Below are 57,671 nucleotides of genomic sequence, written 5' to 3'. Positions count from 1 at the left end.
GCCGTCCATCATCAGCAGTGGACTCAGCTTCTTTGCTGCAACATTCGGTGTTTCCTGTTATTCACAGGTTGAGATGATCGGTTCTATCTGTACTCTGCTTGCGCGTGGTGCGATCATCAGTATGGTAGTTGTATTGTTCATCTTACCAGCTATGTTCATGATCTTTGATAAGCTGATCTGTGTGACCTCCATTGGTTTCCTTGGGGATAAGAAGGCTGCAAAGAGTAAATAAAGCTGTTTAAAAAGTAAATGGATCTGTTTGGAAACTTATGACAGACAAATTAAGCGAAAATCCTGCTTCTTTAAATGAGGCAGGATTTTTTTATATAAACAGGCTAGACTTTCATTCATGGTGATGTCTGCGAAAGCAGACATGTCCGTTTAGTATGGGTTGAATAAAAGCAAAGAAAACGTTATAATTGTGTCAATTAACGATTATGGTTACCAGACTTTAGAACGGTGACCAATTATAAATGAAATTGCAGGGAGTGAGTTTATAGATGACATTAGAAGAGATTCTTGCACAGGTCCAAAAAGGGGAACTCTCCCCGAAAGCAGCAGAAAACCTGATTCGTCAGGATGGCTATAAGGAAATGGATTATGCCAAGCTGGATACGGGGAGAAAGGCCCGCACCGGTTTCGCAGAGGTTATTTACTGTAGTAATAAAGCGGATGAGCATCTGCTGCGGATTTTTGAGCGTTTGTATCTGGGAGAGGGGGAGGTGCTGGGAACGAGAGCCTCGAAGGAACAGTATGAACTGGTCCGGGAAAAATATCCCCAGGTTCAGTATGACCCTATTTCCAGAATTTTGAAGATTGAGAAGCCAGATAAGCTTCATGAGGGAAAAGTTGCTGTGTGCACAGCCGGTACTGCGGACATTCCGGTGGCAGAGGAGGCTGCGCAGACAGCAGAATACTTTGGAACCCATGTGGAACGGATCTATGATATAGGTGTCAGTGGCATGCACAGACTGTTTTCCAGGCTGGATACCATCCAGGACGCCAATTGTGTGGTGGCAGTTGCCGGTATGGAGGGAGCCCTGGCCAGTGTGATGGGCGGGCTTGTGAGCAGACCGGTGATCGCAGTGCCTACTTCTGTTGGCTATGGGGCCAATTTCCACGGATTGTCGGCACTTCTTACCATGATCAATTCCTGTGCAAATGGAATTGCAACGGTGAATATCGACAATGGATATGGTGCGGGGTATCTGGCAACCCAGATGAACCGGCTGGCTCTTGGAAAATAAATGAAACTTGTATTATACGGATGAACAGTTGAGGAGAATTATGGGAAAATCATTATATCTGGAGTGTTACTCCGGAATCAGCGGAGATATGACAGTAGCAGCACTTCTGGATCTTGGAGCGGACCAGAAGGTGCTGATGGATGTGCTGGAAAGCCTTCCGGTACAGGGATTTGAGATAAAAGTAAGCAGGGTGAAGAAGTCCGGGATTGATGCCTGTGATTTTGATGTGATTCTGGATAAAGAGCTGGATGGACATGACCATGATATGGAGTATCTGCATGGCCATGAAAGGAAACATAGCCATGAATACGGGCATGACCACGAAGAGGAACATAGTGATGAACGCGTACACAGCCATGTAGAGGAACACAGTCATGAACATCATCACCCGCACCAGCACCGTGGCATGAATGAGATCCGCCAGATCATCAACAGCGCGAAGATGACAGGTGGTGCCAGGAAAACAGCACTTGCTATTTTTGAAATTCTGGCTAAAGCAGAGGCAAAGGCCCACAATGTTCCGGTGGAAGAGGTGCATTTCCATGAAGTTGGATCTGTGGATTCCATTGTGGATATTCTGTCAGCAGCAGTCTGCCTGGACAATCTTGGAATTACCGAGGTGATCGTGCCAGTATTATATGAAGGAACCGGTACGATCCGCTGCCAGCACGGCATTTTGCCCGTCCCTGTTCCGGCTGTTGCCAATATTGTACAGCAGACAGGACTGAATGTGAAAATTACCCAGGTACAAGGGGAACTGGTTACGCCTACAGGAGCTGCAATCGTGGCAGCAATACGGACTACAGATAAACTGCCGGAGAATTTTATGATCGAAAAAACAGGTATTGGTGCCGGGAAGCGGACCTATGAATGCCCCGGAATTCTCCGCGCCATGCTGATTCAGGCCGAAGAGAGAAGTAAGTCTGTAGAAGCCTCAAAAGAAACTGCCGATTACATCTATAAACTGGAAACCAATATTGACGACTGCAGCGGTGAAGTCCTTGGCTTTGTTATGGAAAAACTGTTCGAGGCAGGAGCAAGAGATGTCCATTATACACCTGTATATATGAAGAAAAACCGTCCGGCATGGCTGCTCACAGTAATCTGTAAAGAAGAAGATATCCCTGGAATGGAAGCTCTTATTTTTGCAGAAACCACCAGCATAGGAATTCGCAGGGTGAGAATGGAACGCACCATTTTACCAAGGAAAAAAATAAAGGTAATGATCCCGTTCGGGGAAGTAGAAGTGAAAGTATGCGGACCGGAAGGCGCCCAGAAGTGTTATCCGGAGTATGAAAGTCTGGCAGAAATCTGCAGAAAAACAGGAATCTCTTACGCAGAAGCTTATCATATGACTATTGATGCAAGTAAAAATCTGGAATGGTAAAGAGGACTTTTAGAATAAGAGCAAAACAAAAATAGGGAAAATAGGCTGTAAATCCCCATATTGCAACCATTAGAAGAGTATGTTACAATACAGGTTGGTTTTTCGAGCAAAAGTTCCAGATATCTGGGATCTGTTAGAAAAGCCAAATACAGTTACAAAAATACAATGGAGTGAATATGAAGAAATATTTTGATAATCTCAGACAGTATCAGTTCCTTTTAAGTGAGCTGGTAAAAAAAGGAATCAAGCTGAAATACCGTCGTTCCTACCTTGGTATTTTATGGTCTATGTTAGAGCCATTGCTTTCCATGGTAGTACTGACAATCGTATTTGGAACCCTGTATGGAAATACAGATAAGACATTCCCTGTGTATATTCTTTCAGGACGTCTTTTGTATACTTTTTATTCCAATGCGACCAAAGCGGCGTTGAAGTCCATCCGTTCGAACTCGGCAATGATCAAAAAAGTGTATGTGCCGAAGTACCTGTATCCACTTTCAGCAGTTATCTATAACTATGTTATATTCCTGATTTCCCTGCTGGTACTTGGAATCGTAAGTGTTATTCTTGGTGTGAAGCCAACTATTTATCTGCTTCAGGCTCCGGTCGCACTGATCCTGATTTTGATTTTAGCCTACGGAAGCGGAATGTTCCTTGCAACCATCGGAGTATTTTTCAGGGACATTGAATATCTCTGGACAGTTGGACTGATGTTGATCATGTACACCTGTGCGATTTTCTATTATCCAAGTAAGCTGTTAAAAAGTGGATGGGCCTGGATCCTGAAATTTAACCCGCTGTACTGCAACATCCAGATTTTCCGTTCTGCAATATTCGGAGAACCGATGTATGCGCCATATGTTATTTATGCAACTGCGTTCAGCGTGATGATCACCATCATCGGACTTGTATGCTTTAAGAAGAAACAGGACAATTTTATTCTGTATATTTAAGGAGAAAATATGGGTAAGCCAGCTATAGAAGTTGATAATGTTAGTATGAAATTCAGCTTAAGCCGTGAGAAAGTTGACAGCTTAAAAGACTATATATTTAAGACAATCAAAAGAGAAATCCAGTACAATGAGTTCTGGGCTTTAAAAAACGTAAGCTTCACCGTGGAGAAGGGGGACCGTGTGGGTATCCTGGGACTGAACGGAGCAGGAAAAAGTACTCTTCTGAAGGTGATTTCAGGTGTGTTTAAGCCGACTGAGGGACATGTGGACAAACATGGTAAGATCGTTCCTCTTCTGGAGCTGGGCGCAGGTTTTGATCCCCAGTACACAGGTAAAGAGAACATTTATCTTTACGGTGCAATGCTTGGATATACCAAGAAATTTATTGACAGCAAATACGATGAGATCGTAGAATTTTCTGAACTCCAGAAGTTTATGGATGTGCCTGTGAAGAATTACTCTTCCGGTATGAAATCCAGACTGGGCTTTGCAATCGCTACAGTGGTTGAGCCGAAGATTCTGATTCTGGATGAGGTTCTTTCTGTAGGTGATGCCAAATTCCGAAAGAAAAGTGAAAATAAGATCCTCAGTATGTTTGATTCCGGAGTCACTGTGCTTTTCGTATCCCATTCCCTGGAGCAGGTGAAGCGTCTTTGCAATAAGGCAATGATCCTGGAAAAAGGACAGCTGATCGCATATGGGGATATTGATCCGATCGCGGAACAATACAGTGAGATGATAGGTGGCTGATTATGAAAAAGGTTTTGACCAGAGATGAATCCCTGGCACTAAAAGGCATCGCGGTATTCTTAATGGTATTTCATCATTGTTTCCGTTCAGCAGACAAATTTGCCAGATATACGCCCGTTTTTTCACCATTATTTACAGAAACGCAGGTAGTTGGGCTTGCGCAGTGGGCGAAGATATGTGTGGCTCTTTTTGCGTTCGTCTCTGGTTATGGTCTTATGTATGGTTACAGGAAGCTGGGAGAGGAAAAAAGAAGAGAGAAGATATCTGGCTGGGTGAAAACACATTTGATTTCTACCTTGTCTGGCTATTGGTTTGTTGCAGTGATTGCTTACATTCTCATGGCAATTGTGGGAAAAATAAATTTCTCAAAGTGGGGAAGTAACCGGCTGGAAAAGCTTGTAAATGTGGTTCTGGACTGTGTGGGTGTTTCCAATTTGTTTGGAACGAAAACATTGCGGGGAGCCTGGTGGTATATGGGAGCTGCTGTTGTTTTCATTGTTCTGGTTCCGGTTCTGGCTTATCTGATACGCAAGCTGGGTGGGACAATTACCCTGCTTCTGGTTTTTCTGTTTCCACGTATAGCTGGGATTGGATTTCCTGGTGGAACAGCTGCATATTCCTTTTTGCCTGTATTCGTTTTGGGAATGCTGGCCTGTGAACAATCTGTATTTGAGCAGTTTCACAGTTGGCAGATTGGGATGAAACCAAAAGTAAGCAATGGGATTAAATTTGTTTTAACGTTGTTTCTGGTTGTTTTTGGTGTGTGGAGTTATAACAAAATTCCGTTGAAAGTATTCTGGGAATATCATTATGCAATGGTTCCCTTTATTGTGATCCTGTTTCTGGAAGAGTATGTATTCAGAATTTCCTGGGTGAAAAGACTGTTTGGCTTTCTGGGAAAATATTCTTTGTATATCTGGCTGATACATACATTTGTGAGAGACTATCTGGGCAGATATGTGTGGTCAGTACGTTATTTCTGGTTGGTACCGGTGGTGATTCTGGTGATATCACTTGGAATGGGAATCATTCTGGATATCTTTCGGAAATATTGCGGCTATAACAAGCTTATTGGATATCTGATGAAAAAATAAAAGAGGAAGATTATGAAGATTCTGCAGGTAGGATTGGGGAATAATCCTGGGGGCATGGAAGCATTTGTAATGAATTACTTCCGGGAATTGTCGAAGCAGGGTATTACCTTCGATTTCGTTTCCATGTATGGAACGATTGCATATGAACAGGAAATCCTGAAGCTTGGTGGAAGAGTATTTTATGTTCCAAATGTGAAAAAGGATTATTTCGGTTATGTGAAGGCTTTTAAGGGGCTTTTGCAAAAAGAGCAGTATGACATTGTACATGTGAATATGCTTTCCGCTGCGAATATCGTACCTCTTCGCCTTGCAAAGCAGGCAGGAGTGGGGAAAGTGATCGCCCATTCCCACAATGCGTCAGCTCCCGGGCTTATCCGGAAGCTGATGGACAGATGGAACCGCCCCAGGCTGAACCGCTATGCGGATATGAAGCTGGCATGCTCAGAAACAGCAGGCAGATGGCTGTTTGGAGATACTGCTTTCGAAAAAGGGGAAGTGACAGTGGTATCGAATGCTATAGATACCAGGAAATACAGCTTTTCCCAGGAAAACAGGGAGAAAATACGGCAGCAGCTTGGAATCCGGGAGGGCATTCTGGTAGGTCATGTTGGCAGATTCCAGGTGCAGAAGAATCATGAAGCTATTGTGCGTATTTTTTATGAAATTCAGAAAAAAGAGCCGACAGCCAGACTTTGTCTCATCGGAGACGGTGAATTAAAAGAAAAGATCTGTGGGCAGTTTAAGCAGCTGGGCATTCTGGAAAAAGTGATCTTCGCAGGCGTGTGCCCGGACGTGGAGAAATATCTGAGCGCCATGGATGTATTTCTGTTTCCCTCTTTATTCGAAGGTCTCCCGTTCACTTTGTTAGAAGCACAGGCAAGCGGACTGCCCTGTGTGATTTCCAGTGAGATCACAGAAGAAGCTGTATTATTAAAGGAAAAAGTATGCAGACTTTCCTTGGAAGAAAGTGATGAAAAATGGGCGGATGCAGTTCTTGCCTATGCGAAAAATGGCAGGGAAGAGAAGGAAAACGCAGCCCGGTTCCTAATGGCTGCGCATTTTGATATTCATCAGGAAGCTGGAAAGCTGCTGGAATTGTATAAGAAACAGGGAGAACAGCATGGAAAACAAAATTGATTTTGTGCTTTTGTGGGTAGATGGCCAGGATGAGACATGGATGAAGGAGAGGCGAAAATACAGTCTGGATAAAGATGCCGGCAATGCAAGCCGTTACCGGGACTGGGATAATCTGCAGTACTGGTTCAGAGGTGTGGAAAAATTTGCACCCTGGGTAAATCATATCTATTTTGTGACATGCGGGCATATTCCAGGCTGGCTGAAGCTTTCCAACCCCAGGCTTTCCGTGATTCGTCATGAGGAATTTATGAAGCCGGAATATCTTCCTACCTTCAGCAGTCATCCCATCGAACTGAACCTTCACCGAATCAAAGGTCTTTCCGAACATTTTGTTTATTTCAATGATGACACTTTCCTGATCAGTCCTGTACAGCCAGAGGATTTTTTCAAAAACGGACTGCCAAGGGATTGCTGTATTGAGACAGCGATAGCCCAGGACAATATAGACGATCCCTTTGCCCATATCCTGCTTAACGATACGGCACTTATCAATATGCATTTCCAGAAAAAAGAAGTGATCCGCCGTACCTGGAAAAAGTGGTTCAGTCCTGCATATGGCAAGATGCTGCTTCGGAATATCCTGATGCTCCCTTATCAGGAATTTTCCGGGTTTAAATATACCCATATGCCAAGTCCATTTTTGAAAAGTTCCTATGAAAAGGTGTGGGAAGCAGAAGGAGAACGGCTTGACCGGCTCTGTCATAACCGTTTCCGCTCCATTTATGATGTGAACCAGTATGTGATCAAGCACTGGCAGTGCATGGAGGGAAATTATGAGCCCCAGTCCCCGTCTTTCGGACAGTTCTGCGTTATGGGCCGGGATGATGACAAGCTTTATGAAACTATGGAGAAACAGTCCCATAAAATGATCTGTATCAATGATGATGACAGACTGAAGAATTTCGAGGAAACACGAGATAAAGTAATTCGGGCTTTTAATAAAATACTTCCGGAGAAATCCAGCTATGAGGTATAGAGTGTGCTGTATAAAATAGAAAGCATAAAGAAGGAAAAAGAAAAGGATGAAGCCTGAAGAATGAGGAATAAAAAATGTCAAAAGAAGCAGGAAAAAGAATACTAAAAGAACAGGGAATTTCCGGATTTGTGCTTCATTATGGGGCAAGAGTACTTACTAAAGTGGAGAAACAGCTGATAGGCAGGGGAGCTGCACGCTTCTGTAGGGTGAAAGAGAACCGGCTTGTTTTTAAAAACAGGGAAAACCTGGATTTTACAGATAATCCAAGGGCATTTTTTGATTATCTCATAAAAATGGGTTATAATGAAAAATATGAGATCATCTGGCTGGTGTCGGATGTCCGTAAATTCCGAAATGTGAAATATAAGAATGTGAAATTTGTCACAGCAGAGAACCGCTATGGCTGGAATAGCTGCAGGGCCTATTATTATGCGGCTACTGCCCGTTATTTTTTCTTTTCCCATAATACCCAGGATTTGTTAGATTATGGCTGTGAGGGAAGACAGATCATCAATCTGTGGCACGGCTGTGGTTATAAGGGACCGGAGCAGGGGCTGTCAGCACCTTCCGGTGAGAAGGCAAGATCGGGATTTGACTATGGCCTGGTTCCGGGACCACTCTTCGTCCAGACGAAATCTGTGGCATGGAACTGCGAAAAAGAGAAAATCTGGCCCATCGGTTATCCAAGATATGACTGGATGCTCCATCCTTCCCTTGGGAAAGAAGAGCAGTTAAAAAGACTATTCGGATGGGAAGAGGGCAAGGCTGTGATCTGGATGCCTACCTTCCGCAAAAGTAATCTGAAGGGCTGCAGGGAGAGCGAGATCCAGCTGGCATACCAGCTTCCTGGACTTTCCGGAGTGGATGACCTGAAGAAGCTGGACATGCACCTGAAGATGCTGGACATGCTTCTGATCATCAAGAAGCACCCGCTTCAGACTGAATGGTCTGAGGATGAAAAAGAGCTTACGAACATACGTTATGTGACAGAAGAGATGTTGGAAAAAGCCGGGATCCAGCTGGCAGAGCTGATGGGTGTCTGCGACGGACTGATCTCGGATTATTCCTCGGCAGCTGTGGATTTTATGCTTCTTCACAGACCTATGGCATATGTACTGGAAGATTTTATGGCATATAAAGAGAAAAGAGGCTTTGTATTTGAGAATCCCCTTATTTATATGCCTGGAGAGAAAATATACGATTATCCAGGAATTGAGGCATTTCTGGAGCATGTGGCAGCTGGGGAGGATCTTTACCAGGAAGAGCGGGAGAAGCTGATGCCGGTAATGCACAATCCTGCAGAAAATTACTGCAGCAGACTGGCAGCGAAGCTTTCCATATAAAATGTAACTGACAGGTGGGAAAAATAAAAGATACAAAAAACAGTGAAATGCCAGAGAGCGTTTGTGACCAGTAGCAGGGCTGTAAAAGGGAGAACAAAAAATGGGAAAATTAATCGGATATACACAGGGAACTTATGATATGTTCCATATTGGTCATCTGAATCTGATCAAAAATGCCAAGAGAAGATGTGATTATCTCATCGTAGGTGTCAATACAGATGAGCTTGTGGAAAGCTATAAACATAAGAAACCGATCATTCCGCTGGAAGAGCGGGCCGAGATCGTGCGCGCGATCAAGTATGTGGATGAAGTGATCATTACGGATACGCTGGATAAAAAGGTGATCTGGGATAAGATTCGTTTTGATGAAATTTATATCGGAGACGACTGGAAAGGAAATGAGCGTTGGGAGCGGACTGGTAAAGAGATGGCAGAGCTTGGCGCGAAGCTTGTATACCTTCCGTATACAAGAGATACCTCATCCACTATGCTGAGGGAGAAACTGACGGAGTACTAGTACCTGTTTGCAAAAGTTTTTAACAGACTCTGAAGAAAGGTTTACCACAATGGGAAAAGTACAGACATTATTTAAAATGTTTTCCAAAATCGGGGAAGATAAGAGCATGTATGACCGGTATCTGACCCTGAGAGCTTTTGGAACTTATGTGATATATGATAAATGGAAAATCAGAAGGATGAAGAAGTTTCCGCCTGCAATCGTGGAAAACCGGATCCTTTTTGAGACAAATGATGATTTTACAGACAATGGCCGTGCCCTTTTTGATTATATGGTGGCCAATGGCTACAATAAAAAATATGAGCTTGTCTGGCTGGTACACGATCCGTCCAAGTACAAAAAATACGAGACAGAGAATGTGAAATTCGTGGAAGGCTTCAAAAAGCACAGCACCATCCGCCATGCAGTTGCATACCGCTATGCGCTTACCTCCCGTTATATCTTCTATACCCAGGCATTCAACTGGATCGGAATGGCAAGAAAGGGGCAGACTTTTATTGATCTGTGGCATGGATGCGGATATAAAGCAAACAAGAACAACCGTAAGGTATTCTTTGATTATTGCCTGGTACCTGGTGATGTGTTCATTAAGACAAAAATGGAATTTTTCGGATGCAGCTCCAAGAAGCTTCTTGCCTTTGGCTACCCAAGATACGACCAGATGCTGGCTGGAAGTGATGCTGCAAGAGCATACAGGGAGAAGCTTTTGAAGGAATCCGGTAGCGAGAAGCTGATCCTGTGGATGCCTACCTACCGTCACGCCAGCAGTGAGAGACTGAATGAGGAAACCCTGAATAATGAGTTTAATATCCCGATCCTGGACACCAAAGAGAGTCTGCTGGCATTTAATGATTTCTGCCGTGATAACCATATGCTGGTGGTAATTAAGAAGCACTATCTGCAGATTCCCTATGATTTCGGGGAAAATGTGCTGACGAATATCGTTTATCTGGAGAACCAGGATCTGGAAAACAACGGGCTGCAGCTTTATGAATTTATCAACTGTTCTGATGCACTGGTATCCGATTATTCCTCTGTGGCAATTGATTACCTGCTCCTTGACAAGCCCCTTGGTTTTACCCTGGATGACTATGAAGCATATACAGAATCCAGAGGCTGGGTATTTGAGAATCCTCTGGAATACATGCCAGGAGAACATATTTACAACGTCCGGCATTTTGAACAGTTTGTTCTGGATGTAAAGAATGGCAAAGACGACTATCGTGAAAAACGTGCCAGCGTCCGTGCGAAGACCCATAATGTAACAGACTGCTATTGCAAACGGGTACTGGATTACTTTCACATTAACCCCTGATACAGGATCACCAAATTGAAGGAGGAAGCCCCCACGCGGGGTGTATAAGATATGAAAATATGTATCTGGATGACAAAAATCTTTGATCTTGGCGGAACCAAGCGTGTGGTTTCCCTTCTGGCAAATGAGCTGGTGAAAGAGCATGATGTAACGATCATGACCTATGAGGACCGTTTTCTGGAAGACCGCACCATGTACCATTTAAGTGAAGACATTGATGTGGACTTTATTGACAATAACTATTTTGTAAACAGACACCGCAATCCGGCTTTCTGCAAACGATATCTGGTGAAGAAGCTGAATGATAAATTTGGCATATTTAATAAAAAGTGTTTCAATGATCTGCTTGCAGAGTCCATTTTCCCGAAGAAGACAAGGGATAAATGGGTGGATTATTTAAATTCCAAGGACTATGATGTGATCATTACCACAGCGTCCTTAAGCCTGCGGCTTGGCATGATCGCTCCACGTTTAAAGGCAGCTACCATTGGCTGGCAGCATAACTGTTATGATGGATATCTGCATGTGAAGCCGGTGGTATTCTGGCAGCAGGAGTGTCTTCTGCAGGAGTATCTGCCCAATCTGGACCGGTACATCGTCCTTAGCAAATACGACCAGCGGGATTATAAAGAGAAGCTAGGCATTGATACCGAAGTGAAGATCAATCCACGAAGCTTTGTAAGTGAGAAAAAGTGTAATGTGAAATCCAAACGTTTCCTTATGGCTACCCGTTTCGTGTATGCAAAGGGCCTGGATCTTATGATGGAATCCTTTGAGGAATTTTGCAAAGAGGATTCGGAATGGGAACTGGATATTCTGGGAGATGGAAAGCTGTTCGGGAAGATCAAGGCAGATGCGAAGAATCGTCATCTGGAGGATCGTGTCCATTTCGTAGGATATACAAATGAACCGGAGAAATATTATTTAAATTCTTCCGTTTTCCTTCTTCCTTCCAGATGGGAGGGATGGCCAATGGTAATCATGGAAGCTTTCGAGTTCGGCCTTCCGGTGATCGCTTATCATATGGGAGCCATGGACCTGATCATTGATGACGGAAAGACAGGATTTCTTCCGGAGGCGTTTGATCCCCATAAATTTGCTCAGGCAATGCTGAAGATCGCACATGACGAAGAGCTCCGGAGCCAGATGTCTGCAAATGCCATTGCGAAATCAGATGACTTTTCCATTGATAAAGCAGTAAAAGAGTGGGACGGACTGTTTGAACGTGTAACAGCGAAGAAAAGGGGGGAGTGATTGATGAAAATCACCGTGAATGACCTGAAAAAGCTGGCGAAAAGGGTAATCCGCAGGGATACCTATGCCCAGGCTGTTAAGGAAGCCAGGGAAGAGGCACGTTATAATCTTACCGAAGAGCTCCGGCAAAAATATGCGGATTATTATGAGAACAGTCCGCTGAAAGAAAAATGTATTTTATATGAGGCATTTGGGGGCAGGGGTATGACCTGCAGCCCGCATGCCATTTTTAAGTATCTGCTGACCCAGCCGGAGTTTCAGGAATATCTCCATGTCTGGGTCATTGATGACTTTTCGGATAATGCTCCCTGGATGGAAGCATATAAAGAAAACAAAAACGTAAAATTTATCAGATTCCAGTCTCTGGAATACCGGGAATATCTGGCGACTTCCAAATATCTGGTAAACAATGTGAGCTTTCCCGGATATTTTACAAAAAGAGAGGGGCAGGTATTTATCGATACCTGGCATGGCATTCCGTTAAAGACCATTGGATTTGATATTCCGGCTGGAAAGATCAGTGCAGGAAATACGGTGAAAAATTTCCTGGCTGCAGACTATCTGATCTCTCCAGATCCTTTTATGACAGAAATCTATCAGAACGCATTTAAAATGGGCGGGATTTATCCAGGTACCATTCTGGAAATCGGACAGCCACGTAACGACAGCTATTTTCACACTGAAAGGGAAGAAGTATTCCGGAAACTGAAAATGGCGGGAATAGAAGCAGATCCGGACAAGAAACTGATCCTCTATGCTCCCACCTGGAAGGGCAGCAAATACTCCAGCCCGGATACCAGTCTGGATGCATATGAGAAGATGATCCGTACCATAGAAGAAAATGTAGATACTTCTGTCTATCAGGTGTTTGTGAAGCCTCACCAGATCGTGTATTACCACATCAAAAATACCCAGGGTGTGACCGGACAGTATATTCCGGCAACGGTGGATACCAATGAGCTGCTTAAGGCTACGGACATTCTGATCTCGGATTATTCCAGTATCTACTTTGATTATCTGGTATCTGGCAAACCAATTCTTTTCTTTATTCCGGATCTTGCTGATTATCAGAACTACAGAGGTCTGTACTTTGGAATTGACAAGCTGCCAGGACCTATTGCGGAAAATTATGAACAGCTTGGTGGATATTTACGGGATCTGGAAAAGGCGATGGAGCCTTATCATCCGGTGTATGAGCGGGAAGCAAAGTGGGCATGTCCAAAAGACGATGGAGATGTATGTCGTCGTCTTGTAGAGATTGTATTCCATGGAAAAAAAGGAGAAGAATGCATCCGCTGTAAAGAGGATGGACGTCGTAAAATTTTGATGTATGCCGGGGACTTTTCAGATAATGAAACTACCAGGGCATTTTTGGCAATGGCAGAGTATCTTGATTTTGATAAGTTTGATGTTACCCTTCTGATAGATGGGGGTGGTGATGAGAAAGCCCAGGGATTGATCCGTTCCCTGCCAGACGGGATCCGTGTCCTTTACAGAGGACAGCCATACAACGGAAGTCCCCAGGAGCTTGCCAGTCATAACTATCTGATGAAAGGGAAAAAAGCAGAAATTCCCCATGTCTTCTATAAAAGAGAGGCCAGAAGACTGTTTGGGGAAGCTGTATTTGATTGTGCCATCGACTTTACCGGAAAGAAGAACCTGTTTTCCATGATGGTTTCCCAGATGGAAAGCACAGAGTTTTATACACATAAGCTTTGTTTTGTGGACCGAAACAGAATCCAGGCAGAGCTGGATGAGCAGCCTGTGATCGTTTCCCAGAAAGAGAGCTATTATATTGCAGACATAGAGGGAGAAAATTCCTCTGTGCTGACTGTGGATGCCATTCCGGCACCGGACGCAGAAAAAAATAATTATTTCTGCATGTATCAGAAAGGAACAGAGGCGCTTTTGGGCACATTCGCCAGCTTAAAGGAGAAGAACAGCTGTCTTTATATAATGGGAAAAGGAAAAGCCTATGATGCTCTTGGAAAAAATATTTCCCAGCTTCATCTGGAAGGAAGGGTATTTCTGACAGGATGGCTTTCCAGGCCATTTGCCCTGATGAAGATGTGCGACTATTTTATCTGTCCTGCAGGGGAAGAAAGTGCCGGTGCACTTTATGCGAAGGCCATGAACATGAAGCTGGTGGGAGCAGACCTTGAAACTGAGATTTCTTATAGCTTTGATGCAGAAGAGTGGAACCGGAAGCAGTATCAGGAACTGGAAGCGCAGATGGAAGATAAGAGGGATTTGCATGAATGAGATAGAGAAAATCCTGGAAGCGAATATGGATGAATACGAAAGTGCCAGACGCCGTGCCAGGAAGCTGGTGATGGGCTACAGACGGGAAATCAGCCAGACATATGAATATGCAGATGACCTGAAGCTGCCCGTAGACCCGGAACAGATTTTCTTTTTATGGGAAAAGGGAACAAAGGATGGAGAGCTTGTCCGGGAAATGTGCGAATATGTGAAGCGCACTTATGGCAAAAAATACAACTGCATCAGCTGCGTGAAAGGAAGCCTGCCTTTGGGGAGTTCTGGAAAAGTGACGGAGAAATCCTCTGGCTACTGGCGTGGGCTTGCAGTATCCGGCTTTATTATCAGTAGCGTGGAATTGCCGGCAGCATATGTAAAAAGAGACGGGCAGATTTACCTGAATACTATGTCAGCTGTGTACGAAAATCCCAAAACGAAGAGCAGGAAATTTGTATCCGGCACAGCGCGGGAGCTGTTAAAAACAGACTATATCTGTGCGCCTGGCCTGCAAAAAGCAAAAGAGACATGGACAGGGAAATGTCTGGCGGGAAATGTGTATGATGGCAAAGTGCTGGTTCTGGAAGAGAAAATGAAGGAGAAGGCGGCTGCATTGGCTGGCTTCCTTCTGGAAAAAAACATCTCTGACGGGATGAAGTGCTATTCTTTAAGAGATGGACAAAAGAAGAAAATCCTGGTTCTTGGAAGCGGGGATGCCAAAGACAATGTAAAGCTGCAGGTAAACAGACTTCTGGCGCAGATGGATCCGGAAAATATAGACGTGGCATTTTTCAGTGAAGAGCTGGAAAGTGAGGGAAAATGCAGGGAATTCCTGGCTCAGATGAGCCATGCTGCGGCTATTATGGGAATTGGCAAAATGACCGTAACGGAAAGGGAATACCTGAATTATCTGACTGTGGAAAAAAATCCGGAAGCATATCTGGGAAATCCTGCGGTCCGCAGCTATATGGATGAGCTTGCCAGAAGGGAATGGAACCGGTTATTTGGAACTGCCTGCTGGGATGCTGTGGTTGTGGCAGGAAGTGTGAAATATCTGCCCTATTATCTGGCAGCCAAGGCAAGGACGAAGATGAAGGTGCTGGTAGATCTTGATTTTCTGCCCTATATCCATGAAAAATACACGGCCAGATGGCGGAGGGCGTTAACGGTATTTCAAAGAATCTATGCGCCGGCAGACTGTCTGCAGCTTGGAAGCTATGGGCAGGAGAACCGTCTTCGGGTTATGCGTCTTCCAGTTCTTCTGGCAGCAAAACCGGAAGCACAGGATGTGGAACAGGTATCATACAATGGAAAGGAATACCTGGCCTGCCATAGACAGGCCCAAAGGGGAGAACATGTTTCCATGAAGCTGGTAAGACTGCCTGAACCTGGAAGTATTCTGGTAAATGCAGATCTGCCGCCTTCTCCGGAAAGAAAAGAGCGGTTAAAGAAACTGTCAGAGAAGCATATGGTTTACCTGCTCGGAACAGAAAGTGCTGCATATACGGGATTTCTTCCAGAAGCCATTGTTCTGGATGAATATGTGCGCAGGGAATTGTATCTTCTGCCGGAAGCATGGAAATTTTTTGAAGCTTTTGAAAGCTATGAGGGAAATCAGGCGCAGGAATATGATGTGACGGGAAAGATTTATAAGGCAGTAAAGGAGAACATTCCTTGATTTGTTCAGGGAATGTTCTATTTCTATAGAGGGAGAATATATGGAAACGAAAAAGAAAAATGAGAAATTCCGGATCATTTTCCGATTTCTGAAGGGAAATATTCGGTTCTTTGTTGGGACACTTGTATTTTCGATATTGTTTACCGCCTGTAATGCGCTGATTCCACAGATCGTAAAATACACGGCAGACCATATTCTGGTGATGGACGGAATTCCAGAAGGCCTGGATGTACGGCAGACATTGCTGCTTGCAGCTCTTCTGGTGGCAGCATCGGCAGTTCTTTCAGGGGTCCTTAATTATCTGAGTAAAATGTGCCTTTCAAAAGGCTCTGAGAATTTTCTGAAATCCATCCGTGATACTTTGTATCATCATGTCCAGCATCTGCCATTTTCCTGGCATGTGAAGCATCAGACTGGGGAGATCATCCAGAGATGCACCTCTGATGTGGAGGTGATCCGCACCTTTGTGTGCAGACAGCTGCCAGAGGTATTTCGGATCTGCTTTCTTATTGTGCTGTATCTTGGAATCATGTTTTCTATGAATGTACAGGTAACCTTGGCGGCGGCAGTCTTTTTCCCGGTTATCATCGGTTATTCCTGTTATTTTTATTCCAGGATCGGGAAGCGGTTTCAGGATGCAGATGAGGCTGAAGGGGCACTTTCCAGTACGGTTCAGGAGAATCTCACTGGTGTTCGTGTGGTACGTGCGTTTGGCAGGGAAAAATACGAGATTGACCGTTTCGACCAGAAGAATAACGCGTACTCTGACTTGTGGGTATATCTTGGAAAGCTGATGAGTGTTTATTGGGCGTCGGGAGATCTGATCACCAATCTTCAGGTGCTGACCGTTATGGTAATGGGTGTGATCTTCGCCGTACAGGGACGGATCACACTGGGAGAATTTATGGCTTTTATTTCCTATAATGCGTCACTGACCTGGCCGGTGAGAAGTCTGGGAAGGATTATCTCGGACATGAGTAAAGCTGGCGTTTCCATGGAACGTGTGGCTTATATTCTGCAGGCCAGGGAAGAGGACTTTGACGAAAATAAGGGCTACGAAGAAGAGGACTGTACAGGAAAGAAAAAGCCGGCGGTGGATGGTGATATCTGCTTTCAGAACGTTTCTTTTGCTTATTCCCCGGAGCATCCGGTTCTGCACAATATCAATTTTACCATCCCGGCAGGAAGTACTTTTGCAATTCTTGGTACGACCGGAAGCGGAAAATCCACTCTGGTCCATTTACTGAACCGGTTGTATGATCTGCCGGAAAATTGCGGAACGATTACCATTGGCGGCACAGATATCCGGGAGATTGACCGACAGTATCTGCGGCAAAATATAGGAATGGTATTGCAGGAGCCATTCCTGTTTTCCAGAACCATCCGTGAAAATATCGGAATCACCAGGGAAAAGCTGCGAGATGAGGAGATTCGCCATGCGGCAGGGATTGCCTGTGTAGATGAGGCAATCGGGCATTTTGCAGACGGATATGATACCATTGTGGGAGAACGGGGTGTAACCTTATCCGGTGGACAGAAGCAGAGGGTGGCAATCGCCAGAATGCTGATGAAGGAGGCACCGATCCTGGTATTTGATGATTCCCTTTCAGCCGTGGATACGGAGACTGATAATAAGATCCGTAAACAACTGAAAAAAGAGATGGAGAAAGCAACTGTGATCATGATTTCCCATCGGATTACGTCTCTTATGCAGGCAGACTGTATTCTGGTAATGGACAAAGGGGAAATCCAGCAGATGGGTACCCATGAGGAACTGATCCATCAGGAAGGCCCGTATAAGGATATTTATGAGATACAGATGAACAGCGATATCCGCCTCATGGAAGGAGGGACAGCATGCAGATAGAAGAAAAAGAATATACGAAATCCATTGATTTTTCCATCTGGAAAAAGATTTTCCCGTTTCTCGCCCCACGGAAAAATGTTCTGGTCATGGTGGTGGTAATGAATCTGCTCTGTTCAGCCGTGGATATTATCATGCCCTTGTTTCAGCGGCAGGCAATTGCTTCCTTTATTTCCAGGAATACGCTGGAAGGGCTTGGTGGATTTATCTGTCTTTACATAGCGGTGATCGTTTTCCAGATGTGGACGGTCATTTGTTTTACCAGAGGCTGTATGAAAATTGACGTAGAGACAGGGCGGGATATGAAAAGAGCCTTGTTCGTCCATCTGCAGAAGCTGTCATTTTCCTATTATAATACAACTCCAGTTGGATATATTTTGTCCAGGGTGATGAATGACGTGGCAAAGATTACTGAATTGGTTGCCTGGGATGTGATCGATATGCTGTGGGCAATCTGCTATGTGCTTGGGGTATTTGTGGCAATGCTGTTTCTTAACTGGAAGCTGGCACTTGTGATCATGCTGATCGTTCCGGCCATTGCCGTGCTTACCTGGTATTTCCAGAATAAGATCCTTACATGGAACCGGCAGGTGCGGAAAATCAATTCCAAGATCACAAGCGGTTATAACGAAGGAATCATGGGTGCGAAAACAGTGAAATCCCTGGTGGTGGAGGACAAAAATTTCCGTGAATTTCAGGCTGTGACAGAGGAAATGCGAAGTGCCTCCATTAAGGCTGCCAGACTGAATGCCATTTATGTGCCGATGGTGGTGTTCTTTGGCTCACTTGCAACTGCCCTTGTACTGGACAGAGGTGGAGTCATGGTTCTGAATGGAGCTCTGGATATTGGAACCCTTGCCGCTTTTACGGCTTATGCAGTAGGTATTTTTGAACCGATCCAGAGACTTGCCGGAATTTTGTCTGAGTGCATTTCAGCCCAGGCAAATATCGAGCGTGTGACTTCGCTTCTGGAGGAAGAACCGCAGGTAGTGGATTCCCCGGAAGTGCTGGAAAAGTATGGGGATTTCTTTCATCCCCATAAGGAGAACTGGGAGGCGGTCAAAGGTGATATTGAATTTGAAAATGTATCATTCCAGTATCCGGATGGAAAAGAAGAGGTGCTAAGTAATTTCAGTCTGAAAATTCCGGCAGGAACCAATGTGGCTATTGTAGGAGAGACTGGTGCAGGGAAAAGTACCCTGGTTAATCTGGCCTGTCGTTTTTTTGAACCTACGAAGGGGCGTATTCTGATCGATGGCAGGGATTACCGGGAGCGAAGCCAGCTGTGGCTGCACAGCAATATCGGTTATGTGCTTCAGAATCCCCATCTGTTTTCCGGAACGGTAATGGAAAATATCCGCTATGGAAGGCTGGATGCTACAGATGAGGAGGTAAAAGCTGCTGCAAAGGCAGTTCACGCAGATGAAGTGGCAATGAAGCTGGACAAAGGTTACGACAGTGATGTGGGAGAGGGCGGTGACCGTCTTTCCACTGGAGAAAAGCAGCTGTTATCCTTTGCCCGCGCGGTACTGGCTGATCCGGCTATTTTTGTCCTGGACGAGGCAACCTCCTCTATTGATACCAAGACGGAGCAGCTGATCCAGCAGGCAACGGATAAGCTTTTGAAGGGAAGAACTTCATTTCTGATCGCCCATAGGTTATCCACAATCCGCAATGCTGACCTGATCCTGGTCGTCCGGGATGGAAAAATCGTGGAGCAGGGAAAACATCTGGAGCTTCTTAACGAAAAAGGGTATTATTACCAGCTGGTAAGACAGCAGTTTGCAGACGAAGAAGAGCGGAAGGTGCTGGAGCGTGTTTGAAAAATCATTCCTGCAATCTGCAAGCCCCTACTTCGCGGTATATTTTGTATCACCACGAAAAACATTTGTCTGCCAGCGAGAAAAATAATGCATAGAAATTGTATAATTATACTTGACTTCCAAAAACTTTGGTAGTAAAATGACTTCAGTTCGTTAAACAACTAAATTTCAAAAAGGATCAAATTCCTTGAAGGGAATAAGTAGAAGCAGAGATACCTTGTCTACAGAGAACTGCGTTGGTGGGAAGCAGTGTCAGGCCTGTTTTGAAGATCATCCCCGAGAAGGGAAGCCGAACGCTTTTCTGAGGAAGCAGCTGCTGGTGACAGAGCAGACTGTAAAGTGTCAAGTAGGTTTCCACGGTTGTTCCCCGTTATCGGAATCGCGTATGTCGGTACGTTGTCTTTTCGTACTTGTTTCAAAGGAGAAACAGGGTGGTTGCGGTCTATTATGGTCCGTCCCTAGCTCAGGGGCGGACCTTTTCTATGCTTCCGTATCACGAAAGACGAAAACCTGACAAGTAACCCAAAGGAGGAGAGAGCATGAAAGTCTTCAAAAAAATCATGAATGCAGTGGCAGCAGTAGAAAATATCATTCTTGTTGTATCTACCCTGCTGATACTGGTCCTGACTGTGGGAAACGTATTTTCCCGTAAAGTCATCCATCGTTCCTGGTCCTTTACCGAGGAACTTGTGGTTGCAGTCTTTGTACTGATCACTTTAATGGCTGCAGCACTTGCATGTAGAGAAGGAGAGCTGGTCAACCTGTCACTTGTTACAGACCGTCTCCCGGAGAAACTGAAAAAACCATCTGTTATCCTTACCACTGTACTTTGCATTATTTTTACAGCCATCTTATTCTGGTTTGGCATGGAAAAAGTAATCACACAGCTGGAAAACGGAAAACGTACCTTCGTGCTGAACTGGCCGGAGTGGATTTTCTGGTCCTTTGTACCGATCGGATCTGGATGCATGATTTTGCATTTTATTGAATACTGTCTTGATTATTGTACTGGAAATATTAAAAAGGAGGATAAATAAATGATAAGTGCAGTTCTTTTTATCTCATTTTTTATTTTCCTGATCATGGGTGTTCCCATTGCAATCTGTCTGGGACTTTCTTCCGTATGTGCGATCCTGTACTCCGGAACATCCCTTACTATCGTTGCAACCAACATGTATGCCGGAATCAGTAAATTCCTGCTCCTGGCTATCCCGTTTTTCGTACTTTCCGGAAATATCATGGCAAAAGCCGGAATTTCCAAAAGACTTGTAAAATTCGTAGATACCTGTGTGGGACATAGAAGAGGTGGTATCGCTATCGTATGCGTTATCGTAGCCTGCTTCTTCGGTGCCATTTCCGGATCCGGCCCTGCTACTGTAGCAGCGCTTGGTGCAGTTCTGGTACCTGCAATGGTAGAAAGAGGAGGCTTCAGTGCTCCGTTCTCCACGGCACTTATGGCGACGTCAAGTTCCATCGCCATTGTCATACCACCTAGTATTGCATTCGTTGTATATGCTTCCATCACTGGCGTATCCATCGCAGATATGTTCATGGCAGGTATTGTACCTGGAATTCTCATGGGTGTTGCCCTTGTGATCGTGGTTATGGTAGAAGCCAGAAGAAAAGGTATCCAGCCGGCACAGAAGAAAGCCACTGCAAAAGAACGCTGGGATGCATTTAAAGATGCATTCTGGGGATTTTTGATGCCGATAATCATTCTTGGCGGTATTTACGGCGGTATCTTTACACCTACCGAGGCAGCAGCTGTATCCGTTGTATATGGTCTCTTTGTAGGTATGGTGATCTACCGTGAGGTAAAACTGAAAGATCTGTTTGACCTTTGTGTGGATTCTGCAAAAACAACCGGTGGAATCATGCTGATCGTAGCATGTGCTTCCCTGTTTTCCTATGTATGTACCAAATTTGGTATTGCAGATGCAGCTTCTGAATTACTTGGAAGTATTGCACATAACCAGTTTACCTTCCTTCTGATCGTAAACATTATTTTCCTGATCGCAGGCTGCTTCATTGATGCAAACTCTGCAATGTACATTTTCATTCCGGTAATGCTTCCGGTATGCAAAGCACTTGGATATGATGTGGTTGCATTTGGTGTTATGGCAACTGTAAACCTTGCAATCGGACAGGTAACTCCTCCTGTTGGTGTCAATCTGTTTGTTGCCATCGGAATCAAGATCAAAAAAGGTATGGAGGTTACCCTTCAGGAGATTTCCAAAGCGGTTATGCCAATGCTGGCAGCTTGTATCGCAGTTCTTCTTGTTGTAACCTACATTCCGGTTACTTCAACAGCCCTTCCAAGAGCTCTTGCAAAGAACGGTTCTTATTCTGGTGACCCGGGAAGCGACAGCAGTTCTACAGCTGCTTCTGAAGCAGGAAACGAGGAGCATTCCTTTAATGAGATCGCAGATTACAGCGACCTTGGCTGGGAAGAAACTACCTGGAACTTTGCATGCTCCACAACAGAAACCTCTACCTGGGCAGACGGCGGACGTAAGTTCGGTGAGCTGATGGAAAAAGCAACAGGTGGAAAAGTAAAAGTAAACGTATATGCAGCAGATCAGCTGACAAATGGAAACCAGTCCGAGGGAATCCAGGCATTGATGAATGGAGACCCGGTACAGATTTCCATGCATTCCAACCTGATCTATTCTGCATTTGACCCAAGATTTAATGTAGTATCCCTGCCGTTCATCTATGATTCTGTGGAAGATGCAGATGCCAAGTTTGACGGCGCGGCAGGCGATAAGATGAAAGAAATCCTCAGTGAATATGGACTGCACTGTATGGGAATTGCCGAAAACGGTTTCCGCGAGCTTACCAACAGTGTCCGCGAAGTAAAATCTGTGGATGATATGAAAAACCTGAAGATCCGTGTTGCAGGTTCCAACCTTCTTATGGAATGCTATAAGAGATGGGGCGCAGATGCAACCAACATGAACTGGTCCGAGACCTATACGGCGCTTCAGCAGAATACGGTTGAGGGACAGGAGAATCCGCTTCCTGCAATTGATGCAGCCAGCGTACAGGAAGTTCAGCCATATTGCTCCATGTGGGATGCAATCTATGACTGTCTGTTCTTCTGCATCAATCAGGAAATCTATGACGGACTGACATCTGAGCAGCAGGCTGTTGTAGACGAAGCAGGTCAGAAAGCGGTAGAGTATGAGCGTTACATCAACCGTTCTGGTGATGAAGAGATCATGAGCCGCTGGGAAGAGAAAAATGGTGTTACTTTCACAAAGAAAGAAGATATGGATATTGATTCTTTCAAAGAAGCTGTTGATGGTGTAGATGAGTGGTTCATCGAAGAACTGAAATCCCAGGGATATGATGACGCAGAGGAACTGGTAGAGGCATTTACCGGAATCGGCGATTACAGCGACCTTGGCTGGGAAGAGACCACCTGGAACTTTGCATGCTCCACAACAGAAACTTCCACCTGGGCAGAAGGTGGACGTAAGTTCGGCGAGCTGATGGAAAAAGCAACAGGCGGAAAAGTAAAGGTAAATGTATATGCAGCAGACCAGCTGACAAATGGAAACCAGTCTGAAGGAATCCAGGCACTGATGAACGGAGACCCGGTACAGATTTCCATGCATTCCAACCTGATCTATTCTGCATTTGACCCGAGATTTAATGTAGTATCCCTGCCGTTTATCTATGATTCTGTGGAAGATGCAGATGCCAAGTTTGACGGCGCGGCAGGCGATAAGATGAAAGAAATCCTCGGTGAATACGGACTGCACTGCATGGGTATTGCCGAAAATGGTTTCCGTGAGCTTACCAACAGTGTCCGCGAAGTAAAATCTGTGGATGATATGAAAAACCTGAAGATCCGTGTTGCAGGTTCCAACCTTCTTATGGAATGCTATAAGAGATGGGGCGCAGATGCAACAAACATGAACTGGTCCGAGACCTATACCGCGCTTCAGCAGAACACCGTTGAGGGTGAGGAAAATCCTCTTCCAGCAATCGATGCAGCCAGCGTACAGGAGGTTCAGCCATATTGCTCCATGTGGGATGCAATCTATGACTGTCTGTTCTTCTGTATTAACCAGGATGTTTATGACGGACTGACCGAAGAGCAGCAGGCGGTTGTAGACAAAGCCGGAAGAATGGCAGTTGAATACCAGCGTTACATCAACCGCTCCGGTGATACAGAAATCATGAACCGCTGGGAAGAGAAAAACGGCGTAACCTTTACAGCGAAAGAGGATATGGATATTGATTCCTTCAAGGAGGCTGTAGACGGTGTAGATCAGTGGTTTGTAGAAGAACTGAAAAACCAGGGCTATGACGACGGTCAGGAACTGGTAGACGTTTTTAAATAAGTTATACAGCACCATAAATGAAACACCTCATAGGATGCGAAGAAATGCATCTTATGAGGTGTTTTTTCGCAAATATTCTAGAGCGTGTTTGAAAAATCATTCCTGCAATCTGCACACCCAACTTGGCGGTATATTTGTCCTCTTTCAGTGGTGTAGTCCGAGTCTGCGAATTATGAAGCTGTCTGATGAAAGTGTGTAGAAAAAAGTTATAGAAGTCCAACAATTCTTAAGGAGCACCATACCAGTAACAATGCCATAACTCCATTCATCAGCTTATAATGTCCGTTGTAAAATCTTTTCAGGGTATTTCCGGCAAAGGCCCAGATCAGATTCCCAAGGGCGCCAAGAAACATAAGGTACACAGCAAAGCAAAAAAGTACAGGTGCATTGGTTTCGTATGGAAGAATATACGAAGAAAACATGGTCAGGCCATAGATGATGATTTTCACATTTACCAGCTGCAGGAAAAAGCCCATGATCCATGTGGGCTTTTTATTTGCGGTATGTTCAGATGGCGGGAGTCTTCGCCAGGTCTGCCAGGCCAGATAAAGCACGTAGGCGGCGCCGAGATATTTCATAACCGGCTGGATTCCGGGAATGATTTTCCCCAGAGTGCTGCAAAACAATCCGGACAGGCACATCAGGGTAAGGGAACCGCTCCAGATCCCGGTCATAAACCGGAGGTTTCCGGAAATGCCATATTTGCTTGCTGTGGAAAGCAGCAGAATGTTGTTGGGTCCTGGTGACCATACAGTCAGGATGGCAGAAAGTGTCATTTCGATAAAAACGGATAAGGGCAAGAGATAATCCTCCTTTATAATAAACTCGTAACAGTTCGGAGTTTATCGATTTTTGTACATGGCAGCGTCTGCGTAAACACGCTCTAGTATGATAGCACGAAAATAATAGCTTGTATATACGAAAGTGCAAGGCTGCCTGTGGATAGTAATCCAATGCAAGCACTATTTGGTTAAATATTTGTAAAATTCATGCAAAATAGGAATAACTATGCTATAATACAGAAAAAATAGAGACAAAAGGAAAAAAATCATTTTTTTAGCTGCGCTATAGGAGTAGATAAAGCAGCGAAAAGATAATCATATAGGCGAGGAGGATTTGGTAATGTTAAAAACCTGGATACCAGAAGAAATTCCTGAAAAAGAAGAATTGAAAAAGCGAATCAAAGAGGCAGGAGAGAAATTGTACCAGCAGCAGATGAAGCTGAAAGAGCATAAACTGCCAGTGCTTGTATTATTTGAAGGCTGGGGTGCTTCGGGTAAGGGAAGTACCATTGGAAGAGTGATCAAATACATTGACCCGCGTTTCTTTAAGGTGGCAACCATGTCGAAGCCTACAGAAGATGATCTGCGCCGACCGTTTTTGTACCGGTATTTTAAAGAAATTCCAGAAGCGGGTAAATTTACCTTCCTGGATTCCGGCTGGATGGAGCAGACCTGCAAGGACTGTCTGGGTGGTCTGGAAGAAGAAGCGTATCTCCAGAGGATTGACAGTATTAGGCGTTTTGAGCGGCAGTTGACCGATAATGGTTATCTGGTACTGAAATTTTTCATGCAGATTGATAAAAAAGAACAGACGAAACGTATGGAAAATCTGAATAAAGAGCATGACACCAGGTGGCGTGTGGATGAATTCGACAAATGGCAGAATGAGCATTATAAACGTTGTCAGAAGATTTTTGACAGATACCTTACAGACACCAACAGCTCAATTGCCCCGTGGTATATCGTGGACGCGAAGGAGCGCAGCTGGGCAGAACTGCAGGTACTTGAGACAATGGTTAACAATATTGAGGTAGCTCTGCAGAACAGCGCGCATAGTGCCCCACTTCTTCCTAATGTTTTTCCTCTTGTAAAAATGCCCAGGCTTTCTGAAATAGAGCTGGCAGATAAAATAATCGAAGAAGAGGAATATAAGAAGGAATTAAAGCATCTTCAGAAGAAACTGGGAGAACTCCACAACCGTCTTTACCGCAAACGTGTGCCTGTGATCATTACCTATGAAGGCTGGGACGCAGCGGGAAAGGGTGGCAACATCAAGCGAATTACAGAGGCACTGGATCCCCGTGGTTTTGAAGTCCATCCGATTGCCAGCCCGGAGCCTCATGAGAAAGCCCGCCATTACCTCTGGCGTTTCTGGACCAGACTACCTAAGGACGGTCATATCGCTATTTTTGACCGGACCTGGTATGGCCGTGTTATGGTAGAACGCCTGGAAGGTTTCTGTAGTGAAAATGACTGGAAACGTGCGTACAATGAGATCAATGAATTCGAAAAAGAATTGTCTGACTGGGGCGCTGTGATCATCAAATTCTGGGTTCAGATTGACAAGGACACTCAGCTTGCCCGTTTTACAGATCGTCAGAATAATCCGGAAAAGCAGTGGAAGATTACAGATGAAGACTGGCGCAACAGAGAAAAGTGGGACGCATACGAGGGCGCCGTCAATGAAATGCTGTCAAAGACCAGTACGGCGTATGCGCCGTGGCATATTCTGGAATCGGTGGATAAGAAGTATGCGCGGATTAAGGCGCTGAAGATCGTGATCAGGGAGTTGGAGAAGGCGCTGGAGTAAAACGCCTTGTGATAAATGATATTGCTATTTAATATGCTGAGAAACCGCGGTTCTAACCAGTTGTCGATAACCAGCGGTTTGGCAATGTATATTCACGTAGCCGTGCATTTCAGGAGCGGTTTTAGTGGAGGCGAGATCCATGACTTACGGAGACTTGACGCGAAGGCTCTCCTGAGCGTCTTAGTCGTAGTTAGTCATTAGCTTGCCGGAACGTTGCTCCGCACGGCGGTGAATATACATTGCCAGACTGCGTCCGGGAATCGACCCCCAGCACATTAAACAGCAAAACAGAGGGAATATCACGCCCGCAGATAATTCCGCATAACCTTCAGCGCATTCTTTTCCAGCCGGCTGACCTGTGCCTGGGAAATACCAATTTCCTCGGCTACCTCCATCTGGGTCTTACCCTCATAGAAACGCAGATCAATAATATGCCGCTCCCGCTTATTCAGCCGGTTGATCGCCTCCCTGAGAGAAAGATTCTCCACCCATGTCTCCTCCTTATTCTTCTTATCACTGATCTGATCCATCACATAAAGGGTATCTCCGCCTTCCGTGTAGACAGGTTCAAAAAGACTGACCGGGTTCTGGATGGCATCCATGGCATAGACGATCATTTCCTTTTCAATGCCGATCTCACTGGCAATTTCCGCAATTGTTGGTTCTCTTAAGTTTGTTTTCATGTAAGTTTCTTTCGCATAAATAGCCCGGTAAGCAATATCACGGAGAGAACGGCTTACCCGGATGCTGTTGTTATCCCTGAGATAGCGGCGGATCTCGCCAATGATCATAGGTACTGCGTAAGTGGAAAATTTCACATTTAATGTAGTGTCAAAATTGTCAATTGCTTTTATAAGGCCAATGCAGCCAATCTGAAAAAGGTCATCCATATTTTCATTACTGCTGGAAAAACGTTTGATCACGCTTAGAACCAGCCGCAGATTTCCTTTGATGTAAAGTTCACGGGCTTCTTCGTCACCCTGCTTGATCCTGCGAAAAAGCTCCTCTTTTTCTTCTGCTTTTAATACCGGAAGCTTCGATGTATTAACTCCGCAAATTTCAACTTTGTTAAGTGCCATTTTGTGAATCCTCCTTTTGTGCATAAGCAATCAAATGATGTAATAAAATGATTCTCATGCTGGAGGATAAATATTCTTTTTTCGGGAAAATTAAAAAAATAATGCCCCTTGACAATTTACTATGAAAGTCCTGTGCGGCAGCCATGAATTCACCATGCTTGCATGGTGGATTTATGGATATCGCACAGGCTAGACTGTATGAGTAAGTAGGGCGATAGCCCGGATTACGAATACAGTCGGCGATTGTGGGAGCGCCAAGGGGCGCGGAACAATCGACTTTCATTCATGGTGATGTCTGCGTAAGCAGACATGTCCGTTTACTATGAAAGTCCTGTGCAGCAGCCATGTCCGTTTAGTTTAATCCTTTTTGCAGCAATGCTTTTCGTCAATTTCCACCAGGATAATATCATCCCCGATCTGACGGATACAGTTCCAAGGAATGATATATTCGCTGTTTGCGCCCCAGAAACAGAAGCAGAAGCTCCCGGGACCTGGAACTATAAGGGCTGTGATACAGCCGGTTTCACAGTTGAATTCCACATCTACCGGGCAGCCAAGGGTGCGGCAGGTACAGATATTGATCACTTCTTTTTGTTTTAATTCGCAGATACGCATGAAAAATACCTGTTTTTTATGAGATTATGCAAAAATTCTGAAAATATTCATAGAGTTTATTGACACACTTTCTGGTGTTAAAGTATAATAAAAAAAGAAATTCAGTCCGTTTTATTACGCTTGAGGGGTACCACAAGGAAGGGGAATAAATGATATGAGATGTCCATATTGTAATCAGGATAATACAAGGGTAGTAGATTCCAGACCGGTAGAAGAGACGAATTCCATAAGGCGCAGACGTATGTGTGATTCCTGCGGAAGGAGATTTACTACCTATGAAAATGTAGAAACGATTCCGCTGACCGTGATCAAGAAGAATTTAAACAGAGAACAATATGACCGGAATAAACTGATCAATGGAGTGCGCCGTGCCTGCTACAAGCGTCCTATTGCCAGTGACAAGCTAGAAGCTATGATCGATACTATAGAAGGTGATATACTTAGTACAGAGGACAAGGAAATCTCCAGCACTAAGATTGGAGAGATTGTCATGAGCCATTTGAAGGATCTGGACTCGGTTGCATATGTGCGTTTTGCATCTGTGTACCGGGAATTTAAGGATGTGAGCACTTTTATGGATGAACTGAAGAAATTTTTAAACTGAGAGATTTCCAGCTTTAAACAAAGAAAACTCCCCGTCGTAATGCGGGGAGTTTTTTGCGGGCAGAGAAGCCTGCAAAGTAAGATCCTTTTTATAATTATCGCCAATGAAAAGTAGCCATTCCGTAAATATAGATAAATGCAACTACTCCTGGAAGCACAAACCGGAAAAATGGTTTCATCCAGGCCTGAATTTTAAGTCCTTTGCCTGTATTGGCCTCTTTGAGGAAGTTTTCCCATCCCCAGCCAAATTTATTACAGCAGAACAGGGCTAGAATAAGGGAGCCAAGAGGCAGCACATTGTTGGAGACAATGAAATCCCAGAAATCCAGCCACGTTGTACCTGCTGCGAATGGCTGGAAATGAAGTACGCTGTAGCCAAGTGCAGTAGTAAGGGCCAGAAGAAAAATACCAGTGCCACAGATCAGACTTCCTTTTGGACGGGACCAGCCTGTAAGCTCACGGACCATGGCAAGGATGTTTTCGCATACTCCAAGAACTGTTGACAGAGCTGCAAATACCATAAACAAAAAGAACAGGGAACCCCAGATCCGTCCTCCTGGCATATTGTTGAAAACAGCAGCCATGGTATCAAACAGAAGGCTTGGTCCGGCGGTTACTTCCAGATCATAGGTAAAGCAGGCTGGGAAAATAATGATCCCTGCCAGGATGGCAACAAGGGTATCAAGGGTAATGACATGAACTGCCTCGCCCATTAAGGAACGCTCCTTGCCAATGTAGCTGCCGAAAATGGCCATGCCGCCCATACCGGTTGATAAAGTGAAGAATGCCTGGTTCATAGCGCCAACAACTACGGAACCATTGATCTTGGAAAAATCCGGTTTGAGGTAAAATTGCATTCCCTTTGCGGCACCGCCAAGGAGAAGGCTATGTACAGCCAGTGCAAACATCAGTACCAGTAATGCTGACATCATATACTTGGTGACCCGTTCCAGTCCTCCCTGAAGATTAAAGGAGAGAATGAAAAAGGCGATAACAAGTGTGATCAAAAGAAATAATACATTTACAGATGGGGATGCTATCATGGATGCAAAGCCAAGTGTAGCGTTATTGCCGGTGAGAAAGCGGACAAAATAATAGATGATCCATCCGCATACTACGGTGTAAAAAGCCATCAGTGCAATATTGCCGATGAGGCAGAACCAGCCGAAAATCCCCCATTTCTGGCCAGGCTTTTCCAATTTGCGGTACATAAAAAGGGGGCTGACCTGTGCAGCTCTTCCAATGGAAAATTCAAGGACAAGAGCAGGAATGCCCAGAATGACAAGACAAAGGATGTAGACCAGCATAAAGCTTCCGCCTCCATTCTGGCCGCACATCCATGGAAATTTCCATACATTTCCACAGCCAATGGCACAGCCTGCAGAAAGCATGATAAAGCCTAAACGGCTTCCAAGTTGTTCACGTTTCATAAGAAAATAGTTCCTTCCGTAGTTATAATGCCTGCAAAAAGCAGTATATCGATAACGGTTATTATACAGTATTTACAGAATTCTGAAAAGAGGTTATTCAAAATAAAAAGGACAAACCCAAATGAGCTTGTCCTTTTTGTATAATTTCAACAATTCAGAATTCGAAATGCTAAATTAGCAGATACCCTGAGCTTTCATAGCATCTACAACTTTCTCGAATCCAGCGATGTTAGCACCAGCAACATAGTTGTCTTCCATGCCGTAACGCTTAGCTGCATCATCAGCTTTGTGGAAGATGTCTACCATGATTCCGTGAAGCTTCTCATCAACTTCCTCTGCAGTCCAGGAAAGTCTCATGGAGTTCTGGCTCATCTCAAGAGCAGAAGTAGCAACACCACCAGCGTTAGCTGCTTTACCAGGCATGAACAGGACACCGTTCTCCTGCAGGTAAGTTGTAGCATCAAGAGTAGTAGGCATGTTAGCACCTTCAACTACATATTTGCAGCCGTTTGCAACAAGTGTCTTAGCACCATCAAGTGCAAGCTCATTCTGGGTAGCACATGGAAGGTAAACATCACATTTAATGTTCCAGATTCCGGTACCCTCTGTATAAGTAGCACCCTCAACGCGATCAGCGTACTCTTTGATACGTCCACGTTTTACTTCTTTGATATCCTTTACGATGTCAAGCTTGATTCCCTCTGGATCATATACATATCCGTTGGAGTCACACATAGCAACAACCTTGCCGCCAAGCTGCTGTGCTTTCTCAACTGCGTAGATAGCAACATTTCCGGATCCTGTTACGATGAAGGTCTTTCCATCGATAGAATCATTATGTGCTTTCATGATCTCGTCAAGCATGTAAACAACACCATATCCGGTAGCCTGTGTACGGATCAGGGATCCACCATAGGTAAGTCCTTTACCTGTAAGAACACCCTCATATAATCCGCGGATTCTCTTGTACTGTCCGAATAAATAACCGATTTCACGTCCGCCTACACCGATATCTCCAGCAGGAACATCAGTATCAGCACCGATATATTTGGAGAGCTCTGTCATAAAGCTCTGGCAGAATGCCATAACCTCTCTGTCAGATTTGCCCTTCGGGTCAAAGTTGGAACCACCTTTACCACCACCGATCGGAAGTCCGGTAAGGGAGTTCTTAAATGTCTGCTCAAAGCCAAGGAATTTTAAGATACCCTGGTTTACTGATGGATGGAAACGAAGACCACCCTTGTAAGGTCCGATAGCACTGTTGAACTGTACACGATAGCCCTTGTTAACCTGAACAACACCCTTATCATCTACCCACGGAACACGGAAGGAAATGATTCTTTCCGGCTCAACAAGACGTTCCAGAAGGGACATGCTGCGGTATTCTTCTTCATTTTTGTCGATTACGACCTTCAGGGAATCCAGAACTTCTTTTACTGCCTGATGGAACTCCGGCTCGCCAGGATTCTGTGCTACGACTCTTTCATATACTTCTTCAGTGTAAGACATTGTAATTCCTCCTCATCCTGAGTAAAATTTTTTCAACGACGCTATTATACACTAAAGTGTTAAAAAAGAAAAGAGTTTTTTTCGGATTTCCAAAAATTTCATAGGGGCTTGCGAAAATCTGCCAAATATGAGATGATAGATGACAAGAAATATGTTATGCCATCACAAATATCGAGAGGAAGTCTGTTACCGGACAGGGGGCAGACAGCAGAGCTTTTTTCAGACAGGCTCTGTGGCATTCCTGATGTAGCAGACAGATCAGGCATACATAGAAAGATGAGGAGTGACAAGAATAATGAAAACATTCGAGAAATCCAGCAAACTGGACAACGTACTTTATGATGTGCGGGGACCGGTTGTGGATGAAGCAGCCAGAATGGAAGAAGATGGAATGGAGATCCTGAAGCTGAATATCGGTAACCCATATCCATTTGGTTTTTCAGCACCACAGGAGGTTATCCTGGACATGCTGAGCAATATCCGTACTTCCCAGGGGTATTCTGATTCCAAGGGAATCTTTTCCGCAAGGAAGGCAATCATGCAGTATGCACAGCTTCGTGGTATCCCAGGAGTTACCATGAGTGATATCTACACAGGTAATGGTGTCAGTGAGCTGATCAACCTTTGCATGCAGGCCCTTCTTGACAATGGGGACGAGATCCTGATCCCGGCACCGGATTATCCTTTGTGGACAGCGACAGCGACTCTGGCAGGTGGAAATGTAGTTCATTATATCTGCGATGAGCAGTCAGAGTGGTATCCGGATATTGAGGATATTAAGAGTAAGATCACAGATAAGACCAAGGCGATCGTTATCATTAACCCGAATAACCCTACAGGTGCAGTATATCCGAAGGAAATTCTGGAGCAGATCGTGCAGATCGCGCGCGAGCATGAGCTGATCATTTTCTCCGATGAGATTTATGACCGTCTGATCATGGATGGATACAAGCATACATCCATCGCTTCCCTGGCTCCGGATGTATTCTGTGTTACTTTCTCCGGACTTTCCAAGTCCCATATGATCGCAGGCTTCCGTATTGGCTGGATGATCTTAAGCGGCGCCAAGAATAAGGCGAAGGGATATATAGAGGGTATCAATATGCTTTCTTCCATGCGTCTTTGCTCCAATGTGCCGGCACAGTCTATTGTACAGACAGCCCTTGGAGGCTACCAGAGTGTAAATGAATACATTCAGCCGGGTGGAAGAGTATATGAGCAGAGAGATTTCATATATAAGGCCCTGAATGATATTCCGGGAATCAGCGCCGTGAAGCCGAAGGCTGCGTTCTACATTTTCCCGAAGATTGATACAGAGAAATTCAATATTTACAATGATGAGCAGTTTGCCCTTGATTTCCTTCATGAGAAACAGGTACTTCTGGTACCAGGCAAGGGATTCAACTGGAATTCTCCAGACCACTTCCGTGTGGTATACCTGCCGAATGTAAGACAGCTGGAGAAAGCAATGGATAAGATGAAAGATTTCCTGTCCACTTATAAGCAGCGATAAGGAAAGAAGATAAGTGGTTATGGTTTCATAAGTGAACAGTAACACAAAGATAAACACAGACAGAAAAATGTCTATAGATTTTGAAACAAGTATAATGTTATACTATATTCTACGTAGCAGATAGAATATAGCGGTCACAGATTATCCATACAGCAATATCAGATTGAGGGAGGAACGGATTATCGGACAGTTAAAAAAGAGAAAGGGGTTTTATTTGAATGGCAGGATTTAACATGAAAGTAACACCAGAAATAGAGAACCTGACGGAGATCTGTAAGGATCATTCCAGCCTGGATCTGTCTCTTTACCAGAAATATGATGTAAAGCGGGGACTCCGTGATATTAATGGTAAGGGCGTTCTGGCCGGGCTGACGCAGATTTCCAATGTGTGTGCCACAAAAGTAGTTGACGGTAAGGAAGTGCCTTGTGCGGGCAGTCTTTCTTATAGAGGATATGACATTAAGGAGCTTACCAGGGGATTTATTGAAGATGACCGATTTGGCTTTGAAGAGACCACCTATCTTTTATTATTTGGGAAACTTCCCAATCAGACAGAACTGGAAGAATTCAGTAAGCTATTGGCGAACCAGCGTTGTCTCCCCACTAATTTTGTAAGGGACGTTATCATGAAAGCTCCGTCTAAGGACATTATGAATGCCCTGTCCAGAAGTGTACTCACACTTTACTGTTATGACAAGGAGCCGGATGACATTTCCCTGCCTAATGTATTGAGACAGTGTCTGAATCTGATCAGTGTATTTCCTCTCTTGTCCGTTTACGGATATCAGGCTTATAATCATTATGTCTGCGGCAAGAGCCTTTATATTCATAATCCGAAGAAGGAGCTTTCCACAGCAGAGAATATCCTTCGCATGCTTCGCCCGGATAAGAAATATACCCATCTGGAAGCGAAGATCCTGGATCTTGCCCTGATCCTTCATATGGAGCATGGTGGTGGTAATAACTCTACATTTACTACCCATGTGGTTTCCTCTTCCGGAACAGATACCTATTCTGCCATTGCAGCGGCTCTTGGTTCCCTGAAGGGACCGAAGCACGGTGGTGCCAATATCAAGGTTGTAAGCATGTTCCAGGATCTGAAGAAGAATGTAAAGGATATTTCAGATGAAGAGGAAGTCAGAGAATACCTGAAGAAGCTTCTTCATAAAGAAGCCTTTGACAAAAGAGGTCTTATATATGGTATGGGACATGCCATATATTCTGTTTCTGACCCGAGAGCCCAGGTCCTTAAGGGATTTGTGGAGACTCTGGCGAAGGAAAAGGGCCGTATGAAAGAATACAATCTTTACGCAATGGTAGAGAAGATGGCACCAGAGGTAATCGCCGAGGAACGCCATATTTACAAAGGTGTCAGCGCCAATGTGGATTTTTACAGTGGCTTTGTTTACAGCATGCTGGATCTGCCCCTTGAGCTGTACACCCCGATATTTGCAGTGGCACGTATTGTGGGCTGGAGTGCGCACCGTATGGAAGAGCTGATCAATACAGATAAGATCATCCGTCCGGCTTATAAGAATGTGCTTGCTCCGGCAGCATATGTACCGCTTAAGGAGCGTGAATAAAATGACAGTACAGACATCCTCTTCCCTGGTCCTGGAGGGCGGTGGAAGCAGAGGAGTATTTACAGCTGGGGTACTGGATTTTCTTATGGAGCAGCAGGTGAAATTCCCATATGTTGTAGGGGTTTCTGCAGGCTCCTGTAATGCCCTCGATTATGTTTCCTGGCAGCCTGGGCGCACCAGGGACTGTATGATCATAGAAGATAAAAAGAACAGTTATATTGGTACGAAGGAAGCCCTTAAGAAGCATCAGCTCTTTGATATGGATATGCTGTTTGATAAATATCCCAATGAATTATTTCCATTTGATTTTGATACTTTTTTCCAGTCTGAAGCTGAGTGTGAAATGGTGGTAACCAATTGCCTTACCGGAGATGCCGAATATATGACTGAGAAGCATGACAGGAAGCGTCTGATGGATATCGGACGTGCTTCTTCCAGCATTCCCATTGCCAGCCCTATGGTGGAGATTGATGGGGTTCCCTATCTGGATGGGGGGATTGCGGATTCCATTCCGCTGATCCATGCAATGGAGAAGGGATACCGTAAGAATGTAGTGATCCTCACCAGGAATAAAGGCTACCGTAAGAAAAAGCCTGGAAAGAGCACTCCTCTTTACGTGGCTGCATTCCGTCATTATCCGGAATTTTTGAATACTCTGTACAATCGTTACCGCAACTATAACCGGACTCTTGAGCTTCTGGAAAAATGGGAGCAGGAGGGACATATTTTCGTCATCCGTCCGGAAGAGCCTACAGTGGGACGTGCTGAGGCAGATAAAGAGAAGCTGATGGAGTTCTATCAGCATGGCTACGATGTAATGAAGGATCATTATGAAGAGTTAGTGGCTTATTTGAATTCTTAAGTTAAAGGATGTAACAGAATGTTTGAACGCTTTTTTCCAGATGAGTATCTGGATTCAGCATATGTAGTAAATTATGAAAAGTTATACCAGGAGGGATACAGGGGGATTTTGTTTGATATAGACAATACCCTGGTTCCTCATGGAGCACCGGCAGATGAAGAAGCCATCCGGCTTTTTAGGAAGCTTCGGGATATTGGTTTTTCCTGTTGCCTGGTGTCCAACAACAAGAAAAAAAGGGTAGAACCTTTTGCCACTTCCGTAGGCGCCCAGTTTATTGAAATGGCTGCCAAGCCATCCAGAAAAGGCTACGAACGGGCTATGAAGCGGCTTGGAACAAACAAAGGGAATACGGTCTTTATCGGAGACCAGCTTTTTACCGATATATGGGGGGCTAAGAATGCCGGTCTTCGCAATATTCTGGTAAAGCCGATCAATCCCAAGGAAGAGATCCAGATCGTTCTGAAGCGTTATCTGGAGAAAATCGTATTACATTTTTATACCAAGGAGGAGAGGAATTCATGAACCATATTGTGGTTATCGGATTTATGGGTTCTGGCAAGACAAGAGTGGGGAAACGTCTGTCCAGTGACCTGGGACTGACATTTGTAGATGTGGACAAAGTAATCGTTAAGAAGATGAATATGTCTGTGAAAGAGATTTTCCAGAGATTTGGAGAGCCATATTACCGTGCATTGGAGACTATGACTGTAAAAGCACTGATCGATGACAAGGAAAGAAAAGTAATTTCCCTTGGCGCCGGTCTTCCAATCCAGGAACAGAATGAGAAATATATCAAGCAGCTGGGCACCGTTGTTTACCTGAAAGGATCCGCAGAGACTTTCCGTAAGAGGCTGGAAGGCAATAGCAACCCGCTTCTGGAAGGGGAGAACCAGGATGAGAAGATCAAGAAGCTTTTGAAACAGAGAGACCCGGTTTACCACAAATTCGCAGATATTGAGGTTGTGACAGGTGTGAAGCCTTTCGAAGAACTGATCGGGGAAATTGAAAGTCAGTTGAAATAAGCTGGTTAGTCCTGCAAAACAGAACTGTTTGTGGGAAAGATGATTGTAATAAACGTGAAAAATAGGAAAAAATTGTGCTTGAAGAAAAAAAGTAGTTGAAAAAATGGTACATATATTATAGAATATTTCTAGTCATAAGCACTATAAGGAGGAAAAATTAATTATGATTTCAGCAGGTGATTTCAGAAACGGTGTCACAGTAGAAATTGATGGCAACGTTTGTCAGATCGTAGAATTCCAGCATGTTAAGCCGGGTAAGGGAGCTGCTTTCGTTAGAACCAAATACAAAAATATTATCACAGGATCCGTGTTAGAGAAATCTTTCCGTCCTACAGAGAAATTCCCGACAGCTCGTATCGAGCGTGTAGATATGCAGTATCTGTACAATGATGGTGGATTATACTACTTCATGAACGTAGAGACATTTGACCAGATCGGTCTTACCGAGGATCAGGTTGGCGATTCTCTTAAATTCGTTAAAGAGAACGAGATGGTTAAGATCTGTTCCCATAATGGCAATGTATTTGCTATCGAGCCACCGTTATTCGTTGAGCTTGTAGTTACAGAGACAGAGCCAGGTTTCGCTGGAAATACAGCACAGGGTGCTACCAAACCGGCTATCGTTGAGACTGGTGCACAGGTTATGGTTCCACTGTTTGTTAACCAGGGCGACAAGCTGAAAATCGATACCAGAACAGGTGAATATCTGTCCCGAGTATAATGTGTCATATATAAAAGTGCCATCGGCGTATGCCGGTGGCACTTTTTGCATGAAGATATTTAATTTATATACTTCTCGCGCAGCAAAGCGATCTCTTTTGCCCATCCCTCGTCATCATTGGGCGTTTCCAAAATAAATGGTTTCCCATCCAGCGCCGGATGACGGATCACACGAACCAGTGCATCCAGGCCGATTTGTCCCTCACCGATTCTGGCATGGCGGTCTTTGTGGCTTCCAAGCCCGTTAAGGCTGTCGTTCAGATGAATTGCTTTTAAATGTTCAAGCCCGATCACGCGGTCAAACTGATCCAGCACACCATCCAGGTCATTGACAATATCATAACCACCATCCCATACATGACAGGTATCCAGGCAGATTCCAAGCTTTTCTTTTCTTTGTACCTGATCCATAATAGCACGAAGCTCTTCAAAGCAGCTTCCCACTTCAGAACCCTTTCCGGACATTGTTTCCAGAAGAACGGTAGTTGTCTGGCTGCTGGTAAGCACTGCATTTAATACTTCTGCGATTTTCCGGATTCCAGTTTCTACGCCCTGTCCCACATGACTTCCCGGATGAAAATTATAGTAATTTCCGGGCGTGAATTCCATACGCTTCAGGTCATCTGCAAATGTCTCTCTTGCAAAAACACGAAGGTTTTCTTTTGCAGCGCAGGCATTTAAAGTGTAAGGTGCATGGGCTACGAGTTTTCCAAAGTTATGTTCCGTCGCAAGTTCCAGAAATTCTGCTACATCAGCGGGATCAATGGCCTTGGCATTTCCGCCTCTTGGATTTCTGGTAAAAAAGGCAAATGTGTTACCCCCATTTCTGATCATCTGGCGGCCCATAGCTGCATAACCCTTCGATGAAGAAGTGTGATTTCCGATATATAGCATAGTGTTCTTCCTTTCTTTCAAATATGCTCTAATAGTATTTTTTATTGTATCATTTTACCTGCCTTTTTCAAGATATTTATTGACGAAAACCGCTTTTCTTCTTATACTATTGAAAGGTGCATGCTTCTGTAAAAATACCTGGTTTTACAGAGCTCAGCTATATAAAAAAGGAAGGAAAGCAATATGAAAGAACGTGAAAAATTTTCATCCCGGCTTGGATTTATCCTTATCTCTGCCGGCTGCGCCATTGGAATCGGAAATGTATGGCGCTTCCCTTACATCACAGGCCAGTATGGAGGTGCAGCCTTTGTACTGATTTATCTATTATTCCTGGTAATCCTTGGATTGCCGATCATGGTTATGGAATTTGCAGTAGGACGTGCAAGCCGTAAATCAGCAGCCAGAAGTTTCCATCTTCTTGAGCCAAAGGGTACCAAATGGCATCTTTACAGCTACGGGGCAATGCTCGGCAACTATATGCTGATGATGTTTTATACCACTGTTGGCGGCTGGATGCTGGCTTATTTTTTCAAAATGGCAAGCGGTACATTTACGGGGCTGGATACAGAAGCTGTAGGAAATGTATTTAACACCTTGCTTTCCAATCCGGGAGAAATGACTTTCTGGATGGTAATTGTAACAGCTTTTGGTTTTGGAACCTGCTGCATGGGGCTTCAGAAGGGCGTGGAGCGTATCACAAAGGTTATGATGGTGTGTCTTCTTACCATTATGGTTGTTCTTTGTATTAAAAGCTGCACTTTGCCAAGCGCTATTGAAGGTATCAAATTCTACCTTCTTCCTGATTTTGGACGTTTGAAAGAGAACGGACTTCTTTCGGGTATTTATGCCGCTATGGGTCAGGCATTCTTTACCTTGAGTCTTGGAATCGGCGCTATGGCTATATTTGGAAGCTATATTGACAAGGACCGCAGTCTTATGGGTGAATCCATCCAGATCGGTATTCTGGATACTTTTGTAGCACTGATGGCTGGTCTGATTATTTTCCCGGCATGTTTTGCCTATAATGTAAGCCCTACACAGGGAGTGGGTCTTGTATTTGTAACCCTTCCAAATATGTTCAACCAGATGATGGGGGGACGTTTCTGGGGAGCATTGTTCTTTATTTTCATGACATTTGCAGCTCTTTCTACGATCATTGCGGTATTTGAGAATATCCTGAGTTTTGCAATGGATTTGTGGGGATGGAGCCGTAAAAAGGCTGTTGCAGTAAATGGTATTGCTATTTTTGTTTTATCTATGCCATGTGTACTGGGATTTAATGTATGGAGTGGAATTCAGCCTCTTGGCGCGGGAAGCACGATCCAGGATCTGGAGGATTTCATTATTTCCAACAACCTTCTTCCACTGGGAAGCCTTGTTTATCTGTTGTTCTGTGTTACACGTTATGGATGGGGATGGGATAATTTCATTAAAGAAGCTGATGCTGGAAACGGTATCAAATTCCCGAAATGGGCACGCCCATATCTTACATATGTATTGCCGCTTATTGTATTGCTGATTTTTGTGATGGGCTATTATGATAAGTTCTTTAGATAAAATTTTATGATACCAGGGTCACAAGGTCAAAAAGCTGTTCGTGCTTGCACGATAAAGCTTTTGATCTTGTGACCCGCCAAACATGAGGAAGTAGCGATTTACGCAGTAAATCAGCGGATTCCGAATGTTTGAAGGATTGTGGGAGCAGCGTAGCTGCGGAACAATCCGTGGTATCAAGTTAGTGTCAAAAGGTCTTTTGACACTAACATCATTATATTAATTAGAAAAGCTCTTTTCACGGAGGAGAAAGGCATGAAAAAGAAAAGAGATTTATACAAAAAATCCAAGTATTACCGGCAGCGTCAGGTAAGGCTACAGAGAATCGGAATTGCTGTTGGAGGAATTCTGTTACTTGCAGTTCTGATTCTTGTTATCCGGGGATGCCAGAGCAGCAGAACGGAAAGTGCAAGCTCTTCCGCTGTAAAAACGGATACAGCTGACAGTATGGATGAAACATCTCTGGCTGCAGACAGTACTACTTCGGATTTGGCTGCAGACGAAGAGAGTGGCGAAACAGGTTCAGGTAATGATGATTCCCAGAATGCGGCTGACGATACGCCTGTTACGCTTACAGTCAGTGTAGTTGGTGATTGCACACTGGGAACGGACGAAGCATTTGATTATGATACCAGTCTGAATGCTTATTTTGAAAATTATGGAAAGGAATACTTTTTCCAGAATGTAAAAAGTATTTTTGAAGCGGATGATCTGACCATTGCCAATAACGAGGGGACTTTTACAGACAGCTATGACCGTGAAGATAAGACCTTTGCATTTAAAGCTCCCGCTTCTTTTGCCGGCATTTATTCCTGTAGTTCTGTGGAAGCTGTAAATACAGCCAACAACCATAGCCACGATTATGGGGAACAGAGCTTTCAGGATACAATGAATGCCCTGGATGCCCAGGGAGTTGTTCACTTCGGATACGATGAAACTGCGGTGATGGACATAAAGGGCGTAAAAGTAGGGCTTGTAGGCATTTATGAACTGTATGATCATCTGGGCCGCGAACAGCAGCTGAAAGATAACATCGCCAAAGTAAAAGCAGACGGTGCAAAACTTGTTATTGTCATTTTCCATTGGGGAAATGAGAAAGAGACCGTTCCGGATTCCAATCAGATGACGCTGGGACATCTTGCCATTGACCTGGGAGCGGATCTGGTATGTGGACACCATCCACATGTATTACAGGGAATTGAAGAATATAAAGGGAAAAATATTGTTTACAGTCTTGGAAATTTCTGTTTTGGTGGAAATAGCAGTCCAAGCGATATGGACACTATGATTTTTCAACAGACCTTTACCATTACGAAAGATGGTGTAACGGAAGATAATGTGACCAATATTATCCCATGTTCTATTTCTTCTGCATATGATTACAACAATTACCAGCCAACACCGGCGCAGGGGGATGAAAAGACCAGAATTATGGAGAAGATTCAGGAAAGGAGTTCCTGGATCGGGACAGAAAATTAAAGGAGGAGCAGCGGATATGGAATATACAACACTTGGAAAAACAGGACTTCAGATTTCCCGTATGGGATTCGGTGGGATTCCCATTCAGAGAATTGACGCAGAAGGTACTAAGAATCTGATGAAACAGCTGATGGAAGCGGGCGTGAATTATATTGATACCGCCAGGGGATATACAGTCAGTGAGGAATATCTTGGCTATGCACTGGAGGGAATCCGGGATAAATTTGTGATCGCGACGAAAAGCATGGCAAGAACGAAAGAAGCTATGGCTGCTGATATCGAGAAGAGCCTTGGAAATCTGCGCACAGATTATATAGACCTGTATCAGGTACATAATCCAAGCATGGAACAGCTGGATACAGTAGTAGGAGAAGGCGGGGCGCTGGAAGCGCTTATGGAAGCAAAGAAAGCCGGGAAAATCGGACATATCGGTCTGACTGCACATTCCACAGCTGTATTCGAGCGGGCGCTTTCCCTTGACTGGGTGGAGACGATCATGTTTCCATATAACATTGTAGAGAACCAGGGCGAGAAACTGATCCGCAAATGCCAGGAGAAAAATGTAGGATTTATCGCCATGAAACCATTGGCAGGTGGTGCCATTGAAAACGGAATCCTTGCCCTTCGCTATGTCTGTTCCAATCCTGCCGTTACGGTAGTGATTCCGGGGATGGCAGAAGTATCAGAGTTGGAAGAGAATGTAAAGGCCTGCTCTGATGCCACACCGCTTACAGAGGCAGAGCTTGCAGAAATGGAAGAAATCCGTCATCAGCTTGGCACCAATTTCTGCCGCCGCTGTAATTACTGTGCGCCGTGTACAGTTGGAATCAGCATTCCCAGTGCATTTCTTTTTGCAGGATATCTGGAGCGCTACAATCTGGCAGACTGGGCGAAAGACCGGTACAGCAGTATGGCAGTGAAAGCATCTGCCTGTGTAGGATGCGGCAAATGTGAGACAAGATGTCCATACCATCTGCCAATCCGGGAAATGCTGAAAAAAGTTGCAAAAGAGTTTGGAGAGTAGGCTCTGAGCAGTTAGATAATTTTTTAATAAACCTTAATGCAGGGCAGTTGGAAATTTTCTGACTGCTCTTTTATTATGCTGTCCTTGATGCAAAAAGGCTAATATCCTGTTTGGAGCACTGTAAAAAATAAAAATATTGAAAAAGGTATTGACCTTATAGTAACTATATGGTTTACTATGTAAGAGATCTAAGAAAAAACCTTATAGCTACTACAAGGTTGAACATGAGAAGAATACACGAATATAAGATCTGATCGAGGAGGATTAAGATGAAAAAACTGGTGGTTTTGGGATTAGCAATGGCAATGACAGCATCTATGGTAAGTGGTGTATATGCACAGCCGGTACAGGCAGCAGAGGGCGAAGGCCTTAAGGTTGCTCTTTTACTTTCCGGAGCAGCAAATGACCAGGGATGGAACCAGACAGCATATGAAGGTGCACAGAAGGCCTGTGAGAAATATGGCTATGAGCTGGCATACACAGAGAACCTGGAAGCTGCTGATATTTCCGCTGCTTTTGCTGATTATGCAAGTGCAGGCTATGATGTAGTAATCGGACATGGATACGAGTTCGGTGATCCTGCCCTGGAAGTTGCAGAAACCTACCCAGACACTAAATTCATCTGTACAGAAGCTGATGCATCTGCAGACAACGTAGCATCTTATGTTATGGCTTGTGAGCAGACTGCTTATGTTGAAGGAATCATCGCTGCTTCCATGACTGAGACAGACAAGCTTGGCGCAATCGGACCGATCCCGGGAGATTCCCTTGTGAAGATCATTAACGGATATGAAGATGGAGCGAAATCTGTAAATCCTGATATTGAAGTACAGACTGCATGGACGAACTCCTATGTAGATACCCAGCTGGCACAGGAAGCTGCAAAAGCCATGATCGACAATGGCGTTGATGTGATCAAGCACTGCGCAAATGCCTGCGGAAATGGTGCTATGGCAGCAGCTGTTGATGCTGGAATCTGGTGCCAGGGCGATTCCTATGACCAGAGTTCTTTAGCACCTGACAACATTCTGGATTCTGCACTTTACAATCTTGACGTTGTAATTGATACAGCACTTGGAAGCGTTGCAGATGGAAGCTTTGCAGGAGATGTTTACAACCTTGGTATGGCAGATGGAGCTGTAGAAGTTCTTCTTTCCGATAATCTTCCAGAGGATGTAAAAACAACTGCACAGGATGCAATTGACAAGATCGTTTCCGGCGAGCTTGAGGTAGAGCGCGATTATACATTAAGAAATTGATCAGATACTGCTAAAGCCTGTAGCCTGTTTTGAACACGCTCTGGCAAAAAAGACTGATCCAAAATGATTAAGCTGAAAGGAAGAAATGGTATCAAGCGGTCATCCGGATAGCATTTCGGAATTTCAGCTTAATTTTGTAATTGGCTCTGAACAGTTACTTAATTTTTCACTACGTTTAGAAAAAAGGAGAAAACAATGTCTCTTCTTCAAATGAAACATATCTGTAAATCATTTTCCGGCGTGTATGCCAACGAGGACATCAATCTGACCGTTGAAAAAGGTGAAATCCATGCGCTTCTTGGAGAAAATGGTGCCGGAAAGACCACTCTTGTGAATATTATTTTTGGTCTTTATACTGCTGATAGCGGGGAAATTCTCTGGAAAGACAAGCCGGCAGATTTCCAATCCCCAAGAGAAGCTATTGAGGCGGGGGTTGGAATGGTCCAGCAGCATTTTTCCCTGGTGAATAAAATGACAGTTCTGGATAATGTGATCCTGAATCTGAGGGGCAACTCCTTTTTCCTGAACCGTGCAGCTGCAAAAAAGAAACTGACAGACCTGGCAGAAAAATATGGCCTGCATGTAAATCCGGATGCTGTGGTAAGTGACCTGTCTGTGGGAGAACAGCAGAGAGTGGAGATTCTGAAAGCCTTATATCGGAATGTAGAGCTTCTGATCCTGGATGAACCTACCGGTGTGCTCACCCCTCAGGAGACCACTCAGTTCTTTGAGGTTCTGCGGAATCTGAAAAAAGAAGGGTATGGCATCATCATTATCACTCACCGTATGAGTGAGATCATGGCGATCAGCGATAAGGTCACCATTCTCCGTGATGGAAAACAGGTGGCAGATCTTGTTACCGCAGATACCAATCCGGAGGAATTATCAGCTTACATGATCGGACGTGAGCTTTCCGATGATTATAATATAGAAGGAACTCCCCAGAAAGAGGTTATGCTGGAGCTGAAAAATGTGTCCAATACTCACAGAAAGCACAGCCGACATAAACTGGATCATATCAGCCTTACCATTCATAAAGGAGAAATCCTGGGAATTGCAGGGGTAGAGGGAAATGGCCAGAAGGAGCTGGCTGAGGTTATCACTGGAATCCAGAAGACAGGTGCAGGAGAGATCATCCTGGACGGCAAAAGCCTGGCTGGTGAAAGCATCCGCGGACGGTATGAAGCGGGTGTTTCCTACATTTCCGAGGACAGACAGCAGGATTCTCTGATCACAGGAATGAACATTACAGAAAATCTGGTATTGCGGGAGTATAAGAAGCTTCCATTTGCCAGACATTCCCTTGTGAATAAGGCTGCCATCCGCAAAAACGCAGTAGAAAAAATGGAACAGTATCAGGTTCGTGCCTCTGGAAAATCGGGTATTGATACTCCTGTGAAGCTTTTGTCCGGTGGAAACCAGCAGAAGCTGATCATTGCAAGGGAGCTGACCGATAAGGCAAAGGTGATCGTAGCAAGCCAGCCTACAAGAGGTCTTGACATCGGAGCTACAGAGTTCGTGCGCCAGCAGCTGATCAGCCAGAGAAATGCAGGAAAAAGTGTGATGCTGATCTCGGCAGACCTGGAAGAAATCATGGCATTAAGCGACCGGATCGCTGTACTTTTTGGCGGTAAAATCGTGGGAATTCTGAATAGAGAAGAAGCAACCGTACAGAAAATCGGACTTCTTATGGGCGGAATTTCAGAGAAGGAGGCAAGATGATGGAGAAGGAAAAAAGAACAAGAGCGATCACAGATGTGCTTCTGATTCTTGTGATCACAGTGATAGTCGGAACCGTTCTTATCATTGCCTGCGGTGCAAGCCCGGCAGAAGCCTACGGCCTTTTCTTCCGTGGAATTTTCGGAACTCCGGCAGGATTTGCAGAAATTTTCGTAAAAGCCTGTCCGTTGATCCTGACAGGACTTGGCTGTGCAGTAGCATACCGCACCGGATTTTTTAACATCGGGGCAGAAGGCCAGTTTTATGTAGGAGCAATGGCGACCACCATCGTGGCTCTGGATTGGACAGCCATTCCTGGTGTACCAAGAATTATCCTTTCCCTGATCGTGGGATTTCTGGCTGGCGGCATCTGGGCATTGATCGCAGCTGTCTGTAAAGCGAAATTTAATATTTCAGAGATCATCGTTACCATTATGCTGAACTACATTGCTATCAATTTCCTTGGTTATGCAGTCCGTTCCTTTTTGATGGATCCGGAGGGAAATGTTCCCCAGTCTGCCAAAATCGACAAGTCCGTGCAGCTGGGCAATCTGATCCCGGCAACCCGCTTCCATGCAGGAATTCTGATCGCTGTTTTATGTGTGATCGTTGTATGGTTTTTCCTGGAAAAAACAACTATGGGATACGAATTAAAGGCAGTAGGACTGAATAAAAGAGGCAGCGCCTGCAATGGTATTTCCGTTATGAAAAATATCGTCCTTTCGGCATTTTTAAGCGGTGGACTTTCCGCAGTAGCCGGTGGAATCGAGGTTCTTGCCATTCAGAAAAAACTGCTGGAGGGAATTTCCTCAAGCTGTGGATACACAGCAGTGCTGATCGCACTTGTAGCTTTTAATAATCCGGTGGGAGTTTTCTTTGTGGCAGTTTTGTACGCGGCAATGCAGGTTGGCGCAGGTTCCATGCAGAGACAGCTTGGGGTGCCGTCCGCCATTGTAAACATCCTGATCGGTGTGGTGGTAGTGCTGATTCTGGGAAGAGAACTGTTCCATTTTAAGAAGACACATGGAAAAGGAGGAAATGCGTAATGCTTCAACAGATTTTTAGTTTAAGTTTTATGACTGCATTTCTGGCAGCCGCTGTCCGTCTGGCCGTGCCGCTTATGTACGGCGGAATCGGAGAGACCATTGCGGAGAAATCCGGTATCCTGAACATCGGCATGGAAGGGGTTATGCTCAGCGGTGCTTTTTTCTCCTTTGCGGGAGCCTGGTATTCCGGTAATCTTTTTGTAGGACTTTTACTGGGAATGATTGGAGGGCTTGTAGTCAGTCTGCTTCACGGACTTCTTTCCATCACTTTGGTCCAGAACCAGTCTGTATCCGGTCTGGCAATCAATATGCTGATGCTTGGTGTGACCAGCTTTTTGTTCAAGCTGATGTCAAATGGCCAGGGATATCAGCAGATTGAGACTTTTCCCAACATTGCAATCCCAGGCCTGTCTAAAATTCCGCTGATCGGAGATGCATTTTTTAACTGTGATTTTCTTACTTACACTCTTTATGTGTTGCTTGTTCTTACCTGGATTTTTTACAAAAAAACGAATCTGGGACTGTCTTTTACAGCGGTAGGAGAACATCCTCAGGCAGCAGAATCAGCTGGAATCCAGGTAAAAAAATACCGTTGGATCGTAATGGTATTTAATGGGCTTCTGGGCGGTATCGGTGGTGCATATCTGGTTCTGGTACAGCTTGGCGTGTTTACGGAAAATATGATCTCCGGCCGTGGTTATATCGCACTGGCTACAGTTATCCTTGGACGTTATACACCATTTGGAATGTTCGGTGCAGCTCTTTTGTTTGGTGCGGCTAATGCCCTGCAGATCCGTCTCCAGACTATTGGAGTATCCATTTCTCCATTCCTTCTGGCTATTTTGCCATATGCACTGACCCTGATCGCGATGATCGGAGCAGCAGGAAAGAACAGCGAGCCGGAAGCACTCAGTAAGCCATATGTAAAGGGCGCAAGATAGGAGCGTTTTATGGGAAATAAAGAGTATCTGAATGTAAATGAGCTGGCAACTTTGTTTGGATTGAATGTGCAGACACTGCATTATTATGATAAGATCGGTATTTTGAAACCGAATTACCGGGATCCACATAATGGCTACCGGAAATACCGTTTCGACCAGACGTATAAGCTGGCATCCATCCGCTATATGCGTAAACTTGGATATTCCATTGATGCGGTACGGGATTTCCAGGACACAAAGGATCCGGATGAGGCATTAAAAAGGTTAAAAGAGCGCTCGGCAGCAATCCACGCCCAGTGGGAGGAAATGATGCGCATTGACCATGCGATTTTGCGAAAAATCCAGTTTATTGAAGATTCTAAAAAGGGAGTCGATTATGAGGATTTTCAGGTTGTGAAATATCCGGAAAGAAAATACATTCCCATTGGGACTGAAACAGAGATTTATGCAGGAGAATCCTTCTATTTTTATCCGACCATTGTTTTTTACGGAAAAAATAAAAATGGGGAAATCAAAAAGGAATTTGGAGCGCTTCTGACAGATGATTCTGATGCGGAAAATGCGGAAACCCTGACCATACCGGCAGGTACTTATGTGGTGGGGTATCATAAAGGGGCTTATGAGCAGATCCAGGACAGTTTTGACAGGATAAAAAGATGGGGGCGGAACCTGAATCTGGAGGATACCATTCTGGCGGTCAACATTATCGATCAGTTCGTGGAGCAGAATAACGGGAATTATTCTACCAGGATCGAAGTGCGGATCGCAGGTACACATTAGAGCCTTTTTCAAGCTGCTCCAGAGCGTGTTATACATTTATAATGAAACAGATTTGTAATATCAGAGACTGTGTGAAAAACGTTCAGTATGGATCGTTTTAGCCAGGCTCTAAGAAGGTGAGGAAGAACATGGCAGTAAAAATTTATCACGGAGACATTTTATTTACACCGGCAGCTGACCAGCTGGCAGTTCATGAAAACAGCTATATCATTGTAGAGGATGGTGTGGTCTCACAGATCTGTGAGACAGTGCCAGAGCAGTATAAGGGTGCAGAAATTGTGGATTATGGCGATAAGCTGATCATACCTGCTTTTTCTGATCTGCATGTACATGGGGCACAGTATGTGCAGCGTGGAATCGGCATGGATTGTCTGCTTTCTGACTGGCTGAATCATTATACATTCCCACAGGAATCCCGTTTCCAGAATATGGAGTATGCGAAAAACTGTTATGATGCATTTGTGGATGACATGCTCCGTCATGGTACCTTCCATGCCAATGTATTTGCCACCATCCACCGGGAAGCTACCAACTATCTGTTTGACAAGATGGAAGAAAAAGGAATGTACGGATATGTGGGAAAAGTAAATATGGATTGTAATTCCCCAGAATTCCTGATCGAAACAACTGAGGATTCCCTGAAAGAAACTGAAAAATATCTGGCAGAGCATGAGGGCAGCAAAAAGGTGAAAACCATTCTGGCACCCCGTTTTGCACCTACCTGCAGTGAGTCTTTGATTCAGGGACTGGGAAAACTGGCTGCAAAATATCATTGTGGTGTACATACCCATCTGGTAGAATCCATCTGGGAAGCGCAGGAAGCCTTGAAGCTGTTTCCTGGGTATGGCTCTGATGCGGAGATCTATGAGCGCGCAGGATTGATGGATCACGGTCCTTCTATTTTTGCACACGTTATTTTCCCATCGGATGAAGATAAGCGGATTCTGAAAAAGCATGGAAGCTTTTCTGTACATTGTCCGGATGCAACGGTGAACATTATCGCAGGAATCATGCCCCTTAAGAAAATGGCAGATGAGGGACTGAAAATTGCCATTGGTTCGGATATTGCCGGAGGTCATGGAATCGCCGTTTACCGCCAGGTGGCAAGAGCGGTGCAGCTGTCCAAGCTGAAAGAGTTCTACGAGCCGGAAGAAAGCAAGACTATTACCCTCACACAGGCATTTTATCATGCAACCAAGGAAGCCGGAAGTGTGTTCGGAAAGGTAGGATCTTTCGAAAAGGGATATGCATTTAATGCGCTTGTAGTTGATAATATGGAAGATCCATGGACAAAGATGACTGCCCAGGAGAAACTGGAGAGATTCTGCTATATCGGAGATGACCGGAATATCCGGGCAAGATATATTGACGGAAAGCTGGTGAAGGTAGAAGCGTAGAAGCCTTGTATGTGTTGTTTCATGGATTGAATATTGGATTATCGGACGTGGGTTCAATTCCCGCCAGGTTATAGTTAAAACGCCGTATTTACGGCGTTTTTTCTTAAAAAGATTTTTCTTAAAAAGGCAAAAATATAGATTCAGCCTTGACAGTTTTAAATGAATTGCATATAATAAGATTCCAGAGTTTTTACATGCTCTGGTCAAAATGATTACACAAACTTCGTCTGCGCACCAGCAATACCTATTTTATCCATTAGGGCTTGTACTGGTTTCGACGGGGGTTTTGAAGTTGTGGAAGCCATCCGCAGTCTCCCGAACTGCGTAATAACGGGAAATTCTAAATATAAACGCTGACGATCAGTTAGTAATGGCAGCCTAAGTGCTGCCCGTCAGTCCTGTTGCACTCACACTTCAGGAGTCTGGCGTCGACCTTGTGAGAAACCTTGCCGGGTAAGCTTTGCCCCGGTAGATGTATCATGAAGCTACTGAAGCAGTAAGCCTGTCGGTGGGCGTGCTGTGGAGGGAATGTTAATACAGCGACTGTGATGGGAGATGCCACAAGGGATAGACTTTCGGACGCGGGTTCAATTCCCGCCAGGTCCATAGTTAAGACGCCGTATTTACGGCGTTTTTTCTTTTTTATGATGCATTTCGTGCTGTATAGATGTGAAATATGCGTTTATTTTTTGCTGTTATTTTCTGGACAAATATTGAAAAGATTTCCCAATTCCCTTATAATGACAATAAGAATATGCTCAGAAGCTGAAGAAATAGAAGCCAGGGAGCAAAAGGAGGAAATCATATGAAAAAGAAAACCCAGATCTGGAAAAAGTTTACCGCTGTACTGATAGCAGTATTTTCATTGATTCTGTTATCTCCAGAAGCAGCCACACATCTTGGAGCTATGCAGACGGTGCAGGCAGCTGTGAAGCTGAATGCTAAGACAGTAAAGCTGGTAAAAGGCCAGAAGAAAACTCTGAAAGTAACAGGCACCAAGAAGAAACCAAAATGGACCAGCAATAAAAAGTCTGTTGCAGCGGTGTCCTCATCTGGTGTAGTTACCGCTAAGAAAAAGGGTACTGCAGTTATTACTGCTAAAGTGGGAAGTAAGAAATATACCTGTAAAGTGACCGTTGAGGCACCGAAGCTGAACAAAACCTCAGTTACTCTGAATGCAAAGAAAACCTACCAGTTAAAGCTGACTGGTACCACACAGAAGCCTAAGTGGACAAGCAGCAATAAAGCGGTGGCTACAGTAAGCAGTAAGGGTAAAGTTACTGCTAAAAGTGCAGGAACCGCAACTGTTACAGCAGTTGTAGGCGGCGTGAAATTTAATTGCAAGGTTACCGTTAAAGGAAATGCAACTACTAATTCATCTACAACGGGATTCCGGAAGCTGATCACATACATCCAGAATAAAGGCAATACGAACAGTGATGGAAATAAATTCATCAGTATAAATGAATATGATACGGAATCGGGAATGAGTGTTAATGCAGGTATTATTTATAACACTTCCAAGGATGAACTGGAACTGGTTCTGACCACAGAGATGGATGCCGGTTCTACAAAGACAGCATCACAGGTAACAATTTCCCGTGCTTCCACCACAGCACCTGTGTATTATGTGCTGGTATTTAACTCCCAGGGAGTACGTGGCGCTGTAGAACTAAAAACTATGGTTAATATGAAAACATACACAGACAATACAGAGCTCTCTTTCCAGACAATTTCAGATACTACTAATTCTTCCACAGGAGATCTGAAAAAGCTTGGAAATGCATATCTCCAGCTTGGCTTTTTGTGTTGGCAGGAGCTTCTGAAACAGCAGCCTGAGATGACACTTAAGGATATTGGATTTGTTGCATATAAATAAATGCAATAGAATTTTTGATTCAGTGCAGATATAGTAAAAACGAAAATTGTTTATTACAGAGATAGCCGTTCCTAAACTTTATCAGAGAGTAGGACGGCTATTTCTTATGCGTATAAGTTAAATTTGCAACGATTATTCTTCAAACTCAGCAATTACCACATAACCGCTAAGAGGCGCTTTCTCCACGCTTACAATAGTGCCTTCCTTTGCCTTAATTCTCCTGGAGTTGGGGTAGCAGCCGGACATGGCAACAGCTGGTTCAATGATGTAGCTATAATTCATATAAGACTGGTACTCGGTAATCTGAACCTTATCGCCCGGCTTTACCAGCCCCGGACGCTCCATTTTAAAACTTTCCTGACGCATGTTAATTCCTTCTTTCTGAAATTTGGTTATTTTGGGAAACAGGCTTTAGAGCTTGTTTAAAAAAGAAACCTGTATGTATTCTGTTGATGTATTTAATATATCACAAAAATGCAGGAAAGTCATCTTATAGAAAAAATCCACAGGTTTTGTGTTGCCAGAAAAATCTATGATATAGTATAATGCAAATATTGAAAAATGAAAGAAAAATCATAATAGAAATCAGCTGCTTTCGAATATAGACTATTTGTACAATGGAGGTGTCTGGAATATGTTACTTCAGGAGAAAGGTTACCCAGATGCATTTTGCCGGGAAATTGCCTATAAATATATGATCACTGACTATACAGCGACCCGTATGCTGGGTTACCTTTATCGTGTGAGCAGCCCCAGAATGGAAGATGTGGCAGATGAAATGCTGGCAATCTTAAGCGACCGCAATGCGATTACGCAGAAAAAGGAAGCGGAGTATGCGCAGTCTGTAATCAATGATGTTTATGAAAACGGGTTATAGAAATAATAAGAAACTATAGAAGGAGAAGAAAAGTGTTATTGGACCAAAACGAACAGTAACAACTTTTCTCCTCTGATATGGTTTTTTATTTATGATAAAATGTGTACGCGTTCACAAAATCAACATACCCTTGTGCTAGTATATCAGTAAAATTACGAAAGATATTTGCAGAGCAGATTTTGTAAGTCTGGTTCCTGTTTGTTGTAACTGGATATGATGTGCAACTGCTCTGTCATATAAAAGAGGAGGACGAGATATATGGATACTTTAAAAATCCTTGTAGTAGACGACGAGAGCCGAATGAGAAAGCTTGTAAAAGACTTTCTTACCAAGAAGAATTTCCAGGTGCTGGAGGCAGGAGACGGCGAGGAAGCCATGGATATCTTTTATAAAGAAAAAGATATTGCACTGATCATTCTGGATGTAATGATGCCGAAGATGGATGGCTGGGAAGTGTGCAGGGAGGTCCGTAAGAATTCCAAGGTGCCGATCATCATGCTTACAGCCAGAGGAGATGAAAGAGATGAACTTCTGGGCTTTGACCTGGGCGTAGATGAATACATATCCAAGCCATTCAGCCCGAAGATCCTGGTAGCAAGGGTAGAAGCAATCCTCCGTCGTACTGGCCAGGCAGGGGCAGAGGATGTGCTCAGTGCCGGTGGAATCGTGATTGATAAGGCAGCGCATCTTGCCACAGTAGATGGCAATCCTATGGATCTTAGCTTCAAGGAATTTGAGCTCCTTACTTATTTCCTGGAAAACCAGGGCATTGCCCTTTCCAGGGAAAAGATTCTTAATTCTGTCTGGAATTATGACTATTTCGGAGATGCCAGAACCATTGATACTCATGTCAAGAAGCTGAGAAGTAAAATGGGCGAAAAAGGCGAATACATCAAAACCGTATGGGGAATGGGATATAAGTTTGAGGTAGAGTGATGAAGAAGCCGAAGAAAATCCGATCCATAAAGCACCAGATCACCTTTACTTTTATTGGGCTTATGTTTTTGTCTATTTTTACCATATCCGTGATCAATGGTGCATTTCTGGAGAAATATTATGTATCCAAAAAGACAGAGACCCTTCTGGAGGCAAAGGAAGTATTGAGCCAGATTGACACGGATTCCATGACAGATGATGACGGGGAAAGCGAGCAGGGAGACCTTCCGTCGGATATTCTGCAGGCAAGCTCCAGGAATAATCTGACATGGGTGCTGATCAATGAAGATAATACCAAGTATCTCTGCTGGCCGGAAAACGAAGATCAGCTGAGAAGTAAATTGTTTTTTGGCTATGCCAGCGATTTGGATGTAGACAATGGGAAAGGGAAAATCCTGAAACAGACGGACAGCTGTGTGGTCCAGCAGGTGCATGACCGTTTCGTAGGAATGGATTATGTGGAATGCTGGGGCAGATTTGACAATGGCAATTATTTCCTGATCAGAAGTCCGCTGGAAAGCATCCGTGAGAGTGCAGATATCTCAAATAAATTTTATTTCTTCGTTGGAATTGTCATTATTGTTATAAGTGGAATGTGCATTATGGCAGTTACCAGGAAGCTGACCAAGCCGATTTCCGAGCTTACAGAGCTTTCCCGTAAGATGACAGATCTGGATTTTGAGGCCAGATATAAGAGCAAGGCAGGTAATGAGATCGATGTACTGGGCGAGAATTTCAATAACATGTCCAGCCAGCTGGAACGCACCATTTCCGAGCTGAAATCCGCGAACAATGAGCTGCAGAAGGACATCGAAAATAAGGTGAAGATCGACGAAATGCGAAAGGAATTCCTGGATAATGTTTCCCATGAGCTGAAGACGCCGATCGCACTTGTACAAGGCTATGCGGAAGGTTTGAAAGAGAATATTAATGATGATCCGGAGAGCATGGATTTCTACTGTGATGTAATTATCGACGAAGCAGCCAAGATGAACAAGCTGGTGAAGAACCTTCTTACATTGAACAAGCTGGAATCCGGTAAAGATGCCGCTGTTATGGAAAGGTTTGATCTGACAGCTCTGATCACAGGCGTACTTTCCACTATGGATATTATGATCAAGCAGAAAGAAGCCCGTGTGATTTTTCATGAAACAGAGCCTCTTTATGTATGGGCAGATGAATTCAAGACCGAAGAGGTTGTGACCAATTATGTAAGCAATGCCCTTAATCATCTGGATGGGGAAAAGATCGTGGAGATCAAAGTACAGAAGCAGGAAGACAAGGTGAAAGTAACGGTATTTAATACCGGAACCCCGATTCCGGAAGCAGATCTTCCAAATCTGTGGAATAAATTTTACAAGGTGGATAAAGCCCGTACAAGAGAGTATGGCGGCAGTGGAATCGGCCTTTCCATTGTAAAGGCAATCATGGAAGGAATGAACCAGCAGTATGGTGTTCAGAATTTTGACAATGGCGTGGAATTCTGGTTCACTCTTGACCGTAAGTAAATGTATAGATAATTGTAATTTTTCATAAAAAAGTCAGTGCTGATTAAGCAGGACAGGACAAACTAACAAAACGGGCGGCTGCAGGGAATTAGCTCTTTGCAACCGCCTGTTTTTGCGTTATACTGTAAGAATGACAAAAAGCTTACTGCTTACGATTCGCAGTACAGACTAAATACAGACAACAGGAGGAGCCCGAATGATTGGAATTATTGATTATGACGCTGGCAATATAAAGAGTGTGGAAAAAGCTCTTCATTACCTTGGAGAGCAGACTGTAGTTTCCAGAGATCCGCAAGTATTATTGAATGCAGATAAAGTAATTCTTCCAGGTGTTGGAAGCTTTGGGGACGCGATGAATAATCTGAATAAATTCGGACTTGTACCTGTGATCAAGGAGATTACAGAGAAAGGGACTCCTTTCCTGGGAATCTGTCTGGGCTTACAGCTCCTTTTTGAGTCTAGCGACGAGACTCCCGGAGCAGAAGGCCTTGGCCTTCTGAAAGGCAAAATCGTGAAGATACCGCCTGCCCCAGGACTTAAGATTCCCCACATGGGATGGAATTCCCTTCATCTTCAGAATGAGGGACGCTTGTTTAAGGGAATCCCGGAGGAGACATATGTCTATTTTGTCCATTCCTATTATCTTCAGGCACAGGAGCCGGATATTGTGAAAGCCACTACAGAATATGGTGTGACCATCCATGCCTCCGTTGAAAAAGACAACATATTTGCCTGCCAGTTTCATCCGGAGAAGAGCAGCAGATATGGTCTGAAAATACTGGAGAATTTTGCAAATCTTGGGAAGGAGGCATAATCATGTTTACAAAACGAATTATTCCCTGTCTGGATGTAAATAACGGCCGTGTAGTAAAGGGCGTCAATTTCGTAGATCTGAAGGATGCCGGTGACCCGGTAGAGATTGCCAAGGCCTATGATGAGGCAGGAGCAGATGAGGTCGTATTTCTTGATATTACTGCCTCCTGTGAGCAGCGAGACACCGTTGTGGATATGGTGCGCAAGGTTGCAGCCAACGTATTCATTCCATTTACAGTAGGCGGTGGTATCCGCACGGTAGATGATTTCAAGAAACTGCTCCGTGAAGGAGCTGATAAGATTTCTGTAAATTCTGCAGCCATTGACCGTCCGGAGCTGATCCGCGAGGCAGCTGATAAATTCGGCAGTCAGTGTGTCGTAGTAGCCATTGATGCAAAAAGACGTCCTGACGGTGGATGGAATATTTACAAGCACGGTGGCCGTCTGGACACGGGAATTGATGCTATAGAGTGGGCGAAGAAGGTGGAAGCTCTTGGAGCCGGTGAAATTCTTCTTACCAGCATGGATTGTGACGGAACTAAGGCAGGATATGATATTCCCCTGACCAGGGCAGTTGCAGATGCTGTATCGATTCCGGTTATCGCTTCCGGTGGAGCCGGTACGCTGGAGCATTTTTATGAAGGTCTTACAGATGGCGGAGCAGACGCTGTATTGGCTGCTTCTCTTTTCCATTATAAGGAACTGGAGATATCCCAGGTGAAAGATTATCTGGCTGGCAGAGGCGTGCCGGTAAGAAGATAAAAAAGTAAATTTTCACGGTTACATAAATATGATACCAGTGTCAAAAGGTCAAAAAGCTGTTCGTGCTTGCACGATAAAGCTTTTGATCTTGGGACACGCCAAACATGAGAAAGTAGCGATTTACGCAGTAAATCAGCGGATTTCGAATGTTTGAAGGATTGTGGGAGCAGCGCAGCTGCGGAACAATCCGTGGTATCGAGTTAGTGTCAAAAGACTTTTTGACACTAACATCATAAATATACGATTAAGATGAGGTGACAATGAAATGGGTCAGATATCAGGAGACTGGCAGGCAGCGCTGAAAAATGAATTTCACCAGCCCTACTATGCCAAGCTATATAAAACAGTGATGGAAGAATACCGCACCAAGAAAATCTTTCCACCGCCCCAGGACATGTTTAATGCTTTTGAATATACACCATTAAACGATGTAAAAGTAGTAATCCTGGGTCAGGATCCCTACCATAATGACGGTCAGGCGAATGGACTTTGTTTCTCTGTAAGGGAGGATGTAGATATTCCCCCGTCCCTGGTGAATATTTATAAAGAGCTTCACAGCGATCTTGGCTGCTATATTCCGGACAATGGCTGTCTGGAAAAATGGGCAAAGCAGGGAGTATTTCTTCTGAACACGGTGCTTACTGTACGGGCCCATCAGGCTTTTTCCCATCGGGGAATTGGCTGGGAACAGTTCACAGATGCAGTTATCCAGACCCTGAATGAACAGGACCGCCCGATTGTATATCTGCTTTGGGGAAGACCTGCACAGATGAAAAAAGCAATGTTGAACAATCCGAAGCAGCTGGTTCTGACAGCTGCACATCCAAGCCCGCTGTCTGCGTCAAGAGGATTTTTCGGATGCAGGCATTTCAGCCAGACCAATGAATTTCTGGAGAAAAACGGGCTTGCCCCCATTGACTGGCAGATCGAAAATATAGCAAAGGAAAATTAGAAAATGGGGAAAAAGAACGATAATACACTTGTTAAAAATGCGTCATTCCTGATGATCGCGGCATTGATCTCCAAGATCATCGGAATGCTCTATAAAAGTCCGCTTTCCAGCACACTTGGCAACAGCAGCATGGGACTTTTCAACTATGCCCAGAATGTTTACTTCATACTGCTGATGATCGCTTCTTTTAGTATTCCGCAGGCGGTATCCAAGATTATGGCGGAGAAGCTGGCGTTTAAGCGCTACAGAGATGCCCAGAAGGTATTTCACTGTGCACTCTTATATGTAATTGTAATGGGAGGCGTGGTAGCTCTTTTCTGTCTCTTTGGATCATCCATTCTGGTACCGGAGTCCATGTCAGGAGCGAGACTTGCCCT

The 57,671-nt window shown here is 44.4% G+C and carries 51 protein-coding genes, 1 other RNA gene and 1 pseudogene (2 of these 53 cut by a window edge); 44 read left to right on the top strand and 9 right to left on the bottom strand.

The genetic code is table 11. The features are described from left to right. The 16 genes from ACTQWB_RS08435 to ACTQWB_RS08360 all read left to right on the top strand — a co-directional run. Window positions 1-232, top strand: the final stretch of a protein-coding gene (locus ACTQWB_RS08435) for an efflux RND transporter permease subunit (protein ID WP_441501463.1). Its footprint begins 1,856 nt before the window's first position; 232 of the gene's 2,088 nt are visible here — the last part of the coding sequence; the start codon falls outside the window, past its left edge; its stop codon occupies window positions 230-232. A 268-nt stretch (window positions 233-500) separates the two neighbouring features. Continuing rightward, window positions 501-1,247 carry a nickel pincer cofactor biosynthesis protein LarB gene (gene larB, locus ACTQWB_RS08430; protein ID WP_441501464.1) on the top strand — a complete coding sequence of 249 codons (747 nt, stop codon included), beginning with the start codon at window positions 501-503 and terminating at the stop codon, window positions 1,245-1,247. Between the two features lie 40 nt (window positions 1,248-1,287). Then, the gene (gene larC, locus ACTQWB_RS08425) at window positions 1,288-2,634 is read left to right on the top strand and encodes a nickel pincer cofactor biosynthesis protein LarC (protein WP_441501465.1); all 1,347 of its coding nucleotides are present in this window, start codon (window positions 1,288-1,290) and stop codon (window positions 2,632-2,634) included. Between the two features lie 176 nt (window positions 2,635-2,810). Continuing rightward, complete coding sequence (locus ACTQWB_RS08420; RefSeq protein ID WP_441501466.1) at window positions 2,811-3,587, top strand: ABC transporter permease; 777 nt, start codon at window positions 2,811-2,813, stop codon at window positions 3,585-3,587. A 9-nt stretch (window positions 3,588-3,596) separates the two neighbouring features. Next, window positions 3,597-4,337, top strand: a complete 741-nt coding sequence (locus tag ACTQWB_RS08415) for an ABC transporter ATP-binding protein (protein WP_441501467.1) — start codon at window positions 3,597-3,599, stop codon at window positions 4,335-4,337. 2 nt (window positions 4,338-4,339) lie between these two features. Continuing rightward, complete coding sequence (locus ACTQWB_RS08410) at window positions 4,340-5,431, top strand: acyltransferase family protein (protein ID WP_441501468.1); 1,092 nt, start codon at window positions 4,340-4,342, stop codon at window positions 5,429-5,431. Window positions 5,432-5,443: 12 nt separating this feature from the next. Beyond that, entirely contained in the window at window positions 5,444-6,568 is a 1,125-nt protein-coding gene (locus tag ACTQWB_RS08405) for a glycosyltransferase family 1 protein (RefSeq protein WP_441501469.1), read from the top strand. Continuing rightward, window positions 6,552-7,544, top strand: coding sequence for a stealth family protein (locus ACTQWB_RS08400; RefSeq protein WP_441501470.1), 993 nt, complete (start codon window positions 6,552-6,554; stop codon window positions 7,542-7,544). Before ACTQWB_RS08405 ends, ACTQWB_RS08400 begins: the two co-directional genes overlap by 17 nt. A gap of 74 nt (window positions 7,545-7,618) precedes the next feature. After that, a complete protein-coding gene (locus ACTQWB_RS08395; protein WP_441501471.1) occupies window positions 7,619-8,887 on the top strand; it encodes a CDP-glycerol glycerophosphotransferase family protein in 1,269 nt (422 codons plus the stop codon). Between the two features lie 100 nt (window positions 8,888-8,987). Then, window positions 8,988-9,404, top strand: coding sequence for an adenylyltransferase/cytidyltransferase family protein (locus tag ACTQWB_RS08390; RefSeq protein WP_441501472.1), 417 nt, complete (start codon window positions 8,988-8,990; stop codon window positions 9,402-9,404). Window positions 9,405-9,453: 49 nt separating this feature from the next. Beyond that, window positions 9,454-10,719, top strand: coding sequence for a CDP-glycerol glycerophosphotransferase family protein (locus ACTQWB_RS08385; protein WP_441501473.1), 1,266 nt, complete (start codon window positions 9,454-9,456; stop codon window positions 10,717-10,719). Window positions 10,720-10,770: 51 nt separating this feature from the next. Next, on the top strand, window positions 10,771-11,973 hold the full coding sequence (locus tag ACTQWB_RS08380; RefSeq protein ID WP_441501474.1) for a glycosyltransferase: 1,203 nt from the start codon (window positions 10,771-10,773) through the stop codon (window positions 11,971-11,973). A 3-nt stretch (window positions 11,974-11,976) separates the two neighbouring features. Beyond that, window positions 11,977-14,235: a CDP-glycerol glycerophosphotransferase family protein gene (locus ACTQWB_RS08375; protein ID WP_441501475.1), complete on the top strand. Its 2,259-nt coding sequence runs from the start codon at window positions 11,977-11,979 to the stop codon at window positions 14,233-14,235. Next, on the top strand, window positions 14,228-15,907 hold the full coding sequence (locus ACTQWB_RS08370; protein WP_441501476.1) for a hypothetical protein: 1,680 nt from the start codon (window positions 14,228-14,230) through the stop codon (window positions 15,905-15,907). Before ACTQWB_RS08375 ends, ACTQWB_RS08370 begins: the two co-directional genes overlap by 8 nt. A 40-nt stretch (window positions 15,908-15,947) precedes the next feature. Beyond that, on the top strand, window positions 15,948-17,774 hold the full coding sequence (locus tag ACTQWB_RS08365) for an ABC transporter ATP-binding protein (RefSeq protein ID WP_441501477.1): 1,827 nt from the start codon (window positions 15,948-15,950) through the stop codon (window positions 17,772-17,774). Beyond that, on the top strand, window positions 17,765-19,594 hold the full coding sequence (locus ACTQWB_RS08360) for an ABC transporter ATP-binding protein (RefSeq protein WP_441501478.1): 1,830 nt from the start codon (window positions 17,765-17,767) through the stop codon (window positions 19,592-19,594). Before ACTQWB_RS08365 ends, ACTQWB_RS08360 begins: the two co-directional genes overlap by 10 nt. On the opposite strand, the pseudogene ACTQWB_RS08355 reads toward ACTQWB_RS08360, so the two are convergent. Then, window positions 19,588-19,659, bottom strand: a pseudogene (locus ACTQWB_RS08355) (hypothetical protein); the annotation flags it as partial. The gene ACTQWB_RS08360 and the pseudogene ACTQWB_RS08355 sit on opposite strands and share 7 nt — an antisense overlap. Before the next feature lie 474 nt (window positions 19,660-20,133). On the opposite strand from ACTQWB_RS08355, the gene ACTQWB_RS08350 reads away from it, so the two are divergent. Both ACTQWB_RS08350 and ACTQWB_RS08345 read left to right on the top strand, forming a co-directional pair. Beyond that, a complete protein-coding gene (locus ACTQWB_RS08350; RefSeq protein ID WP_441501479.1) occupies window positions 20,134-20,631 on the top strand; it encodes a TRAP transporter small permease in 498 nt (165 codons plus the stop codon). Beyond that, window positions 20,632-23,946 (top strand): TRAP transporter large permease subunit, encoded by a 3,315-nt coding sequence (locus ACTQWB_RS08345; RefSeq protein WP_441501480.1) that lies wholly within the window; start codon window positions 20,632-20,634, stop codon window positions 23,944-23,946. 1 nt (window position 23,947) lies between these two features. On the opposite strand, the gene ACTQWB_RS08340 is transcribed toward ACTQWB_RS08345, so the two are convergent. Together ACTQWB_RS08340 and ACTQWB_RS08335 are read right to left on the bottom strand one after the other, a co-directional pair. Beyond that, the gene (locus ACTQWB_RS08340; protein WP_441514606.1) at window positions 23,948-24,166 is read right to left on the bottom strand and encodes a DUF6783 domain-containing protein; all 219 of its coding nucleotides are present in this window, start codon (window positions 24,164-24,166) and stop codon (window positions 23,948-23,950) included. Then, window positions 24,153-24,746 carry a LysE family transporter gene (locus ACTQWB_RS08335; protein WP_441501482.1) on the bottom strand — a complete coding sequence of 198 codons (594 nt, stop codon included), beginning with the start codon at window positions 24,744-24,746 and terminating at the stop codon, window positions 24,153-24,155. Before ACTQWB_RS08335 ends, ACTQWB_RS08340 begins: the two co-directional genes overlap by 14 nt. Window positions 24,747-25,068: 322 nt before the next feature. Between ACTQWB_RS08335 and pap the strand changes: the two genes are divergently transcribed. After that, window positions 25,069-26,538 carry a polyphosphate:AMP phosphotransferase gene (gene pap / locus ACTQWB_RS08330; protein ID WP_441501483.1) on the top strand — a complete coding sequence of 490 codons (1,470 nt, stop codon included), beginning with the start codon at window positions 25,069-25,071 and terminating at the stop codon, window positions 26,536-26,538. Window positions 26,539-26,837: 299 nt separating this feature from the next. On the opposite strand, the gene sigG is transcribed toward pap, so the two are convergent. Beyond that, entirely contained in the window at window positions 26,838-27,617 is a 780-nt protein-coding gene (gene sigG / locus ACTQWB_RS08325) for an RNA polymerase sporulation sigma factor SigG (RefSeq protein WP_441501484.1), read from the bottom strand. A gap of 357 nt (window positions 27,618-27,974) precedes the next feature. Continuing rightward, complete coding sequence (locus tag ACTQWB_RS08320; RefSeq protein WP_441501485.1) at window positions 27,975-28,232, bottom strand: PRC-barrel domain-containing protein; 258 nt, start codon at window positions 28,230-28,232, stop codon at window positions 27,975-27,977. 154 nt (window positions 28,233-28,386) lie between these two features. On the opposite strand from ACTQWB_RS08320, the gene nrdR reads away from it, so the two are divergent. After that, a complete protein-coding gene (nrdR, locus tag ACTQWB_RS08315) occupies window positions 28,387-28,836 on the top strand; it encodes a transcriptional regulator NrdR (protein WP_441501486.1) in 450 nt (149 codons plus the stop codon). A gap of 94 nt (window positions 28,837-28,930) precedes the next feature. Here the strand turns inward: nrdR and ACTQWB_RS08310 are convergent, their stop codons facing one another. Continuing rightward, a complete protein-coding gene (locus ACTQWB_RS08310) occupies window positions 28,931-30,265 on the bottom strand; it encodes a sodium-dependent transporter (protein WP_441501487.1) in 1,335 nt (444 codons plus the stop codon). A gap of 174 nt (window positions 30,266-30,439) precedes the next feature. Further along, window positions 30,440-31,774 (bottom strand): NADP-specific glutamate dehydrogenase, encoded by a 1,335-nt coding sequence (gdhA, locus tag ACTQWB_RS08305; RefSeq protein WP_441501488.1) that lies wholly within the window; start codon window positions 31,772-31,774, stop codon window positions 30,440-30,442. Between the two features lie 295 nt (window positions 31,775-32,069). Here gdhA and ACTQWB_RS08300 point away from each other — a divergent pair, with 295 nt between their 5' ends. The 6 genes from ACTQWB_RS08300 to efp all read left to right on the top strand — a co-directional run bounded on the left by ACTQWB_RS08300 (window position 32,070) and on the right by efp (window position 37,475). Then, window positions 32,070-33,287, top strand: coding sequence for an aminotransferase class I/II-fold pyridoxal phosphate-dependent enzyme (locus tag ACTQWB_RS08300; RefSeq protein ID WP_441501489.1), 1,218 nt, complete (start codon window positions 32,070-32,072; stop codon window positions 33,285-33,287). 218 nt (window positions 33,288-33,505) lie between these two features. Continuing rightward, window positions 33,506-34,870 (top strand): citrate/2-methylcitrate synthase, encoded by a 1,365-nt coding sequence (locus tag ACTQWB_RS08295; protein WP_441501490.1) that lies wholly within the window; start codon window positions 33,506-33,508, stop codon window positions 34,868-34,870. 1 nt (window position 34,871) lies between these two features. Further along, on the top strand, window positions 34,872-35,732 hold the full coding sequence (locus tag ACTQWB_RS08290; RefSeq protein WP_441501491.1) for a patatin-like phospholipase family protein: 861 nt from the start codon (window positions 34,872-34,874) through the stop codon (window positions 35,730-35,732). A gap of 18 nt (window positions 35,733-35,750) precedes the next feature. Beyond that, window positions 35,751-36,254: a YqeG family HAD IIIA-type phosphatase gene (locus tag ACTQWB_RS08285; protein WP_441501492.1), complete on the top strand. Its 504-nt coding sequence runs from the start codon at window positions 35,751-35,753 to the stop codon at window positions 36,252-36,254. Then, a complete protein-coding gene (locus ACTQWB_RS08280; protein WP_441501493.1) occupies window positions 36,251-36,754 on the top strand; it encodes a shikimate kinase in 504 nt (167 codons plus the stop codon). The genes ACTQWB_RS08285 and ACTQWB_RS08280 overlap by 4 nt, the downstream gene beginning before the upstream one ends. 163 nt (window positions 36,755-36,917) lie before the next feature. Continuing rightward, a complete protein-coding gene (gene efp, locus ACTQWB_RS08275; protein ID WP_441501494.1) occupies window positions 36,918-37,475 on the top strand; it encodes an elongation factor P in 558 nt (185 codons plus the stop codon). A 59-nt stretch (window positions 37,476-37,534) separates the two neighbouring features. Here efp and ACTQWB_RS08270 read toward each other — a convergent pair whose 3' ends face one another. Beyond that, window positions 37,535-38,368, bottom strand: a complete 834-nt coding sequence (locus tag ACTQWB_RS08270) for a deoxyribonuclease IV (protein ID WP_441501495.1) — start codon at window positions 38,366-38,368, stop codon at window positions 37,535-37,537. Window positions 38,369-38,551: 183 nt separating this feature from the next. Here ACTQWB_RS08270 and ACTQWB_RS08265 point away from each other — a divergent pair, with 183 nt between their 5' ends. From ACTQWB_RS08265 to ACTQWB_RS08215, 11 genes are all read left to right on the top strand, one after another. Next, on the top strand, window positions 38,552-39,925 hold the full coding sequence (locus tag ACTQWB_RS08265) for a sodium-dependent transporter (protein ID WP_441501496.1): 1,374 nt from the start codon (window positions 38,552-38,554) through the stop codon (window positions 39,923-39,925). 252 nt (window positions 39,926-40,177) lie between these two features. Next, entirely contained in the window at window positions 40,178-41,401 is a 1,224-nt protein-coding gene (locus tag ACTQWB_RS08260) for a CapA family protein (protein WP_441501497.1), read from the top strand. 16 nt (window positions 41,402-41,417) lie between these two features. Beyond that, window positions 41,418-42,425: an aldo/keto reductase gene (locus ACTQWB_RS08255; protein ID WP_441501498.1), complete on the top strand. Its 1,008-nt coding sequence runs from the start codon at window positions 41,418-41,420 to the stop codon at window positions 42,423-42,425. Between the two features lie 299 nt (window positions 42,426-42,724). Continuing rightward, on the top strand, window positions 42,725-43,684 hold the full coding sequence (locus ACTQWB_RS08250; protein WP_441501554.1) for a BMP family protein: 960 nt from the start codon (window positions 42,725-42,727) through the stop codon (window positions 43,682-43,684). A 195-nt stretch (window positions 43,685-43,879) separates the two neighbouring features. Then, entirely contained in the window at window positions 43,880-45,406 is a 1,527-nt protein-coding gene (locus ACTQWB_RS08245; RefSeq protein WP_441501499.1) for an ABC transporter ATP-binding protein, read from the top strand. Beyond that, window positions 45,403-46,449 (top strand): ABC transporter permease, encoded by a 1,047-nt coding sequence (locus ACTQWB_RS08240; protein ID WP_441501500.1) that lies wholly within the window; start codon window positions 45,403-45,405, stop codon window positions 46,447-46,449. Before ACTQWB_RS08245 ends, ACTQWB_RS08240 begins: the two co-directional genes overlap by 4 nt. Then, entirely contained in the window at window positions 46,449-47,390 is a 942-nt protein-coding gene (locus tag ACTQWB_RS08235) for an ABC transporter permease (RefSeq protein ID WP_441501501.1), read from the top strand. The genes ACTQWB_RS08240 and ACTQWB_RS08235 overlap by 1 nt, the downstream gene beginning before the upstream one ends. Before the next feature lie 9 nt (window positions 47,391-47,399). Further along, the gene (locus ACTQWB_RS08230) at window positions 47,400-48,170 is read left to right on the top strand and encodes a MerR family transcriptional regulator (protein WP_441501502.1); all 771 of its coding nucleotides are present in this window, start codon (window positions 47,400-47,402) and stop codon (window positions 48,168-48,170) included. 128 nt (window positions 48,171-48,298) lie between these two features. Further along, on the top strand, window positions 48,299-49,567 hold the full coding sequence (locus ACTQWB_RS08225; RefSeq protein ID WP_441501503.1) for an amidohydrolase family protein: 1,269 nt from the start codon (window positions 48,299-48,301) through the stop codon (window positions 49,565-49,567). Window positions 49,568-49,826: 259 nt separating this feature from the next. After that, window positions 49,827-50,176: a transfer-messenger RNA gene (ssrA, locus tag ACTQWB_RS08220) on the top strand. Window positions 50,177-50,372: 196 nt separating this feature from the next. Next, a complete protein-coding gene (locus tag ACTQWB_RS08215; protein WP_441501504.1) occupies window positions 50,373-51,446 on the top strand; it encodes an Ig-like domain-containing protein in 1,074 nt (357 codons plus the stop codon). A 132-nt stretch (window positions 51,447-51,578) separates the two neighbouring features. On the opposite strand, the gene ACTQWB_RS08210 is transcribed toward ACTQWB_RS08215, so the two are convergent. Beyond that, window positions 51,579-51,812, bottom strand: coding sequence for a hypothetical protein (locus tag ACTQWB_RS08210; RefSeq protein WP_226821125.1), 234 nt, complete (start codon window positions 51,810-51,812; stop codon window positions 51,579-51,581). A gap of 268 nt (window positions 51,813-52,080) precedes the next feature. Between ACTQWB_RS08210 and ACTQWB_RS08205 the strand changes: the two genes are divergently transcribed. From ACTQWB_RS08205 to ACTQWB_RS08175, 7 genes are all read left to right on the top strand, one after another. Next, on the top strand, window positions 52,081-52,323 hold the full coding sequence (locus tag ACTQWB_RS08205; protein WP_441501505.1) for a hypothetical protein: 243 nt from the start codon (window positions 52,081-52,083) through the stop codon (window positions 52,321-52,323). Between the two features lie 258 nt (window positions 52,324-52,581). Next, on the top strand, window positions 52,582-53,259 hold the full coding sequence (locus ACTQWB_RS08200) for a response regulator transcription factor (protein ID WP_441501506.1): 678 nt from the start codon (window positions 52,582-52,584) through the stop codon (window positions 53,257-53,259). Next, the gene (locus ACTQWB_RS08195) at window positions 53,259-54,767 is read left to right on the top strand and encodes a HAMP domain-containing sensor histidine kinase (RefSeq protein WP_441501507.1); all 1,509 of its coding nucleotides are present in this window, start codon (window positions 53,259-53,261) and stop codon (window positions 54,765-54,767) included. The genes ACTQWB_RS08200 and ACTQWB_RS08195 overlap by 1 nt, the downstream gene beginning before the upstream one ends. A 196-nt stretch (window positions 54,768-54,963) precedes the next feature. Further along, a complete protein-coding gene (gene hisH, locus ACTQWB_RS08190) occupies window positions 54,964-55,581 on the top strand; it encodes an imidazole glycerol phosphate synthase subunit HisH (protein ID WP_441501508.1) in 618 nt (205 codons plus the stop codon). 2 nt (window positions 55,582-55,583) lie between these two features. Next, on the top strand, window positions 55,584-56,342 hold the full coding sequence (gene hisF, locus ACTQWB_RS08185) for an imidazole glycerol phosphate synthase subunit HisF (RefSeq protein WP_441501509.1): 759 nt from the start codon (window positions 55,584-55,586) through the stop codon (window positions 56,340-56,342). A 265-nt stretch (window positions 56,343-56,607) separates the two neighbouring features. Continuing rightward, window positions 56,608-57,294, top strand: coding sequence for a uracil-DNA glycosylase (gene ung, locus ACTQWB_RS08180; protein ID WP_441501510.1), 687 nt, complete (start codon window positions 56,608-56,610; stop codon window positions 57,292-57,294). 3 nt (window positions 57,295-57,297) lie between these two features. Further along, window positions 57,298-57,671, top strand: the beginning of a protein-coding gene (locus ACTQWB_RS08175) for a putative polysaccharide biosynthesis protein (RefSeq protein ID WP_441501511.1). Its footprint extends 1,246 nt past the window's final position; 374 of the gene's 1,620 nt are visible here — the first part of the coding sequence; the start codon lies at window positions 57,298-57,300; the stop codon falls past the right edge of the window.

The sequence above is a fragment of the Blautia sp. HCP3S3_H10_2 genome (assembly GCF_052122375.1).
GTDB lineage: Bacteria > Bacillota > Clostridia > Lachnospirales > Lachnospiraceae > Blautia_A.
The sequence above is the reverse complement of the archived record's forward strand: the minus strand, read 5'-3'. Positions and strand labels throughout refer to the sequence as shown.

Coding starts and splice junctions, on each gene's coding strand:
- larB (WP_441501464.1), top strand. CDS start 501: ATGACATTAGAAGAGATTCTTGCACAGGTCCAAAAAGGGGAACTCTCC.
- larC (WP_441501465.1), top strand. CDS start 1,288: ATGGGAAAATCATTATATCTGGAGTGTTACTCCGGAATCAGCGGAGAT.
- ACTQWB_RS08420 (WP_441501466.1), top strand. CDS start 2,811: ATGAAGAAATATTTTGATAATCTCAGACAGTATCAGTTCCTTTTAAGT.
- ACTQWB_RS08415 (WP_441501467.1), top strand. CDS start 3,597: ATGGGTAAGCCAGCTATAGAAGTTGATAATGTTAGTATGAAATTCAGC.
- ACTQWB_RS08410 (WP_441501468.1), top strand. CDS start 4,340: ATGAAAAAGGTTTTGACCAGAGATGAATCCCTGGCACTAAAAGGCATC.
- ACTQWB_RS08405 (WP_441501469.1), top strand. CDS start 5,444: ATGAAGATTCTGCAGGTAGGATTGGGGAATAATCCTGGGGGCATGGAA.
- ACTQWB_RS08400 (WP_441501470.1), top strand. CDS start 6,552: ATGGAAAACAAAATTGATTTTGTGCTTTTGTGGGTAGATGGCCAGGAT.
- ACTQWB_RS08395 (WP_441501471.1), top strand. CDS start 7,619: ATGTCAAAAGAAGCAGGAAAAAGAATACTAAAAGAACAGGGAATTTCC.
- ACTQWB_RS08390 (WP_441501472.1), top strand. CDS start 8,988: ATGGGAAAATTAATCGGATATACACAGGGAACTTATGATATGTTCCAT.
- ACTQWB_RS08385 (WP_441501473.1), top strand. CDS start 9,454: ATGGGAAAAGTACAGACATTATTTAAAATGTTTTCCAAAATCGGGGAA.
- ACTQWB_RS08380 (WP_441501474.1), top strand. CDS start 10,771: ATGAAAATATGTATCTGGATGACAAAAATCTTTGATCTTGGCGGAACC.
- ACTQWB_RS08375 (WP_441501475.1), top strand. CDS start 11,977: ATGAAAATCACCGTGAATGACCTGAAAAAGCTGGCGAAAAGGGTAATC.
- ACTQWB_RS08370 (WP_441501476.1), top strand. CDS start 14,228: ATGAATGAGATAGAGAAAATCCTGGAAGCGAATATGGATGAATACGAA.
- ACTQWB_RS08365 (WP_441501477.1), top strand. CDS start 15,948: ATGGAAACGAAAAAGAAAAATGAGAAATTCCGGATCATTTTCCGATTT.
- ACTQWB_RS08360 (WP_441501478.1), top strand. CDS start 17,765: ATGCAGATAGAAGAAAAAGAATATACGAAATCCATTGATTTTTCCATC.
- ACTQWB_RS08350 (WP_441501479.1), top strand. CDS start 20,134: ATGAAAGTCTTCAAAAAAATCATGAATGCAGTGGCAGCAGTAGAAAAT.
- ACTQWB_RS08345 (WP_441501480.1), top strand. CDS start 20,632: ATGATAAGTGCAGTTCTTTTTATCTCATTTTTTATTTTCCTGATCATG.
- pap (WP_441501483.1), top strand. CDS start 25,069: ATGTTAAAAACCTGGATACCAGAAGAAATTCCTGAAAAAGAAGAATTG.
- sigG (WP_441501484.1), bottom strand. CDS start 27,617: ATGGCACTTAACAAAGTTGAAATTTGCGGAGTTAATACATCGAAGCTT.
- ACTQWB_RS08320 (WP_441501485.1), bottom strand. CDS start 28,232: ATGCGTATCTGCGAATTAAAACAAAAAGAAGTGATCAATATCTGTACC.
- nrdR (WP_441501486.1), top strand. CDS start 28,387: ATGAGATGTCCATATTGTAATCAGGATAATACAAGGGTAGTAGATTCC.
- ACTQWB_RS08310 (WP_441501487.1), bottom strand. CDS start 30,265: ATGAAACGTGAACAACTTGGAAGCCGTTTAGGCTTTATCATGCTTTCT.
- gdhA (WP_441501488.1), bottom strand. CDS start 31,774: ATGTCTTACACTGAAGAAGTATATGAAAGAGTCGTAGCACAGAATCCT.
- ACTQWB_RS08300 (WP_441501489.1), top strand. CDS start 32,070: ATGAAAACATTCGAGAAATCCAGCAAACTGGACAACGTACTTTATGAT.
- ACTQWB_RS08295 (WP_441501490.1), top strand. CDS start 33,506: ATGGCAGGATTTAACATGAAAGTAACACCAGAAATAGAGAACCTGACG.
- ACTQWB_RS08290 (WP_441501491.1), top strand. CDS start 34,872: ATGACAGTACAGACATCCTCTTCCCTGGTCCTGGAGGGCGGTGGAAGC.
- ACTQWB_RS08285 (WP_441501492.1), top strand. CDS start 35,751: ATGTTTGAACGCTTTTTTCCAGATGAGTATCTGGATTCAGCATATGTA.
- ACTQWB_RS08280 (WP_441501493.1), top strand. CDS start 36,251: ATGAACCATATTGTGGTTATCGGATTTATGGGTTCTGGCAAGACAAGA.
- efp (WP_441501494.1), top strand. CDS start 36,918: ATGATTTCAGCAGGTGATTTCAGAAACGGTGTCACAGTAGAAATTGAT.
- ACTQWB_RS08270 (WP_441501495.1), bottom strand. CDS start 38,368: ATGCTATATATCGGAAATCACACTTCTTCATCGAAGGGTTATGCAGCT.
- ACTQWB_RS08265 (WP_441501496.1), top strand. CDS start 38,552: ATGAAAGAACGTGAAAAATTTTCATCCCGGCTTGGATTTATCCTTATC.
- ACTQWB_RS08260 (WP_441501497.1), top strand. CDS start 40,178: ATGAAAAAGAAAAGAGATTTATACAAAAAATCCAAGTATTACCGGCAG.
- ACTQWB_RS08255 (WP_441501498.1), top strand. CDS start 41,418: ATGGAATATACAACACTTGGAAAAACAGGACTTCAGATTTCCCGTATG.
- ACTQWB_RS08250 (WP_441501554.1), top strand. CDS start 42,725: ATGGCAATGACAGCATCTATGGTAAGTGGTGTATATGCACAGCCGGTA.
- ACTQWB_RS08245 (WP_441501499.1), top strand. CDS start 43,880: ATGTCTCTTCTTCAAATGAAACATATCTGTAAATCATTTTCCGGCGTG.
- ACTQWB_RS08240 (WP_441501500.1), top strand. CDS start 45,403: ATGATGGAGAAGGAAAAAAGAACAAGAGCGATCACAGATGTGCTTCTG.
- ACTQWB_RS08235 (WP_441501501.1), top strand. CDS start 46,449: ATGCTTCAACAGATTTTTAGTTTAAGTTTTATGACTGCATTTCTGGCA.
- ACTQWB_RS08230 (WP_441501502.1), top strand. CDS start 47,400: ATGGGAAATAAAGAGTATCTGAATGTAAATGAGCTGGCAACTTTGTTT.
- ACTQWB_RS08225 (WP_441501503.1), top strand. CDS start 48,299: ATGGCAGTAAAAATTTATCACGGAGACATTTTATTTACACCGGCAGCT.
- ACTQWB_RS08215 (WP_441501504.1), top strand. CDS start 50,373: ATGAAAAAGAAAACCCAGATCTGGAAAAAGTTTACCGCTGTACTGATA.
- ACTQWB_RS08210 (WP_226821125.1), bottom strand. CDS start 51,812: ATGCGTCAGGAAAGTTTTAAAATGGAGCGTCCGGGGCTGGTAAAGCCG.
- ACTQWB_RS08205 (WP_441501505.1), top strand. CDS start 52,081: ATGTTACTTCAGGAGAAAGGTTACCCAGATGCATTTTGCCGGGAAATT.
- ACTQWB_RS08200 (WP_441501506.1), top strand. CDS start 52,582: ATGGATACTTTAAAAATCCTTGTAGTAGACGACGAGAGCCGAATGAGA.
- ACTQWB_RS08195 (WP_441501507.1), top strand. CDS start 53,259: ATGAAGAAGCCGAAGAAAATCCGATCCATAAAGCACCAGATCACCTTT.
- hisH (WP_441501508.1), top strand. CDS start 54,964: ATGATTGGAATTATTGATTATGACGCTGGCAATATAAAGAGTGTGGAA.
- hisF (WP_441501509.1), top strand. CDS start 55,584: ATGTTTACAAAACGAATTATTCCCTGTCTGGATGTAAATAACGGCCGT.
- ung (WP_441501510.1), top strand. CDS start 56,608: ATGGGTCAGATATCAGGAGACTGGCAGGCAGCGCTGAAAAATGAATTT.